At 64.5% G+C, this 55,920-nt stretch carries 53 protein-coding genes and 1 pseudogene (2 of these 54 running past the window's edge); 12 read left to right on the forward strand and 42 right to left on the reverse strand.

The features are described from left to right. From GTP44_RS12610 to GTP44_RS12630, 5 genes are all read right to left on the reverse strand, one after another. Positions 1–667 carry the beginning of an ATP-binding protein gene (locus GTP44_RS12610; RefSeq protein ID WP_161019716.1) on the reverse strand. Its footprint begins 2,165 nt before the window's first position, so the window shows 667 of its 2,832 coding nt (coding positions 1–667); its start codon is at positions 665–667; its stop codon lies off the left edge, out of view. 3 nt (positions 668–670) lie between these two features. Further along, the gene (locus tag GTP44_RS12615; RefSeq protein WP_229256895.1) at positions 671–1,429 is read right to left on the reverse strand and encodes a hypothetical protein; all 759 of its coding nucleotides are present in this window, start codon (positions 1,427–1,429) and stop codon (positions 671–673) included. Continuing rightward, positions 1,422–2,780: a hypothetical protein gene (locus GTP44_RS12620; protein WP_161019717.1), complete on the reverse strand. Its 1,359-nt coding sequence runs from the start codon at positions 2,778–2,780 to the stop codon at positions 1,422–1,424. The genes GTP44_RS12615 and GTP44_RS12620 overlap by 8 nt, the downstream gene beginning before the upstream one ends. 125 nt (positions 2,781–2,905) lie before the next feature. After that, positions 2,906–3,646, reverse strand: coding sequence for a DUF3108 domain-containing protein (locus GTP44_RS12625; RefSeq protein WP_161019718.1), 741 nt, complete (start codon positions 3,644–3,646; stop codon positions 2,906–2,908). After that, on the reverse strand, positions 3,643–4,758 hold the full coding sequence (locus GTP44_RS12630; protein WP_161019719.1) for a DUF3108 domain-containing protein: 1,116 nt from the start codon (positions 4,756–4,758) through the stop codon (positions 3,643–3,645). The genes GTP44_RS12625 and GTP44_RS12630 overlap by 4 nt, the downstream gene beginning before the upstream one ends. Positions 4,759–4,880: 122 nt before the next feature. Here GTP44_RS12630 and GTP44_RS12635 point away from each other — a divergent pair, with 122 nt between their 5' ends. After that, positions 4,881–5,579, forward strand: a complete 699-nt coding sequence (locus GTP44_RS12635) for a PhaM family polyhydroxyalkanoate granule multifunctional regulatory protein (RefSeq protein ID WP_161019720.1) — start codon at positions 4,881–4,883, stop codon at positions 5,577–5,579. A gap of 6 nt (positions 5,580–5,585) precedes the next feature. On the opposite strand, the gene GTP44_RS12640 is transcribed toward GTP44_RS12635, so the two are convergent. The 8 genes and pseudogenes from GTP44_RS12640 to GTP44_RS12680 form a co-directional block, all read right to left on the reverse strand. Then, entirely contained in the window at positions 5,586–5,801 is a 216-nt protein-coding gene (locus tag GTP44_RS12640) for a hypothetical protein (protein ID WP_160991363.1), read from the reverse strand. Positions 5,802–5,928: 127 nt separating this feature from the next. Then, entirely contained in the window at positions 5,929–7,647 is a 1,719-nt protein-coding gene (locus GTP44_RS12645; RefSeq protein ID WP_161019721.1) for a tetratricopeptide repeat-containing response regulator, read from the reverse strand. Between the two features lie 11 nt (positions 7,648–7,658). After that, positions 7,659–8,369 carry a sensor histidine kinase gene (locus GTP44_RS12650; RefSeq protein WP_161019722.1) on the reverse strand — a complete coding sequence of 237 codons (711 nt, stop codon included), beginning with the start codon at positions 8,367–8,369 and terminating at the stop codon, positions 7,659–7,661. 51 nt (positions 8,370–8,420) lie between these two features. Next, positions 8,421–10,118, reverse strand: a complete 1,698-nt coding sequence (gene mnmC1, locus GTP44_RS12655) for an FAD-dependent 5-carboxymethylaminomethyl-2-thiouridine(34) oxidoreductase MnmC1 (RefSeq protein ID WP_229256896.1) — start codon at positions 10,116–10,118, stop codon at positions 8,421–8,423. Further along, positions 10,091–10,651, reverse strand: a complete 561-nt coding sequence (locus GTP44_RS12660; protein ID WP_161019723.1) for a DNA-3-methyladenine glycosylase I — start codon at positions 10,649–10,651, stop codon at positions 10,091–10,093. The genes mnmC1 and GTP44_RS12660 overlap by 28 nt, the downstream gene beginning before the upstream one ends. A gap of 2 nt (positions 10,652–10,653) precedes the next feature. Next, positions 10,654–13,491, reverse strand: a complete 2,838-nt coding sequence (locus GTP44_RS12665; RefSeq protein WP_161019772.1) for a sensor domain-containing diguanylate cyclase — start codon at positions 13,489–13,491, stop codon at positions 10,654–10,656. A 174-nt stretch (positions 13,492–13,665) separates the two neighbouring features. After that, positions 13,666–14,102 (reverse strand): annotated as a pseudogene (locus tag GTP44_RS28485) (DUF4142 domain-containing protein). A gap of 151 nt (positions 14,103–14,253) precedes the next feature. Beyond that, the gene (locus tag GTP44_RS12680; protein ID WP_090190197.1) at positions 14,254–14,751 is read right to left on the reverse strand and encodes a winged helix-turn-helix transcriptional regulator; all 498 of its coding nucleotides are present in this window, start codon (positions 14,749–14,751) and stop codon (positions 14,254–14,256) included. A 459-nt stretch (positions 14,752–15,210) separates the two neighbouring features. Between GTP44_RS12680 and GTP44_RS12685 the strand changes: the two genes are divergently transcribed. Next, positions 15,211–15,486, forward strand: a complete 276-nt coding sequence (locus GTP44_RS12685; protein ID WP_161019724.1) for a hypothetical protein — start codon at positions 15,211–15,213, stop codon at positions 15,484–15,486. Between the two features lie 17 nt (positions 15,487–15,503). On the opposite strand, the gene GTP44_RS12690 is transcribed toward GTP44_RS12685, so the two are convergent. The 3 genes from GTP44_RS12690 to GTP44_RS12700 are packed head-to-tail and all read right to left on the reverse strand — an operon-like array spanning position 15,504 to position 19,570. Continuing rightward, positions 15,504–16,523, reverse strand: a complete 1,020-nt coding sequence (locus GTP44_RS12690; RefSeq protein ID WP_161019725.1) for a Csu type fimbrial protein — start codon at positions 16,521–16,523, stop codon at positions 15,504–15,506. Next, positions 16,520–18,838, reverse strand: coding sequence for a fimbria/pilus outer membrane usher protein (locus tag GTP44_RS12695; RefSeq protein ID WP_161019726.1), 2,319 nt, complete (start codon positions 18,836–18,838; stop codon positions 16,520–16,522). The genes GTP44_RS12690 and GTP44_RS12695 overlap by 4 nt, the downstream gene beginning before the upstream one ends. A 6-nt stretch (positions 18,839–18,844) precedes the next feature. Then, positions 18,845–19,570 (reverse strand): fimbrial biogenesis chaperone, encoded by a 726-nt coding sequence (locus GTP44_RS12700; RefSeq protein WP_161019727.1) that lies wholly within the window; start codon positions 19,568–19,570, stop codon positions 18,845–18,847. 184 nt (positions 19,571–19,754) lie between these two features. Between GTP44_RS12700 and GTP44_RS12705 the strand changes: the two genes are divergently transcribed. Further along, positions 19,755–20,537: a response regulator transcription factor gene (locus tag GTP44_RS12705; RefSeq protein ID WP_160991358.1), complete on the forward strand. Its 783-nt coding sequence runs from the start codon at positions 19,755–19,757 to the stop codon at positions 20,535–20,537. Positions 20,538–20,572: 35 nt separating this feature from the next. Here GTP44_RS12705 and pnuC read toward each other — a convergent pair whose 3' ends face one another. Together pnuC and GTP44_RS12715 are read right to left on the reverse strand one after the other, a co-directional pair. Continuing rightward, the gene (pnuC, locus tag GTP44_RS12710) at positions 20,573–21,139 is read right to left on the reverse strand and encodes a nicotinamide riboside transporter PnuC (protein ID WP_161019728.1); all 567 of its coding nucleotides are present in this window, start codon (positions 21,137–21,139) and stop codon (positions 20,573–20,575) included. Between the two features lie 27 nt (positions 21,140–21,166). Next, complete coding sequence (locus GTP44_RS12715) at positions 21,167–23,140, reverse strand: hybrid sensor histidine kinase/response regulator (RefSeq protein WP_161019729.1); 1,974 nt, start codon at positions 23,138–23,140, stop codon at positions 21,167–21,169. A gap of 146 nt (positions 23,141–23,286) precedes the next feature. Between GTP44_RS12715 and GTP44_RS12720 the strand changes: the two genes are divergently transcribed. Continuing rightward, a complete protein-coding gene (locus tag GTP44_RS12720) occupies positions 23,287–24,048 on the forward strand; it encodes a substrate-binding periplasmic protein (protein WP_161019730.1) in 762 nt (253 codons plus the stop codon). Between the two features lie 21 nt (positions 24,049–24,069). On the opposite strand, the gene GTP44_RS12725 is transcribed toward GTP44_RS12720, so the two are convergent. Further along, positions 24,070–24,717 (reverse strand): DJ-1/PfpI family protein, encoded by a 648-nt coding sequence (locus GTP44_RS12725; RefSeq protein WP_161019731.1) that lies wholly within the window; start codon positions 24,715–24,717, stop codon positions 24,070–24,072. 12 nt (positions 24,718–24,729) lie between these two features. Between GTP44_RS12725 and GTP44_RS12730 the strand changes: the two genes are divergently transcribed. Next, on the forward strand, positions 24,730–24,945 hold the full coding sequence (locus GTP44_RS12730) for a LytTR family DNA-binding domain-containing protein (RefSeq protein WP_161019732.1): 216 nt from the start codon (positions 24,730–24,732) through the stop codon (positions 24,943–24,945). A 122-nt stretch (positions 24,946–25,067) separates the two neighbouring features. Further along, on the forward strand, positions 25,068–26,231 hold the full coding sequence (locus tag GTP44_RS12735) for an MFS transporter (protein WP_229256898.1): 1,164 nt from the start codon (positions 25,068–25,070) through the stop codon (positions 26,229–26,231). 3 nt (positions 26,232–26,234) lie between these two features. On the opposite strand, the gene GTP44_RS12740 is transcribed toward GTP44_RS12735, so the two are convergent. Beyond that, a complete protein-coding gene (locus GTP44_RS12740; protein WP_161019734.1) occupies positions 26,235–28,259 on the reverse strand; it encodes a M13 family metallopeptidase in 2,025 nt (674 codons plus the stop codon). 155 nt (positions 28,260–28,414) lie between these two features. On the opposite strand from GTP44_RS12740, the gene GTP44_RS12745 reads away from it, so the two are divergent. The 3 genes from GTP44_RS12745 to GTP44_RS12755 are packed head-to-tail and all read left to right on the forward strand — an operon-like array spanning position 28,415 to position 30,361. Continuing rightward, complete coding sequence (locus GTP44_RS12745) at positions 28,415–29,359, forward strand: dihydrodipicolinate synthase family protein (RefSeq protein ID WP_160991350.1); 945 nt, start codon at positions 28,415–28,417, stop codon at positions 29,357–29,359. Next, the gene (locus GTP44_RS12750) at positions 29,356–30,024 is read left to right on the forward strand and encodes a GntR family transcriptional regulator (RefSeq protein ID WP_371867216.1); all 669 of its coding nucleotides are present in this window, start codon (positions 29,356–29,358) and stop codon (positions 30,022–30,024) included. Before GTP44_RS12745 ends, GTP44_RS12750 begins: the two co-directional genes overlap by 4 nt. 55 nt (positions 30,025–30,079) lie before the next feature. Beyond that, entirely contained in the window at positions 30,080–30,361 is a 282-nt protein-coding gene (locus GTP44_RS12755) for a hypothetical protein (protein ID WP_161019735.1), read from the forward strand. Here GTP44_RS12755 and GTP44_RS12760 read toward each other — a convergent pair. From GTP44_RS12760 to ubiE, 17 genes are all read right to left on the reverse strand, one after another. Beyond that, positions 30,358–31,131, reverse strand: a complete 774-nt coding sequence (locus GTP44_RS12760) for an enoyl-CoA hydratase (protein ID WP_161019736.1) — start codon at positions 31,129–31,131, stop codon at positions 30,358–30,360. The two genes, GTP44_RS12755 and GTP44_RS12760, sit on opposite strands and share 4 nt — an antisense overlap. Positions 31,132–31,187: 56 nt before the next feature. Continuing rightward, positions 31,188–32,384 (reverse strand): acetyl-CoA C-acyltransferase, encoded by a 1,197-nt coding sequence (locus GTP44_RS12765; RefSeq protein ID WP_160991346.1) that lies wholly within the window; start codon positions 32,382–32,384, stop codon positions 31,188–31,190. Positions 32,385–32,395: 11 nt separating this feature from the next. Then, on the reverse strand, positions 32,396–34,795 hold the full coding sequence (locus GTP44_RS12770; RefSeq protein WP_161019737.1) for a 3-hydroxyacyl-CoA dehydrogenase/enoyl-CoA hydratase family protein: 2,400 nt from the start codon (positions 34,793–34,795) through the stop codon (positions 32,396–32,398). A 12-nt stretch (positions 34,796–34,807) separates the two neighbouring features. Then, the gene (locus tag GTP44_RS12775) at positions 34,808–36,598 is read right to left on the reverse strand and encodes an acyl-CoA dehydrogenase C-terminal domain-containing protein (RefSeq protein WP_161019738.1); all 1,791 of its coding nucleotides are present in this window, start codon (positions 36,596–36,598) and stop codon (positions 34,808–34,810) included. 35 nt (positions 36,599–36,633) lie between these two features. Continuing rightward, positions 36,634–37,236: a TetR/AcrR family transcriptional regulator gene (locus GTP44_RS12780; protein ID WP_161019739.1), complete on the reverse strand. Its 603-nt coding sequence runs from the start codon at positions 37,234–37,236 to the stop codon at positions 36,634–36,636. Positions 37,237–37,444: 208 nt separating this feature from the next. After that, complete coding sequence (locus GTP44_RS12785; protein WP_160991342.1) at positions 37,445–37,816, reverse strand: RNA-binding S4 domain-containing protein; 372 nt, start codon at positions 37,814–37,816, stop codon at positions 37,445–37,447. After that, the gene (clsB, locus tag GTP44_RS12790) at positions 37,813–38,976 is read right to left on the reverse strand and encodes a cardiolipin synthase ClsB (protein WP_161019740.1); all 1,164 of its coding nucleotides are present in this window, start codon (positions 38,974–38,976) and stop codon (positions 37,813–37,815) included. The genes GTP44_RS12785 and clsB overlap by 4 nt, the downstream gene beginning before the upstream one ends. A 9-nt stretch (positions 38,977–38,985) precedes the next feature. Further along, positions 38,986–39,804, reverse strand: coding sequence for an endonuclease/exonuclease/phosphatase family protein (locus GTP44_RS12795; RefSeq protein WP_161019741.1), 819 nt, complete (start codon positions 39,802–39,804; stop codon positions 38,986–38,988). Between the two features lie 82 nt (positions 39,805–39,886). After that, the gene (gene nudB / locus GTP44_RS12800; RefSeq protein ID WP_161019742.1) at positions 39,887–40,339 is read right to left on the reverse strand and encodes a dihydroneopterin triphosphate diphosphatase; all 453 of its coding nucleotides are present in this window, start codon (positions 40,337–40,339) and stop codon (positions 39,887–39,889) included. Between the two features lie 48 nt (positions 40,340–40,387). Next, positions 40,388–42,187: an aspartate--tRNA ligase gene (gene aspS, locus GTP44_RS12805; protein ID WP_202412850.1), complete on the reverse strand. Its 1,800-nt coding sequence runs from the start codon at positions 42,185–42,187 to the stop codon at positions 40,388–40,390. Between the two features lie 37 nt (positions 42,188–42,224). Next, positions 42,225–42,857, reverse strand: a complete 633-nt coding sequence (locus tag GTP44_RS12810; RefSeq protein WP_160991337.1) for a DUF502 domain-containing protein — start codon at positions 42,855–42,857, stop codon at positions 42,225–42,227. 28 nt (positions 42,858–42,885) lie between these two features. After that, positions 42,886–43,176, reverse strand: coding sequence for an FmdB family zinc ribbon protein (locus tag GTP44_RS12815; protein ID WP_160991336.1), 291 nt, complete (start codon positions 43,174–43,176; stop codon positions 42,886–42,888). 73 nt (positions 43,177–43,249) lie between these two features. Next, positions 43,250–43,879, reverse strand: coding sequence for a methyltransferase domain-containing protein (locus GTP44_RS12820; RefSeq protein WP_161019743.1), 630 nt, complete (start codon positions 43,877–43,879; stop codon positions 43,250–43,252). Positions 43,880–43,884: 5 nt separating this feature from the next. Then, on the reverse strand, positions 43,885–45,453 hold the full coding sequence (gene ubiB / locus GTP44_RS12825; protein ID WP_161019744.1) for a ubiquinone biosynthesis regulatory protein kinase UbiB: 1,569 nt from the start codon (positions 45,451–45,453) through the stop codon (positions 43,885–43,887). Then, complete coding sequence (locus GTP44_RS12830; protein ID WP_161019745.1) at positions 45,450–46,073, reverse strand: ubiquinone biosynthesis accessory factor UbiJ; 624 nt, start codon at positions 46,071–46,073, stop codon at positions 45,450–45,452. The genes ubiB and GTP44_RS12830 overlap by 4 nt, the downstream gene beginning before the upstream one ends. A gap of 80 nt (positions 46,074–46,153) precedes the next feature. After that, on the reverse strand, positions 46,154–47,092 hold the full coding sequence (locus GTP44_RS12835; protein ID WP_161019746.1) for a Tim44 domain-containing protein: 939 nt from the start codon (positions 47,090–47,092) through the stop codon (positions 46,154–46,156). Between the two features lie 21 nt (positions 47,093–47,113). Continuing rightward, positions 47,114–47,848: a bifunctional demethylmenaquinone methyltransferase/2-methoxy-6-polyprenyl-1,4-benzoquinol methylase UbiE gene (ubiE, locus tag GTP44_RS12840; protein WP_160991331.1), complete on the reverse strand. Its 735-nt coding sequence runs from the start codon at positions 47,846–47,848 to the stop codon at positions 47,114–47,116. Between the two features lie 106 nt (positions 47,849–47,954). On the opposite strand from ubiE, the gene GTP44_RS12845 reads away from it, so the two are divergent. After that, on the forward strand, positions 47,955–48,329 hold the full coding sequence (locus GTP44_RS12845; protein WP_161019747.1) for a lysozyme inhibitor LprI family protein: 375 nt from the start codon (positions 47,955–47,957) through the stop codon (positions 48,327–48,329). On the opposite strand, the gene GTP44_RS12850 is transcribed toward GTP44_RS12845, so the two are convergent. From GTP44_RS12850 to GTP44_RS12860, 3 genes are read right to left on the reverse strand one after another with little or no spacing between them, the layout of a single operon-like run. Then, the gene (locus GTP44_RS12850; RefSeq protein ID WP_267875232.1) at positions 48,330–49,628 is read right to left on the reverse strand and encodes an alpha/beta hydrolase family protein; all 1,299 of its coding nucleotides are present in this window, start codon (positions 49,626–49,628) and stop codon (positions 48,330–48,332) included. An 8-nt stretch (positions 49,629–49,636) separates the two neighbouring features. Beyond that, complete coding sequence (locus tag GTP44_RS12855; protein ID WP_161019748.1) at positions 49,637–50,902, reverse strand: LLM class flavin-dependent oxidoreductase; 1,266 nt, start codon at positions 50,900–50,902, stop codon at positions 49,637–49,639. Beyond that, positions 50,902–53,136 carry a TonB-dependent receptor gene (locus tag GTP44_RS12860; protein WP_161019749.1) on the reverse strand — a complete coding sequence of 745 codons (2,235 nt, stop codon included), beginning with the start codon at positions 53,134–53,136 and terminating at the stop codon, positions 50,902–50,904. Before GTP44_RS12860 ends, GTP44_RS12855 begins: the two co-directional genes overlap by 1 nt. A 201-nt stretch (positions 53,137–53,337) precedes the next feature. Here GTP44_RS12860 and GTP44_RS12865 point away from each other — a divergent pair, with 201 nt between their 5' ends. After that, entirely contained in the window at positions 53,338–54,390 is a 1,053-nt protein-coding gene (locus GTP44_RS12865; RefSeq protein WP_161019750.1) for a LacI family DNA-binding transcriptional regulator, read from the forward strand. 8 nt (positions 54,391–54,398) lie between these two features. After that, on the forward strand, positions 54,399–55,304 hold the full coding sequence (locus GTP44_RS12870) for a sulfonate ABC transporter substrate-binding protein (protein ID WP_161019751.1): 906 nt from the start codon (positions 54,399–54,401) through the stop codon (positions 55,302–55,304). A 56-nt stretch (positions 55,305–55,360) separates the two neighbouring features. Here the strand turns inward: GTP44_RS12870 and GTP44_RS12875 are convergent, their stop codons facing one another. Both GTP44_RS12875 and GTP44_RS12880 read right to left on the reverse strand, forming a co-directional pair. Next, positions 55,361–55,807 (reverse strand): gamma-butyrobetaine hydroxylase family protein, encoded by a 447-nt coding sequence (locus GTP44_RS12875; RefSeq protein ID WP_161019752.1) that lies wholly within the window; start codon positions 55,805–55,807, stop codon positions 55,361–55,363. Then, positions 55,804–55,920 carry the final stretch of an HIT family protein gene (locus GTP44_RS12880; protein ID WP_161019753.1) on the reverse strand. 315 nt of this gene lie beyond the right edge of the window, so 117 of the gene's 432 nt are visible here — the last part of the coding sequence; its start codon lies off the right edge, out of view; its stop codon occupies positions 55,804–55,806. The genes GTP44_RS12875 and GTP44_RS12880 overlap by 4 nt, the downstream gene beginning before the upstream one ends.

Consider the following 55,920-nt stretch of genomic DNA (forward strand, 5'->3'; position numbering starts at 1 on the left):
TGGTCTTGGACGATTCGAGTTCCGCCTCGAAGCGTTTCAGCTCCGTCTCGGTGTCGCGCTGGTGGCGCTTCGCCTCGTCGTAAGCGTCCAGCACTTCCTTGTCGCCGAACACCTGGAACACCAGGTCCAGCAACTGGCGCGGCGCGTATTCGCACAGCTTGTCGGTTTCGCCCTGCTCCAGCGCCAGCACTTTGGCCATGGCCGGCGACAGGCCGGCATTCGCCAGGCGCTTGCGGTAGTTTTCCACGCCCAGCCATTCATTACCGACTTCGCCGATGTCTTCGATCTGCACGTTACCGGGACGCATAAGGTACTGGCGCTTCCAGTCGCCGCCGTTCTTCTGGATCTGGCAGAACAGCGTGACTTCGTCGTCGCTGAAGAAACCGGAGCTGCGGAACGGACGGTTGGACAACTGACGGCCCATCGGCTTGTTGTCGACCACGGCGCGCAGCCAGGCGGTCTGCTGGCCGCTGTGGCGCGCATAGTGCTTGTAGGTGCGGCCCATCGAGCAATCGAGCCCGAACAGCGTGCGCAGCGCGTCCAGCAAGGTGGTCTTGCCGGAGCCGTTCTGGCCCGCGATGGTGATGATCTTGGCGTCCAGCGGGATGTTCTTGATGCGTTGCCAGTAATCCCAGTGGACCAGTTCTAGCGATTTAATGTGAAACATGGCTTAGTCCTTGGCTGGAGTGTCTTCTTCGATGATCGGCGCCGGCGGCGGCACGTCGAAGGCGGGCAGGATCTCTTCTTCGATGGTCTCTTCCACCGCGATCGGCGGCGCACTGCGCGGCACGGCGATGATGGTTGGCGGCGAGCGTTTGAACACGTCGGCCAGCGCGCCGTTGACGATGCGCTCTTTCAGCAGGTCGGTGTCCATCAGCAGGTCGAGCAGCGGACCTTCGACGATCACATCGCCGCGACGCTCGATGAAACCCAGTTTCGACAGGATGCCGAGGTTCATGTCGAGACGCGTCTTCTTGCCCAGCTTATCGCCGAAGTCGGCCAGCAGCGCCTTGTAGGCGATGCCGATCGAGGTGTCTTCCGCGCGCGGCAGCGGCTTGTCGGTGCCGAACATATCGTTCTGATTGTCCTCCGCGTGCTGGTGGGTTTCCTGGCGTTCGCGCTTGGGCAGAATGATCTGCGCCCACAGCACCACCAGCAGCGCCACGCCGTCGCGCGACAGGCCGAAGTTGTTGTTCTGCCAGACGTCTTTGGCGCCGAAGATCTTCGGCTCGATATTGCGGTGCAGGGCCACGGTAACGTGGTCGGCGTAGACGTTGTCCAGCAACTTGAGGCCGACCGCCAGCAGGCGGGCGTCGACTTCGGTACGGAACTGTTCATCCGACAGCACGCGCTTGACCAGTTTGTCGTCGCGGCGCAGCGTCTGGTGCGACAGCAAACGCGCGATCAGGATTTGTGCATCATCATTCATCAGACTTTTCGCCTTCCGGATTCAAGGACAGGGTGAGGGAGGCAAGGGACATCGCCGCGACTTCGAGGTCGGGCAGCTGCACCATTTCATCTTGCGGCGAGAACGTCACCGGCAGGCGCGCCAGCGCGGCGGTGGCGCCTTGCAGGCGCGCCTCGTCGGCGTCGCCCAGCAACGGCAGCAGCGAGGCGCGGTACGAGGCCACGGCAAAGCTTGCCGGCAGCAGCGACTCGTGCGCCTGGATGGTTTTCGGCGCCTCTTCGGCGACGCTCGGGAAATTGCCCAGCGCCGCGAAGTCGGACAGGCGCGCCAGCCAGTCGTCCAGCTCCTGCTGCATCGCAGGGCCGTCGCTGACGGTGGTGGGCGCGTCCTCGCCGGACGGCAGGCCATTGGATACGGTGGTGTTTACGCGGTCGGCCATTAATTCAGTTTCTGCTACGTCGATCATTTCAGCGGGGGTGATGAACAGCGGCACCACCGGCTGGTCGATGGCGCCCATGGCCAGCGAAGCCAGGTCCTCGTGTTGCAGCAGCCAGCGCTTGATGTCCGTGGTGGACAGGCCGGACTGGCCCAGGTGCACCCGCTGGCGCTCGATCTGGTTCAGCGCGCGCGAGAACATGCCCTGCATGTTCAGCAGCGCCGACTGCGCCCGGCCGATCGCCTGCGCCGCCTTGTGGGTGGCGCTGTCGGCGTTTTCGTCGGTGGTGATGGCGCGCAGAATCTCCGAGCCCTTTTCCACCCAGTCGCAGGCCATATGCCATTTGGCCTGCGAGGCGCGCAGACGGAATTCGGAACCGGAGGCGATGGCGTCCGAGAATTCCTCGGTCAGTTCCACCAGGCGGCCCAGCAGGTGATTCAGCTGGTCGACGGTGACGCCGCCCATCACCTGGGCGCCGGCCACCTGCGACAGCAGGAAGCCCATGTCCGAATTGTCTTCTTCCTTGCCCAGGGCGAGCAGCGCGTCGATCGCCGACAGCACATTGCGCGCCATCGGCGTGACGCGGTACACGGCTTGCTGCGCGTCCCACGCCAGCAGCTGATTGGAGCGCAGGCGCATCAGCACCGTCTCCAGCGATTCCGGCAGCAGGTAGCCCAGGCGGGTGTTGATGTCGGCGCGGGTGAAGCTGGGCGAGGCGGTGTCGCTGGCCAGTTCGCGCAGCACCAGCAGGCGTACCAGCACGCCATCGAAACCACCGTGGAACAGGGCCGTAAACACCTGTAGCAGCGGCTGCGCGCGCTTCAGGTGGTAGACCTGCTCGATCTCGTCGGCGGAAATATGCGGCTGGAAGTGGGCCTGCAGGCTATCGGGCTCCTGCTGCGCCTGGGTGGCGTCACTGGTTATAGGTTCGATCATTCTTTGCCATTCTGTGCTCCGCTTTGTTGCAAATATTGCAATCAACCATCTGATTTTCGCGGGGGCGTCAGTATAGCAGGGACCGGCGCGTCATTCCGCGAAAGCGGGGAGGACGCGCGGGGCGCTTATTTTTTCACCACTTTGTCCAGCACCTGATCGACAAAGTCGCCGTCCGGGTCGTTAAAGCGCACCCGCACCGGATACCAGTCCATCGACGGCGCCAGCCACAGATCGACCTGCTGGCCCGGCGACTTGGCCGGCGGCTCCTTCACCAGGTGCACCGCGCTGACCTCGCCGGCGCCGGTCTGGATGGTCTCGATGCCGGTGACCTTGAAACTCCACGGTTCGGCGTCGCGGCGGCCGGCGACGAACATATTCCATTCGCTGCCCGGCTTGAACTTGTCCGGCGTGGCGCGCGCGATCGCGGCCAACTGCCACTGCGCGCTCAGGCGATCCTGCTCGCCCCCAATGAGGGGATAGGTGGTGTCGCTTTCGGTGAACGCAATGGTCTTGGTGTCGCGTTTGAAGCTGGTGGTGTACGGGTCCTTGCGGATGCGCTTCTCGTGGAAGGTCAGCGGCGCCAGGCCGAAATCGTCGAGCAAGCCTTCGCTCTGGTTCTCCACCACTTTGCCGAAGATGGCGGCGCGGCTTTCGGCGTTGATCGAATACTTGCCGTCGCCGGCGCGCCACTGCACCGTGGCCACGCCGCCCAGCGACAGGCCGCTTTGCTTGACCTTCAGGTTGTAGCTCAGGTCCGCCGATGGCGGCGGGTTGGTCGGGCGCTTGACGCTCGGGTGGTCAGGATCGGCGGCGTGGGCCGCGAAGGCCAGCAGCAGCGCCGCGCTCAGGGTTGCGATTTTTTTCATTTGTCAGTCATCTTAATGTCGGAGACGGTCTGCGTGGTCAGCGCGCCGCTCGCCTCCGTGTTACGGATCTGCACCGGGTACCAGTTCATGCCCGGCGCCAGCCAGATGTCCAGCCGCGACGAGTAACTGCCCGGCTTTGGTGGACGGCTCAGGTGCCAGGTCACCAGCTTGCCCATGCGCGTGTCGATTTCCTCCTCGCCCACCAACTGGAAGCGGAACATGGTCGCCTCCTTGTCCTCGCCGACCTGGATGTCGATGTCGCCGCCGAACTGGTTGACGTCGCCCCGGCCGATGCCGCCCAGCTGAAACGGCACCGTGGTCTTGTCCTGCGCGCCGGCCAGCAGCGGGTAGCTGCGGTCGGTCGCCGAAAAGGTGATGGTGCCGGCGTCGCGGTTGAAATGGGTCGCCGTTTCGGCGCGGCGGGTGCGTTTTTCCGTCGCCTTCTCCGGCGCGATGCCGCTGTCGTCGATCGTGCCTTCGCTGCGCAACACCAGCAGGTTGACGCGCGTGACCAGCAGGCTGATACCCGCCTCCACCGAGGCTTGATAGCGATTGCCGTCAGTATGCCACGTCATCGTCGCGGCGCCCGTCCATTTGGTGCCGTCGGCGTCCACCCGGTCGACCGTCATGTCGAAGGTGGCCGAGGGCGGCAGATTGACCTTGTAGCGGCGGCCGCCCTGGCGCGGCGCGGCGTCCGGCGCCGCCGCCGGTTTGGCGTCTGGTGCCACGCCGACATCGGCCAGGTCGCCCGCCGTCGCCAGCACATCGGCGCTGGTCGCCATCTCGCCCTCCGCCAGCGGCGCCGGCGTAATCGCCGCCACGCTGGGCGACGCCTCCGGCGCGGGTATGGGCTTGGGTCGCGGCTTGAGTCGCGGCTTGCGCGGCGCCTCGGCCAGCGGCTTGATCTCCTCCACCGGCGCGCTCTCCACCCGCTTGGGCAACGACAGCTTGAGCTGCGCCGTCATCAGCGATGGCTTCGACGCCGACGGCCGGTCCGTTTGCGCGCTCAAGCGCCCGGTGACCCAGTCGATGGCGGCAAAGTGCAGCGCCAGCGTGGCCACGCATAACACGCCAACGCGCCGGTGCCGGGAAAGGAAGGAAGCAATCGTCATGGCCGCTAGTTTAAACGGGATCGGGAATCCCGGCGCCACAGCAGAGGAAATGTTGTCAAAACCTTTTGAACGCCCACCGAATATCTGCTACGCTAAATGCTCCATCCCACAGGAGCTTTCTCATGGCCCATCCTCACATGCCCAATATCCCCGGCGTCGGCGTAATGAACGATACGCTGGACTTCGTCAAAAACCTGTGGGGCAGCATGAGCGTGCCGGGGCTGACAGCGCCCACGCTGTCGGTCGAAGAGCTGGACAAGAAGATCAACGACCTGAAAGCGGTCGAGTCCTGGCTCAACCTGAATATGAGCATGCTGCGCGGGACCATACAGGCGCTGGAAGTCCAGCGCGGCACGATCGCCACGCTCAAGTCGGTCGGCGCCAGCCTGGCCTCGGGCGTCGGCGATAAATCGATGTTCGACGCCAATCCTTACGCCTCGGCCTTCTTCCATCACGCGCGCGAAGCCGACAAGGCGCAGACCAGCGCGCCTGCGCCGGCGCCAACGCCCGCCGCCGCGCCGGAAGCCAAGACCGAGGAAGCCAAGCCGGAAGCATCGGCGACCGCCGGCCAGCCCAACGTCTGGTGGAACCTGTTGCAGGAACAGTTCAAGCAGGCCGTGTCGACCGCCATGGCGTCCGAATCGATGATGACCGACGCCGCCGTCAAGTTCGCGGCGGCGGCGGCGGGCACGCAGACGCCGGCGACCAAATCCGCCACCGACAAACCGGCGCCGGTGAAAAAACCGGCCGCCAAAAAGCCGGCCGCCAAAAAAGCCGCGTCCAAGCCGGCGGCACCCAAGCCGACCGCCGACAAACCCTAAACTGAACTACGCCAGCCGCTGGATGCGGATGGCGTCAATCAGGCCATCGGCCTGACGCTGCACTTTCTCGATGTCGATCAGGCCCTCTTCTTCCAGCAGCTTGGCGCTGTCGTGGGCGGACTGAAAACTGTCCAGCGTATCTCCCTTGGCGGCGATAGGGCGTATCCACGCCACGCTGCCCACTTTCATTTTGGTATAGACTTCTTTTGCGATATCACGCATATTTTTTGTGCCCTTTAATTTGCTCTCAATATTGACAGCGAATCAAGCGCAGACAGGGCTGCGCCGTCATTCAGTGTAATCATTTGAAGTGGCTGAAACAAGCGCGTTGTTGCGTGGCGCCGTCAGTTCATTGACTCGTAAAGCGGGTGCTCTCCGGCACCGGTCCGTTGGCCGCCTCGTACTCGCTGGCGGCGGCGGCGGCCACCACGCCGGACACCGGCGCCAGCATCGCCAGCTGCTCCATCAGTTGCGCAAAGCGCTGCTGCCCCGGCGCGATGGCGTCGACATGCATCAACACGCCGATGGCTTCATCGGCGACCTCGCGGTCATAACCATTCTGCTGCAGGTACGACACCAGGATCTGTGCGGAGTTGAACAGTATGCGCATATTATGCGGCAGCGCGTGGCGGGCGTTGCGCATCCACTCGATCGCCTCGGTGAGCTTGCCGGTCTTCCACAGCAGCACGCCGCGATTCATCAACTCCGCCGCTTCCATGCGCGCGCTCTTGATCAGCTCCACGCCCTCGTCGCTCATGCGCGCCTTGTCGAAGATCTTCTGCACGTCGTCCAGCAGCGCCACGTTGTCATGGTTGTTGCGGGTGACGTAGCACAGCAGGTTGATCGGCGCTTCCTTGACGCCCACCGCGAACAGCAGCGTCGCCATATCCAGACAGGTGTCCGTGTCCGGACGCTGGCGCGATTCGTCGGCCAGCATGGCTTCCAGCTCGTCGCCCGCCTTGCGCGCGCGGCGGAAATCGCCGCTCTCGTGATACACCAGGCCCTCGGTGATCTTGGCGCGCAAGGTCACCTGATCGCCGCCGAACTGGTGGACCGCCGCGTTGAGCAGGCGGATCGCCTCCTTGGTGTCGTTCTTCTGGCCGCACACGCGCGCCAGCCCCAGATAGGCGTCCACCGTTTTACGCACCGAGAATTCGCCGATCTCGATGCACTTGCGGAAGGCCTTCTCCGCCACCGGGATATTCTCCAGCTTGAGCGCCGTCTGGCCCAGCGCGCGCTGGCGCGGCACCGAATTGGGCGACAGCTTGGCGGCCTTCTGCAGCACATCGAAGGCCTCCTCGGTCTTCCCTTGCCGCTGGAACGAGTGCGCCAGCTGGTCGAAGGCGTCGATATAGAAGCGGTTGTCGGTGATCACCGACTGGAACATCACGCGCGCCTCTTCCAGGTCGCCGTTCGCCAGCAGAATTTTACCCAGGCCGCAGCGCGCCCAGTTATACTCGCGCTCCTGCAGCACCTGCCGGTAGACGGCGCCCGCCTGTTCCACTTCGCCGGCCTTGAGCAACAGCGTGGCCTTCATGCGCAGCAGGTCGATGGCGTGCAGCGGATTGTGCGGCACCTGCTCCTCGCACAGCCTGGCCGCGCGCAGGTAGTCCTTGTCCGCAAAGGCCTGGTCGATTTCGCTGAACACCTGCTTCTTGAGCCAAACGCGGTTGAGGCGCGTCAGCAGCACGCCCTCGGTGATCGGCTTGATGATATAGGCGTCCGGCTGATGCTCCGCCGCGCCCATCACCGACTCCACGCTCTTTTCGGCGGAGACCATCAGCCACACGCTGGACGGCAGCATCAGGTTGCGGATGCGCGCTTCCTCCAGCACCTGCTGGCCGTTCTTGCCGTCGCCCAGGTTGTAATCGCACAGTACCACGTCGTAGCGGGTTTTCGACAGCAGCACCATGGCCTCGCCGCCGCTCGACGCCTGGTCGATATGCTTGGCGCCGAGATTGCGCAGCGACTCCCGCAACAGCTGCCGGATGCCGACGAAATCGTCAATGATCAGGTAGCGCTTCTCGGCCCAGTCAACGCCGCCCTCGGCGGGATGGATGTAACTCATGACGCGTCCCGTTACGGCAGGCGCAGCACGAAGCAGCCGCCGCCCAGCGTGCCGCCATTGGCCAGCGCGATGCTGCCGCCGCGCTGGCGGTGCCGGTGCATCTTCGCCACTTCGCTGGAGAAGTAGAGCCCAAGGCCGCTGCTGTTGTTGAGGAAGTTGATGGCCGCTTTCGGACTGGCGCCGCTGTCCAGCATCGCCTCCGGGAAGCCGCTGCCATTGTCTTCGACGCGCAGTTCCAGATAGTCGCCGTCGATGGCGATCGCCAGGCGGATGCGGTCGCGCGTGTAGCGCACCGCGTTGTTAATGGCGTGGACCAGCACACCGATCACCAGGTCTTCGTCCAGGGTCCAGATGGCGTCCTGCGGATAATCGGTTTCCAGCGCGACGCCGCGCGATTGCAGCAGCACGCGCGCCTGGCCGGACACCATTTCCACCAGATCGCCGATGCTGCGCGGCGCCGGGTCGAACGGGTAGCCCGGCTTGCCGACATCCTTGTACAACGCCAGCAGCTGGATCAGATTGTCGTTGAGGCGCTTGGTCTGGTACAGCATCTGCGCCATCTGCCCGTATTCCGGGGCGGCGCTGGAGGCGGGAGCGGACAGCAGGTTCTCCAGCGTGCCACTGAGGACGCTGATCGAATTTTTCATGTCATGCACGGTGGATGCGAGGAACATGAACAGCTCCGGTGAGCCTTCTTGCGGCTGCGCTTCTTGTTCATCCATTTGCTGGTGTCTCCATGGACGGCGGTGTTCAGAGCCGTGATTATAGCCGACCTACTGCTGGCGGCGGCGCTGCTTGAGCAGGAAGCGGCCGGGGTCGAGGGCGTCGGCCAGCGTGGCTTCCAGCGGCGGTGCCGTGTGCTCCAGCCGGGACACCAGCAGCTCCGCCATCAGCGGCGCCCAGATCAGCCCCCGCGAGGCGTAACCCAGCAGGCAATGCAGGCCCTCGTGGCGCGGCACGTCGGACAAGAATTCCAAGCGGCCGGCGCGCTGGTAGTCGGGCACGGCGCCGACCAGCGGCAGGCGGTCCGGCGCGGCGCAGCGGAAGCCGACGCGGCCCGCCAGCGGCGCGCTGTGCGCCAGCGCGGCCACCGCCTCGCTGGGAATGATCTCGGCCAGGCGCGTGAGATTTTCCAGCTGGCTGCTGGCGCGCAGCGCCGGATCGCCGTCGTTGTCGTAAGTGGCGCCGGCGCAGACGATGCCGCCCGACGGCGGCGTCACATACGCTTCGCGGCACACCGCCAGCGGCAGCACGGGCGGCGGCACGGCCGAGTCGACCGGCAGGTGCGTGACCTGGCCGCGCAGTTTGGACAGCGGCAGCTCGGCAAGCTGTTCGAGCTGGCCGGCACTGGCGCCGCAGGCGAGGATCACGGTCGGCGCCTGGACGATCAGCGCGCCGTCACCGTCACCTACCTGCCATTCGTCAGCGACGCGCTTCAGTGTCAGCGCCTCGGTGTGGAAGCGCCGTTGCAGACGCTCGCCGCAGGCGTCCAGCATCGCCTCGCACAGCGAGGCGGGACGCGCCCAGCCGCCTTGTTCGAACAGCCAGCCGCCGTGCGGCGTGGCGGCGCCGATCAGGGCGCCGGCTTCATCGGCATCGGCCCAGCGGGCGTATTGTTGCGGGTAGTTCCAATGCGCCAGCACGTCCCGTTGCACCCTGGCGTGCTTCGCGTCGCGCGCCAGTTGCAGCACGCCGCAGTCGGCGCCGTCGAACACTTTGCCGGCGCCGCCCATGCGCCGCCATTCGCGCAGCGCGAACAGGAAGGCGGCGCGGCTCAGGCGCGTGGGGATATTGTCGTCGCGGGACAGCAGCGGCATGAAGATGCCGGCCTGGTTGCCCGACGCCTCCTGCGCCGGCCGCCCATGGCGTTCGATCAGCGTCACCTGCCAGCCGCGCGCGCACAGGCGGTGCGCGGCGGCCGAGCCGGCGACGCCGGCGCCGATCACCACCGCGCGCTTCATCATCGGCGGTGGCGAAGGCTCGGCGGCACGCGGCTTGCGGCCACGATACTCCGCCACGATGTCCTGCTCGCCGGCGATGCGGCAGGCGAAGCCCGCCGCCGTCAGCGCCCACACCAACGCCTCGTCGGGCGCGCGGGCGTGCAGCACCGCGCCTTGCGCCGCAAGGCGGGCCAGCGCGGGCACCATCGGCGGCGTGACGGCGGCATGCAGATGGAAAGCATCGACGCGCGCGTCCACTTCCGGCAGCACCGCGTCGAGCGCGCCGACCAACAGGTCCAGCGTCACGTCATCATCGACGATCACACGGTGAAAGCCAGGCACATTGAGCGGCCACACCGCCTGCAATGGCGGCGGCGCGGGTGGCACGGGTGGCACGGGTGACACAAGCGCCGCCGCCGCGATGTAGTGCAAACGCCCGCCGCGCGCGCGCTCCGCCGCAAACCGCCGCTCACTGAACGCGGTGTCGAACACCACCCGCGTTGTCACTTGCGGGCCTTTCTGCAGAAGCAATCCGGCGCGTGATCATTCACCATGCCGATGCCCTGCATGTAGGCATACACAATCGTCGAGCCGACAAACTTGAACCCCAGTTTGCTCAGATCCTTGGACAGCCGGTCAGACAGCGCGGTCTTGGCCGGATAAATCCCCTGCTGGCTCACCAGCGGTTTGCCGTCCACATAAGACCACAACAGCTGATCCAGACTGCCGCCGCTCTCCAGCAATCGCAGATACGCCTGCGCATTGGTGATCGCCGCCGCCACCTTCAACCGGTTGCGCACGATGCCAGGATTGGCCAGCAACCCGGCCACCTTCTCCGGTCCATACGCCGCGATCCTGGTCGCGTCCCACTGGTCGAAAGCCTGGCGATAATTCTCGCGCTTATTGAGGATGGTCTCCCAGCTCAGGCCAGCCTGCGCGCCCTCAAGATTGAGCATCTCGAACAGACGGCGCTCGTCGTGGCAAGGCACGCCCCACTCGGTATCGTGATATTCGAGGTACAGGGGATTGGCCGGATTGGCCCAGCCGCAGCGTTGTTTTTCCATCGTCAGTTCAACTCAAGATCACTCGACAAGCCGATGCGGCGCCGCTCGCCGCCCAGCACCAGCGGTCCGGTCAGATTGGACACCAGCCGCACCTCGCCATCGGCCGCCGCTTGTTCCAGCTGCCGCATCAGGCGCGCGAACACGCCTTCGGCGCGCGTCTGGGCGGTGCTGTACAGCGCCGCCCAGCCATTGCGGCCGGAGCGCTTGGCGATGTACAGGCCCTGGTCGGCCAGCTCCACCACCTGCGACCATGACAGCAAACGAGGCTGCTCCGGCAGGAACGGGAAGCAGGCGAAGCCGATCGAACAGGTCTTCGTCAGGCGCACGCCGTCCGGCAAGACGAAATCGCGTTCGGCCACCGCGCGGCGCATGCGCTCGGCCACCCCCGGCGCCTCGTCGCGATGCGTGGCGCGCGCCAGCACCAGGAATTCCTCGCCGCCCCAGCGGATCACATAGTCCGACTCGCGGAACACTTCGCGCAGGCGCTCCTGCATCTGCACCAGGATCGAATCACCTGCCGCGTGGCCATAGCGGTCGTTGACCTCCTTGAAGTGGTCCAGGTCGACCATGAAGAACACCAGGTCGTTCGCGGCCTGCAGGTCGCATTCGTTCAGCTCGCGATGCAAGACGGTCTCGTAGCCGCGCAGGCTCATGGCCACATCGGCGTCGACGTTCTGCAGGAAGAAGCGGCGGTTGCGCAGGCCGGTCAGCTGGTCGGTCAGGCTGACTTCTTCCAGCGCCTTGTAGGCCTGCTCCAGTTCCACATTCTTCTCCAGCAGCTGCTCCTGGGTGGCAGCCACCTGGCGGTAGGCGCTGGCGTTGTCCAGCGCGATGGCGCCATAGGCGCACAGCGTGCGGAAGATCAGCCGTTCGCGCTCGCCATACGAATGCGTCAGCAGCGACTGCACCGTCATCACACCCAGCACGCGCTCGCCGACGCGCAGTGGCGCGAACAACAGGCTCAGGGTCGGCAGCGTGCCCGGAATCAGATTCGCCGTCGCGCCATCGTCGTCCAGCTCCAGCAGCAGCTCGCGCCGCTCGCGCAGGCAGCGCGCGGTGTAGGCATGCGGATCGGCGGCGGCGATGCGCACCGGCGGCAGCGGCTTGCCCGCCTCGACGCCGAACTCGCACACCAGCGATGCGCCGTCCGGCTGCAGCAGGAAAATCGCGAAGTGGGTCGCATCGAGCAGGCCTTGCACGTGGCGGTCCAGCACGCGGAACACCGCCGCCGCGTCCAGGTGCGCGGTGATCTCCTGGCCGATGGCGCTCAGATGTTCCAGCGTGGCGCTGGTCTGCTGCAGCACCTCGGCGCGCTGCGCCTCGGCCGCCGCCAGCTGGCGATGATGCTCGCCCTCGGTCTGCGCGCGCTCGGTCTGGTATTGCACCTGCATGGCGATGGCGCGGTTGGTCGCTTCCCGGCTGTGGGTCTGGTCGCGCGCGACGTTGGCGCGCAACGCGATGGTGTAGGCGCGCTGGTAATCGCCGCAGGCCGCATACTCGCGCGCCGCCGCGTCCAGCAGCGGGCCCGGCACGGTGTAGCCGTCGATGGTGGCGGCGATTTCCAGCGCCAGCTGCAGATAGTGCAGCACCGCGTTGGGCGCCGTCATCGGCGCCGGGCCCGGCAGGTCGTGACGGCTGTGGATATCGGCCAGCACATGCAGCGCGGCGATCTGGCCCGAGGCGTCGCCATGCGCGCGCGCCAGCGCCAGCGCCGCCTGCGCCGCCGCCTGCGCCTCCTCGGCGCGCCCCAGGTGCGACAGCGCGTGCGCCTGGCCGCGCCGCGCGCTGCTCTGGAAATCGTTCTGGCGCAGCGCGTCGCCGCGCGCGGCCAGGCGCGTGAAGCTGTCCAGCGCCGCCGCATGGTTGCCCAGATCGAGCGCCAGGTCGCCCTGGTATTCCAGCGCCACCGCGTAGGCGCGCGCACCGGACAGCGGCGCCAGCGTGGTCAGCGCCTCGCGCAGCAGGCTTTGCGCCGCCTCGCGCTGGCCCAACTGTCGCAGCGTTTCGGCGGTCTGCATCAGGCACATGCCGATGCTCAGCGGCCAGCCGGTCAAACGCGCCAGGTCGAGGCCGCGCTGCATCCAGTCCAGCGCCGCCTCGTGCGCGTTCAGGCTGGTGAAGCCATTGCCGATATTGGTGGCGACGATGATGGCGCGGCGGATCTGGCCGGTGGCCAGCGCGGTTTCAAAACTGCGCATCAGGTGACCGATGGCGCGCCCGTACTCGCTGCGCAGGAAGGCGCAGGTGCCGAAGAAGTCGCTGACCCAGCCGGCGGCGATCGGCGGCAGACTGTCGAGATCGTCGCTGAAGCGGTCGCGCCAGCGCTGCTGCGCCGCGCGGCCGTCGCCGAAGGCGTCGCAAATGCCGGAGGCGGCGTCGATGATGTCGGTGCGCACCGGATCGGCCGCCACGCGGGCGGCGGCGGCGGCCTGGCGCAACCAGGCGTCGCCGTCGGCGCTGGCACCGCGGTCGTTGCAGACCCAGGCCATGATCCAGCAAGCGTCGGCGCGGCAGGCGGCGGCGGACGCCGGCAGCGTATCGGCCGCCTGCTCGCACAACAGCAGCGCCTGCTGGGCGTGGTAGTGGGCGGTGTCGAGTTCGCCGCGCAGCCAGGCCGGCTCGGCGGAAATCAGGTGCAGGCGCGCGCGCTGCACCATGCCGGCGTCCGGCGGCAACTGCGACAGCAGCGGCGCCAGTTCGGACGACAATTGCTGCGCGCGTGCGGGATCACGCTGGCGCAAATGCCAGGCGAGCGTGAGCAGCAACTTCGATCGCTCCGAACCTTGCGCTTCAGGCAATACCACTTCCCACCGCGCCAGCTCGTCGTCGAGCGCAAACATGTCCACCAAATTGACTTTCCTCTACTGTGTTGCCATAGCGCCCCGTTGCGCCACTACCGCATTATTCCACAGTTTGCAGCCCCTCTTCCCGCCCCCTGTTAAGTACTTGATATTTCAGCACTTTTAGTGCGACACAGAAACTACCTTGGCGGAAGTGACATCATCACGGCGCCGCTATGGCTTGCCAGATGCTAAATCTTGCGCGGCTTGCCAATGGCGGTCGATCACCGGCTGCAAGGTGGCCGCCAGCGCCTTGACGTCGGCGTCCCGGGCCTTTTGCCGGGCGGCGCGCACCTTGGCGTGGGCTTGCTTGTGATCCTTGACGTCGGCACTGTCCATGTAGGCCCGGTCGAAGGCGGCGCCGGACAGGCTGTTCAGGCGGGCGGCGGCCTGCTGGTGCCTGGCGTTGGGGCGCTGGGCAGCGTGACGTTTTTCGCCTGCGCCACCTTTTGCACCGCCTGCAGGCCCTCGGTGTGGTCATCAACCATTTGCTGCGCGAATTGCTTCACCGCGGCCGACTGCGCTTTTTGCAGCGCGATCTGGACGGTGGCGACTTCGGCGATGTTGGCCTCGGCCAGATCGGCCAGGATTTGCTGGTCGCCCTTGGCCAGCGACCGGGCGCCGGTTCATAGATCCTCCCTGTGTGATGATTTTTCATTCCAGGGAGAAGCGGCGCGCCGGGCCGCACCATACCCATCGGCAAAAACCGGCGCTGTCTGAGCCAACCCGGCATGGGTTCCGGCTGGCGCCGGAACCACGTGGCTAGGCGCGTGCCGGCTGGTTGATCTGGATCAGGCGCGAACGCATGACATCGGTGGCCGCCGGGCCGGGCGCGAACATATAGTCCTCGTCGTTGATGGCCAGGCCGCTGTTGGCGTCCACCAGCACCTGGTCGGCCGGCTTGCCGGTTTCGCGGCTCACCACCAGCAGGCTAGCCCCTTCCGGCGCCAGATGGTCATTGCCCCAGGCGACGAAGGCCAGCAGCACCGGCTTGAAATCGCGACCGGCCTTGGTCAGCACGTACTCGTAGCGCGGCGGACGGGTGCTGTACTGGCGACGCTCCATCAGGCCGCCCTCGACCAGCCCGGCCAGGCGCCGGGTCAGCATATTGGGGGCGATCTTCAGGCTCTTCTCGAATTCGTCAAAGCGGGTCAGCCCGTAGAAGGCGTCGCGCAGGATCAGGATACTCCACCATTCACCCACCTTGCCGAGGCTGCGGGCGATCGGGCAAGGCATGCTTCCAAAGTCAGTATGTTTCATGTTGCTATTCCTCTCTGTCAGTTTATGAACAAAACTCGTCAGATCGCGACGGCTTCAGACTGGTGGCTTGCATGTTGGACGCAAGAAAGTGTGACTTTTTTAAATGACGGCACCGCTGTGACAATGTGTGTATATTCAGACTTCAATCCGGTCTCCTTTTCTACCCAGAATATTGACTACTTCTCTCTATGAAAAACCCGGTTTTCCACCGTTTTTTTTACCTCCACCTTAGGCTAAAAAACCACATCGAAAACTCTCCAAAAATCACATAATTTCCACATGGAAATTTGCGGGTAAAATGTGAACATTCGAGAGAGTGTTTCTTCAGGGTAAAATTCTTCCTGTAGATCGACCTCTTGAATTGGTTGGCTACCCGGATAACGTAGCCACCCGCCCGAAGGCCACGCACCTCAACAACGTGTGAAGATGAAAACTTTTACCCAAACATGTACTCTGGTTTTGCTCAGCCTGCCCCTGATGGTCAGCGCCGCCGGCAAGACCGCGTCCGCCTCGATGCAGGTGACGTTTGAAGTCAAAGAATCCTGCACCGTGCGCACCACGGCCGATGCCGCCAAGCCGGCCGACCAAGCCGCGCCGGCGGTCGCCTGCCAGCTCAACACCCCTTACCAGATGACCCGCAACGCCGACCAGGCCGCCACCGTCGGCAGCCGCGACGCGCAAGCGGGCGCCCTCCGCCAACGCGCCGCCAGCGGCGAGTGGACCATCACCTTCTAAGTCCTCCTCGACGGCCGTCAGAACGTCACCGTCGCGATCACCGAATCCTTGTAATCCCCCGGCGACGGCGTCAGCTGCGGCGGCACCAGGCCATACACCGTGCGCGCCTGCGTGGCGCCATTCCCCGTCCCGCTCAGCACCACCGTGCCGCCGGTGCCGTCGCCGAGGCTGGCGCCGTCCAGCGTGTTGGAAATCTGATAGGCCACCAGCTCATTGGACGGGCCGCCTTTCATCTTTCGCGCTGACAAGGTATTGCCGGCGGTGGTGCCACTGCTAAACGTGACGGTATAAGCCGTGTTCAGGCTACAGCGGGTCGTCAGCGTGGTCGTGCTACGCACCGCGCTGCTCAACAGCGAGGCGTCGGGAAACACCAGCGTGCCGACATTGATGGTGCAATCGTTGATCACCGGCGCGCTGACCGTGAACGGCATCGCCACCGAGACGCCCAGCAGACAATCGACGAGGCCGATCGAAAAGAAGGTGTAGCGCATCAACACGCTGCCGGCGCCGAACGCCGAACTGAACGTCAGATTGCCCGACGACACGTCCATCGCCGCCAGCGTGGCGTCGGCGTCCAAGCGGGCGTACAGCTTGACGTCCTTCGTCAGCGAACCGACCAGATTGTCGCTTTTGGTCAGCGTAAACGTGATGACATTGGCTGCGGTGTCCGTGCCGAGCCAGCCGCCCCAGACCTTGGCGGCCGCGTAGCTGGTGTCCGTGTAGAGGTTGTAGTTGACCCGTTTGGCGCCATTGGCCAGCTGGCGCGGGAGGGTGACATTGGCACTGGTATTGCCGCTGCCGCCGCGCAGATACAGGCACACGGCCACGTTGGGGGAAGCCAGTCCGCTGAGGAAATTGTCCCAGGTGCAGGTGACCGTGAACGTGGCGTTGGCGTAGACGTCGCTGCTGCTGATCGAACTGACCGTCGGGAACGTGATATCGGTCGGCGCGATCGAGCAGTTGTCGGCGCGCGCCTGGCCGCAGGCCAGCGCCAGCAACGTTCCAATCCACAGCAGGCAGCGGCGCAGGTTCATCATTGCACTCCCTTGCATACCATCGGTCCCATGGTCGCCATGGCGTTGCCCGGCTGCGGCGCGTAACTGAATTCGACCACGCACGGCAGCCCCGCCACCGTCGCCCGCAGATGATTGCGCGGCTGCAGGTGGTCGATGAAGGCCACACCGTCGAAGCCGACCACGGTGGTGTTGCCGCTTTCCACGTGCAGCACCTCGGTGCCGGCCGCCAGCGGCTTGCCGGCGGCGTCCTGCAGGATCACGCTGGCCGCCTCATATTTCTCCACCGGGAAGCGCACCAGCACGCCAGCCAGGCGCGCCGGCACCACGCTCTGACTGCTGCTGGCGATGCGCGCATCGAGCGGCAGCCGCGTGATGTCGATGCCCAACTGATTTTGCAGATACGGCGTCAGGTTCGGCACCAGCATGTAGCCGCTGCCGCTGGTGCGGCCGATGACCTGGTTTTCCTGCAACACCGGCACGCCGGCCACGCCGTCGGTCGACACCAGACCGAAGCCGGCGCCGACCTGGCGCGCCGCGTGCACGCCGCCATCCATCAGCACCAGCGAGCCGGCCACGTCCAGCGACGAATTGCGCATGCCACTGCGTTCGAACAAATAGCCGGTGACCTGACCGTAATTGCCGAGATAGGTCAGCTGCGCCTGGCGCTGCGGGCTGTCGTTGGTGGTGGAGGATTGCAGGCCCCAGCCGAAGCCGCCGCCGTAGTCGGCCGAGCGCGCCATGCTGTAGGTGGTGGTGCGGGCGCCGTCCTGACGGCTGCGGCTGGCGCTGGCCGAGATGCGGTCGCCGAAACTGCCGCTGAGGCTGAAGAACACGCCGCGCACCTTCTCGTCGCGGTAGTCGCGGAAGGCGCTGACGCTCAGGTATAAGCCCAGTCCCAGCGAGGCCGAATAATTGAGCGCGACCACGCGCGCCGGCGGCACCAGCGGCATGCGCTGACTGACCACGCTCACGCTGACGCCCTGGCCGCCCGGCAGCGACAGGCCGAGGTTGAGCCGATCGCTGGCGCTGACCACCGGCGCCCCCTCGGCCACGCCCATATCGCTGTAACGGGCCGACGCGCGCTGTGTCTGCAAGTCGAAGCTGAAGCGCGAGCTCAGATATTGATAGCCCAGCGTGGCCTGGCCGCCGCGCGCCTGGGCGCCATGGGCGCGGCCGCCGCTGGCCGCCAGCGAGGCGCTGATCACGCCGCCCTGCCCCAGCCGCCACAACAGGCCACCGCCGCCATTGACCACGCCATTGCCGGCCTCGCCGTGCGCCTCCAGCGTCAGGTGGTCGCTGATGCCGCGCCGCAGCGAGCCGCTGGCCACCGGCGCCCGCGCATAGCCGAACGAATCGGTGGTGTAGCGCCGCCGCAGCGCGCCCAGCTCGACCGAATAATCGACCAGCCCCTCGGCCAGCATGCGCGTGTCTACATACAGCGGCACGCTGGTGCTGATGGCGCGGCCGGTGGCGTCGCGCGTGATCAGCGTCGCCTGGCCCGAGCCGTTGATGCCGGCCACCTGGTTGACGACGAACGGGCCCGACGGCACCGTCGTGTCGATCTGGCGCACGCCGTTGATGTACAGGCTGACCGCGCTCGGCACCACCGCCGAGCCGCCCAGCGAGGCGGTCGGGAAGGTCAGCAGGTCGGGCCGCAGATCGAAGCTGCGGCGCCATTGCACGCCGCCCATGCGCAGCGAACGGGTCCACGTGAGCGACGAGGAAATCAGGTCGCCGACCTGCCAGGTGGCCAGCGTGTCCGAATCGGCGTGCACCCAGGCGGTATCGAAGCGGATATATTGGCGCCGCTGGCTGCTGTAGTTGAACACGCCGGTGCTGCTCAGCACGCCGTGGCGGTTGAAGTAGCGCAGTTCGTTCGACACCGAGGTGCTGCGCTCGTTGCCGAGCCGGGTGAAGGCGTCGTAATTGATCACCGCGCCCGGCGTGACGCTGACCACGCCCGGCTGGCGCACGGTGCGCGCCGATACCGCCAGCGGCGCGCGCAGCGCATCGTCGACGCGCAGCGCGATCGCCTGGCGCGCCGCGTCATAGCTGTAGCTCAGGCCCTTGACCCGGTCGAGGTCGAACGCCGCCACGCCCTCGACGCCAAACAGCCTGGGATCGAGTTCGAGTTCGCGCAGATTCTGCACGCTGCTGCGCAGCCCGGTGCTCTGGCCCCGGGTAAAACGCAGTATCAGACCGGTTGTTTCGCCGTTCAAGCTTACCTCCAGAAATAACTCTTCATCCTGCGGTGGCGGCGCCGGCGGCGTCTGCGCCAGCGCGCCGCACATCAGCCACCATGTCAGCACGCACCACCAGGCCAGCCGGCGCCGCATGCCGGGTCAGTCCACCCTGGCCACGGTCGTGGCGCTGCTCGGGCGGGCGTTGATATTGGCCTGCACCGCCAACGTCCCGCTCAGATCGGCGTCGCCAGCCGTGGGCAGGCGCCATTCGCGCACCCGGCCCGCCAGCACATAGCCGAACAGACCGGCCGCGATCTCGAACCGCTGGCCGGCGGCATTGCTCAGCTGTAGCGCACCGATCTGCGCGCGCTGGGTACCGCTGTTGCGAACTCGCAACATCCAGGCGCCGTCCCGCTTGAATACGCTCCAGGCCAGCGCCGGCGCCGCGCGCGCATCGGCCGGCAGCACAAACAGCGGCACCGAGTAGCGCAGGCGGATATCGACGCCGCTGGCCGGGCCGTCGTCCTTGGGAATCTCGTCGATCAGAATGCGATAGGTCAGTTCGCTGGGCGGCAACTGCTCGCTGCGCCGCACCAGCCGGATCATCTGGCTGCTTTTGGGCGCGATCTGGATGATCGGCGGGCTGGCCACCACGTCCGGCGACGGCGTCAGCACATCGTCGCCGTCTTTCTGTTCCCACTGAAACACCCGCACCTGGCCGAACACCGCCGCCTCGCCCAGATTCTGCAGCGTGATGCCGCTGGCGCCCTGGCCGGCGCGCAAGGTGATCATCACCGGCGAGATCTGCAGATTGGCGGCCAGCGCCGGCCACGCCAACGCGGCGGCCAACAGCAGTCCTCCCATCCGTGCGCGCACTCCAGCCATTTCGCCTCCGGTTGCTTAATATCAACACTCGATCCAATTATTGTTGATCTAAAAAAACCATGCTTTTGGCGGAAGCGACAACTGTTTTGCAAGCGTAGAAAACTATCAAAAATATTTAAAAGATAGGCATAATACGCAACAGGGAGTGATAAAACTTTATCAACCAATTTTCCGGGGCCCCACCATGCAGAGCACCGTCGAAAGCATCCGTTCCAAGATCCTCATCGTGGACGACTCCGCGTTTGAACAGCGCATGCTGGTGGATTTGCTGAGCGAACTGCCGTACAAGGTGTCGGTGGCCTTCAACGGCCTGCAAGGCTACCAGCTGGCGCTGGCGCAGCGGCCCGACCTGATCCTGCTGGACGTGCGCATGCCGAATATGGACGGCTACACCGCCTGCCGCCTGCTCAAGGCCAACCCGGTGACGCAGGATATTCCGGTGATTTTCCTCAGCGGCGCCGATGCCGACGACGACCGCATCCTCGGCCTGTCGATCGGCGGCGTCGACTATGTGTCCAAACCGTTTTCGCCGGGCGAACTGGCGGCGCGCATCCAGGTGCACCTGAATCTGGCCAGGCGCCAGCAGGCGCCACCGGCCGAGGCCGGCGAGACGGCGGCGGTGGAAGCCGAAAGCGATCCGGACGCGGTGCTGGTCAACGCCGTCAAGCGGCTGATCGCCGACAACCTGGCGGCGCTGCCGGGACTGGCGGAAATCGCCCGCAGCGTCGGCACCTACCGCGAAAAACTGTCGCAGGTGTTCCGCGAGCAGACCGGCATGACCGTGTTCGGCTTCATCCGCGAGGAACGCATCCGCCGCGGCGAGGAGTTACTCAAGGACACCGACATCGACGTGCAGGACATCGCCCTGCTGATCGGTTTCAACAACGCCGGCAACTTCGCCACCGCGTTCCGCGAACGCATGGGCGTTACCCCCACCGCCTACCGGCAGGCGATCCAGAAAAAGTAAAGTTGATCGAGCAACGTTGATCGATCTCGGCGGAATCAGCCGTGCACAGGCTTGCATTGCCGGCGCCAGAAAAACCATGAGGCCAGCGCGTTGAGCCAGTAGCCGGCGTACAGCACGGCGGTCAGGTACAGGCCGCGGCTGGTGTACAGCGGCACCGAGACGGTGTTCACCAGCAGCCAGAACGGCCAGGTGTCGATGCGCCGGCCCATCAGCAGCAACTGGGCGATCACCGAGAACATCAGCACGGCCGAATCGATGAAGGGTGCGTAGGCGTTGGTGTAGGTCCGCAGCATCAGGCCGTAGCCGGCGGTGGCGGCCAGGCCGATGGCGCACATCCAGGCCAGCGTGCGCGCAGGCACGCGGGTGATCGGCAACGGCGCACCGCCGGCGCCACGCCGCCATTGCAGCCAGCCGATGGCGCAAGTGACGATGAAGAAGAGTTGCAGCGCCACATCGGCGTACAGGTTGACGTCATAGAACAGCACGGCAAACAGCGCGCAGCCGACGATGCCCAGCCACCAGGAATGGATGTTGTTGCGCCCCGCCAGCACAATGGAAATGGCCATGACGGCGTTGGCGGCGATTTCCAGCGGTGAGGTCAAGGTGGTCCTTTGGTGGTCGGTGGTCCCCTATGATAGCGAAAGTTGCAGATCGGCGATATTGATCGGTTTGACCAGATGGGCGGCAAAGCCGGCCTGGCGGCTACGCGTCTTGTCGTTTTCCTGGCCATAGCCGGACAGCGCCACCAGCTTCAGCGCCGCGCCGCCGGGTAGCCGGCGCAGGTGGCCGGCCAGTTCAAAGCCGTCCATGCCAGGCAGGCCGATGTCGAGAATGGCCAGCTCCGGCATGCCCTCGGTGGCCAGCGCGATCGCGTGCGCCGGGTCGTAGGCGACCAGCGCACGGTAGCCCAGCGCGCCCAGCAGTTCGCCGAGCGAATCGGCGGCGTCCTGATTGTCGTCCACCACCAAGACCCGCGTGCCGCCACACGGTTCCGCTTTCGGCTCGGGTTCCGGCGCCGGCGGCGCCGCGTCGGCCACCACCGAATCGGGCAGCGTCAGCGTGAAGGTGCTGCCGCGCCCCTCGCCGGCGCTGTAGGCGCTGACCTCGCCGCCATGCATCTGCACCAGGTTGCGCACCAGCGCCAGCCCGATGCCGAGACCGCCCTTGGCGCGGTCCAGCTGGCGGTTGCCCTGCACGAACAGGTCAAAGATATGCGGCAGCAACTGCGGCGAAATGCCGAGGCCGTCGTCGGTCACCTGGATCTGCACCGTCCCGCCCTTGATGCGGGTGGCCAGCGTGACATGGCCGCCGGCCGGCGTGTAGCGCGCCGCGTTGCTCAGCAGATTGGACACCACCTGCGCCAGCCGCGCCGGGTCGCCGTGCCAGCGCACCGTCGGCACGTCCACCAGCAGACGGTGCTGCTTCTGCTCCAGCAGCGGGCTGGCCATTTCGATCGCCTTGTTCAGCACGTCGGCCAGCGGCACGGTTTCGCGCCGCAGCTCGACCTTGCCGCTGGCGATGCGCGACACATCGAGCAAGTCGTCCACCAGCCGCACCAGATGGTCGACCTGGCGCTGTATCACCTCCTGCTCGTGCGCGGTGTCGCTGTCCGGGTAGCGCAGCTTCATCAGCTTGAGCGCGGTGACGATCGGCGCCAGCGGATTGCGCAGTTCATGGCCCAGCATCGCCAGGAATTCATCCTTGATGCGCGAACTCAGATGGAGATCGTTGTTCATCTGTTCGCTCTCGGCCATGGCTTGCGCCAGCGCACGATCGCTTTGCAGACGGCTCAGCGTGGCGCACACGGTGGCGGTGAACTGCTCCAGAAACTGGCGGTAAGCGCCGTCCAGCGGCAGCCGCGGCGACAGGCCGAACGCCAGCGCCAGGTTGGCCCCAAGTTGCAGCTCGGCGGCGCGGATCACCAGCAGGTCGGCGCCGGGACGGGCCACGTCCTCGCCGCCGCTGAGCAGGGTCACCTCCAGCAGGTCGCCCGGATTGTCAACGGCCGCCTGGCCGATGGCGGCGCGTACCTCGGCCTCGTCGTGGCAGCCCAGCAGGCGGCGCGCCAACAGGTCCAGCGTGTGGCGGCGGCGCTCGGCCAGCACCTGCGCGGTGGTCTCGGTGCACACCACCAGCACGCCGCCCACGCGGTCCCGCTCGTCGAACACCGGCGTATAGGTGTAGCTCCAATACACATCCTCGATGCGGCCGTTGCGCCAGATCGGCACCAGGTTGTCGGCGTACCAGCAGGCCTCGCGGCCAGCGCGCACCGCCTCAATCTGAGGCCCGATGATGGGCCAGATCTCCGGCCAGCACCGGCGCCCTTCCTGGCCCAGCGCGCCCGGATGCTTGCCAACGCCGAAGCACGGCACGTAGGCATCGTTGTAGATCTGGATCATCTCCTCGCCCCACCACAGGAACATCGGATGCGCCGAATGCAGGACGATGCTGACGGCCGTGCGCAGCGACGCCGGCCAGTCGGCCACCGCGCCCAGCGGCGTGTCCTCCCAGCGATGCGCCTGCACCAGGTCGCGCATCGGCGTGCCGGCGCCGATGAAGCGCGGCGACGGGACGGGAAATGGCGTAACGGACTGTGCCAGCATGATGGTATCCAGAGGAGAAAGCCAAATAGTAACAACTGCACTGTACGACGGCGCACAATAGGAGCGCCGCGCAAATGCCGTGATAAAACTTGACATCTTTGTCACATCTGGCAAATTGTAGCCTTGAATGAAGAAAGGGTTGCGCCATGCAAGCGCATTACGTGTTATCCGCCGCCGCCCTGCTGGGCGCGGCCGCGCAGCCATCGGCGTGTGAATTGAGTATGGCGCTGGAACAGTGGCCACCGTATGTGTACACCGCCGCCCAGGGCGAGCCCACCGGGATGGACTGGGAACTGGTGCAAGCCATCCTGAAGGAAGCCGGCTGCGGCCTGAAGGTGCAGGCGGAATTGCCGACCGCGCGCCGTCAGGCGCTGTTTGAGCAAGGGCAGCTGGACTTGATGCTGGCCGCGTCCGACACGCCGGAGCGGCGCCGCCACGCGCGCTTCAGTACCCTGTACCGTTACGAGACGGTGGGCTTGTTCACCCGCAGCAGCCTGCGCGCGCAGTACCTGCACGTCGGCAGCCTGGACGTTCTGGCCCGCGACAAGCTGACGCTGCTGGCGCCCAAAGTCGGCTGGTACGGCCCGGCGTATGCGCGGCTACAGCCGGCGCTGACCGCCTCAGGCAAGCTCAGCACCTTCCTCAACTTCGAGCAGGGTTTGCGCATGCTGGAGGCCGGCCGCGCCGACCTGATCCTCGGCGACAGCGGCGCGCTGCGCCACCAGGCGCGCGTGCTGGGCATCGCCATCGCACCGCTGCCGCTGGTGGTGCTGCGCGCGCCGGTGCACCTGATGCTCAACAAAAACACCACCAGCGTGGCCGATCTGCAGCGCATCGACGCCGCCATCGCCCGGCTGGAGCGCCAGGGCGTGCTGGCCGCTATCCGCGCCCGCTATGGCGAACTCTGATCCGCCGCATTCGCCCCAACCTCACGGACGCCTGCTGTACTCCAGAAAATCCGCAGTGCGCCGCGCCTGCTTTTCGCCGAAATAGCTGGCGACAATGTGCAGCGACAGGTCGATACCGGAGGTGAGGCCGCCCGCCGTGTAGAGGTAAGGATCTGACTGCCCATAGCGGCTAGCGCGTATCAGTTTGGTGTCCGGATACTTCTCGGCAAAGAGATCGGCGTATTCGTGATGCGTGGTGGCCGACTTGCCCTTCAGCAGGCCGGCCTGCGCCAGCTCGAAGGCGCCGGTGCAGATCGATAATATCGTCTTGCCGGCGGCGTGCTGCCGCGTGATCCACGCGCGTAATTCCGGGCCGCCACGCTGCGCCCCCACCACCACAATGTCCGGCGTCGGCGCATCGGCGAAGCTGTAGTCCGGTGTGATGCGCATGCCGGGCCCACCGCTGCCGCTGGTGTTGATCGGCGCGGTGGATTGCGCCACTGTGTACAGCACGAACGGCATGCTGCCCTGGCCGTCATCGAGCATGGTGTCCTGGAATACTTCCCAGGGACCGGCGCTGTCCATCACATTCGCCTGCTCACTCAGCACAAAGGCCACCTTGATCGTTTCCGCCCGCGCGCTTGTTGTCGCCAATATTGCCAGCACGCTGGCCACAAAAATTTGCATCATGATTTATCCAGAATGCTGCGTCGCAGCCTGGCGGACCTGGAACGGGATCTGGACCCGGCCGTGTTTTGCCGCATCCACCGCTCCACCATCATCAACATTCAGCGCCTGCAAGCGGTGGAGCTGAACGCGGACGGCGACCACGAGGCGGTCCTGTCCAGCGGCGCGCGGTTACGCATCAGCAGGACCTGGCGCAAGGCCCTGCTGGACCTGGCTGGCGGCGGACGATAGCCAGCGGAAAAGCGTCAAACATGCTATCGTTGACCCTTTTTTCGCGCAGTTTTTGCCCCTTTTCGATGCCCCACGAACCGACTTCCCCCCTCCCCCTCATCACCGCGCCGCGCGGCGCCGGCATGGCCAGTCTGGCCCTGGCCCTCGGCGGCCTGGCCATCGGCACCGGCGAATTCGCCTCGATGAGCATCCTGCCCGTGGTGGCCGGCGACCTGCACGCCAGCCTGCCCGACATGGGCCACATGATCAGCGCCTACGCGCTGGGCGTGGTGGTCGGCGCGCCCTTGATCACCATCTTCCTGGCGCGCATGCCGCGCCGCGCGATGCTGATCCTGCTAATGACGCTGTACGCGGCCGGCAACCTGCTGAGCGCGGCCGCGCCGGGCTACGGCACACTGCTGCTGGCGCGCTTCATCGCCGGCATTCCGCACGGCGCCTATTTCGGCGTGGCGGCGCTGGTGGCGGCGGCGATGGCGACGCCGGACAAGCGCGGCCAGGCCGTCTCGCGCGTGCTGCTGGGCCTGACCATCGCCAACATCTTCGGCGTGCCGCTGGCGACCTGGCTGAGCCAGGGCTTCGGCTGGCGCTCGACCTTCCTGGTGGTCGGCGTGCTGGGCACGATCACCGCGCTGATGGTACGTCGCTACGTGCCCTTCATCGCCGCCGGCGACGCCAGCCCGCGCCGCGAGCTGGGCGTGTTCCGCCGGCTGCAGGTGTGGCTGACGCTGCTGATGGTGTCGGTCGGCTTTGGCGGCCTGTTCGCGGTCTACACCTATGTGACGCCGACGCTGCTGGAGGTGACCAAGGTCTCGCCGGCACTGGTGCCGGTGCTGCTGGCGATGATGGGCGTCGGTATGACGGTGGGCAATCTGATCGGCGGCTGGTTCGCCGACCGCTCGCGCCTGTGGACCATTTTCGGCGCGCTGGTGTGGAACGTGCTGGCGCTGACGGCGTTCTACTTCACCAGCAGCAATCTGTGGGCGGTGGCGCTGAATCTGTTTGCCATCGGCTGCGGCATCGCGGTCGCGCCGGCGGTGCAGACGCGCCTGATGGACGTGGCCGGCGACGCCCAGACGGTGACGGCGGCGCTGAACCACTCCGCCTTCAATCTGGCCAACGCCGCCGGCGCCTGGTGTGGCGGGATGGCGATCGCGCACGGCGCCGGCCTGCAATCGACCGGCCCGGTGGGCGCGCTGCTGGCGGTGGGCGGCATCGTGGTGCTGGGCGTGTCGGTGCTGCTGGAGCGGCGCGGCGGCGGCAACCGGCTGGCGCCGGCCGCCGCCTGACGCTTACCACATGATGACGCGCTGCTCCGGCGGCAGGTACATCGGATCGCCCGGCTTGATGCCGAACGCTTCGTAGAAGCCGGGCTGGTTCATCACCGTGCCCTTGGCGCGGAACTCGCCCGGCGAATGCGGATCGCTCTTGATCTGCGCGATCGCCGCTTCCGGACGCAGCTTGGCGCGCCACTTCTGGGCGAAGCCGATGTACAGCCGCTGCTCGCCGGTCAGACCATCGATCACCGGCGACGGCTTGCCGCCCAGCGAACGCTGGTAGGCGTTGTAGGTGATCGACAGGCCAGAGTTGTCACCGATGTTTTCCCCCAGGGTCAGCTCGCCGTTGATGTGGTAGCCCGGCACCGGGCTGTAGGCGCTGTACTGCTTGACCAGGCCGGCGGCGCGCGCCTTGAAGGCGGCGCGGTCTTCGGCGGTCCACCAGTTGCGCAGGCGGCCGTGGGAATCGTACTGGCTGCCCGAGTCGTCGAAGGCGTGGCTGATCTCGTGGCCGAAGGTGATGCCCAGCAGGCCGTAGTTGACCGCGTCTTCCGCCTGCACGTTGAAGAACGGCGGCTGCAGGATCGCGGCCGGAATGGTGATCGCGTTCAGCAGCGGGCTGTAGCTGGCGTTGACGGTTTGCGGCGTCATCGACCATTCGTCGCGGTCGACCGGCTTGCCCAGCTTGTCCAGATTGTTCTGGCGACTCCACGCGCGCGCCGCCTTGACGTTGGCGATCAGGTCGGTCTTGCTGGTCTTCATGGCGCGGTAGTCGCGCCATTTTTCCGGATAGGCGATCTTCGGTTTCAGCGCGGCCAGCTTGGCTTGCGCTTCCTTCTTGGTCTCCGGGCCCATCCAGTCCAGCTTGTCGACGCCGTCCTTGAACGAGGCGACGAAGTTGTTGAACATGGCCATCACGCGCGGCTTGGTTTCCGGCGGCAGATAGGTTTGCACATACAGCTTGCCGACCGCGTCGCTCAGCGATGCGTCGGTGAAGCGCAGCGCCAGTTGCCATTGCGGTTCGCTTTGCGGCACGCCGCGCAGCGCCGTGCCTTCAAAGGCGAAGTTCTGCTTGACGGTGGCACGGTCCAGATACGGCGCGTAACTTTCCAGGATGCGCCAGTTGAAATAGCTCTTCCATGCATCCAGCGGCACCTCGTCCAGTTGCTGCGACAGGCCGGTCAGGAAGCTCGGCTGGCGCACCACGGCCGACGACACTTTCGGCGCATAGCCGGCGGCGGTGAAGTAAGCGTTCCAGTCGAAGGCCGGCGCCAGTTCGCTGAACCTGGCGAATTCAACGCGGTTGTACGATTTGACCGGGTCGCGCATCTGCACACGAGTCCATTGCACCTTGGCCAGGCGGGTTTCGATGTCCAGCACTTGGGCGGCGTGTTCGGCCGCGTGCTGGTCGCCGCGCATGGCCAGCATGGTGGCGATGTGCTGCTGGTATTTGTCGCGCAGGCCTTTCAGCTTGGCGTCGTCGTCCTTCAGGTAGTAGTCGCGGTCGGGCAGGCCCAGGCCGGACTGGTTGATGCTGACGGTGTATTGCTCGGGATTCTGCGCGTCCGGCGACACGCCGGCCGAGAACGGCGTCGGCACGCCGGTGCTTTGCAAGTAGGCGAACAGCGCCGGCAGTTCCCGCTTGTCCTGGATGGCGGCAACGCGGGCGAAGTCGGCGCGCAGCGGCTTGAGGCCGGCGGCGTCACGCGCTTTCTCGTTCATGAAGCTGGTGTACAGGTCGGCGATCTTGTGGGTTTCGCTGCCGGCCTTGCCGGGATGCTTGACGGTGGCCTCGATCACCGAGCGCAACTGGCCCTGGGCGATCTCGCGCAGTTCGATATACGTGCCCCAGGTCGACTTGTCGGCCGGGATCTCGGTGTTGCGCACCCAGATGCCGTTGACGTAGCCGTAGAAATCATCCTGCGGACGCACCGCCGTATCCAGCGTTTTCAGGTCGATGCCGGACAACTGCTGGGCATGCGACGGGGCGGAGAGCAATAACAAGGCGCAGCAGGCAGCGCTGATGAGCGAATGTTTCACGGGCATTCCCTTATAAAACAAACAGTTACTTATTAAAAATCAGCATGTTACATGACTAAATCTGCACATCGCAACTTTATATTGTATAAAATATGCAGAGCTAAGCTATGATAATCGGACCCCTCTCCCGATTAACGCAGCCCGAAGGAAACACCATGAGCGATAATATTTTCACCGGCACCATCCCGGCCCTGATGACGCCTTGCAAAGCAGACCGCACGCCCGACTACGACGCGCTGGTCAAGAAAGGCCGTGAACTGATCGACGCCGGCATGAGCGCCGTGGTGTATTGCGGTTCGATGGGCGACTGGCCGCTGCTGACCGAGGCGCAGCGCCAGGAAGGCGTGGCGCGCCTGGTGGCGGCCGGCGTCAAAGTCATCGTCGGCACCGGCGCGGTCAATTCCAAGGAGGCGGTCGCGCACGCAGCGCACGCGGCCAAGGTTGGCGCGCACGGCCTGATGGTGATTCCACGCGTGCTGTCGCGCGGCTCGTCGCCGGCGGCGCAGAAAGCCCACTTCTCGGCGATTCTGGCAGCGGCGCCGACGCTGCCGGCCGTGATCTACAACAGCCCGTACTATGGCTTCGCCACCCGCGCCGACCTGTTCTTCGAACTGCGCGCCAAACATCCGAACCTGATCGGCTTCAAGGAATTCGGCGGCGCCGCCGACCTGCGCTACGCGGCCGAGCACATCACCAGCAAGGACGACAACGTCACGCTGATGGTGGGTGTGGATACGCAAGTGGTGCACGGCTTCGTCAACTGTGGCGCGACCGGCGCCATCACCGGCATCGGCAACGCGCTGCCGCGCGAAGTGCTGCAACTGGTGGCGCTGTCGCGCAAGGCCGCCGCCGGCGACGCGGTGGCGCGTCGTCAGGCGCGTGAGCTGGAAGCGGCGCTGCTGGTGCTGTCGTCGTTCGACGAGGGCACCGACCTGGTGCTGTTCTACAAATACCTGATGGTGCTGAACGGCGACACCGAATACACGCTGCACTTCTACGAAACCGACGAGCTGAGCGCCAGCCAGCGCCGCTACGCCGAAACCCAGTACGCGCTGTTCCGCACCTGGTACGCGAACTGGTCGAAAGAAGTGGCCGCGTGAAGGGATTCGCCGTCACCACGGTAGCGGAGCAGGCGGCCGACGCGCTGCGCCGCAAGATCATGTCGGGCGAGCTGCCGGAAGGCGGTTCGCTGCGGCAGGATGCGCTCGCCGCCGAATTCGGCATCAGCCGGATTCCGGTGCGCGAGGCGCTGGTGCAGCTGGAGGGCGAGGGGCTGGTCAAGATCGTCCCGCACAAAGGCGCCGTGGTGTCCGGCTTGTCGATCGACGAGATCAGCGAGCTGTTCATGTTGCGCAGCCTGCTGGAGCCGCTGCTGCTGAAAAAATCCGCGCCCAAGCTGACGGCGGACGACTACGCCGAACTCGACGCCATTCTGGCCGACTACAAAGTGGAATTGCACGCCCAGCACACCACCCGCTGGGGCGAGCTCAACACACGTCTGCACGACGTGCTGCTGTCGCGCGCCGAGCAGCCGCGCACCGCCGCCATCGTCGCCACGCTGCTGCGACAGACCGACCGCTACACGCGCCTGCAATTGTCGCTGAGCGCCGACAGCATCAGGCAGGCGCAGCAGGAACACGAGGAACTGGTGCACCTGTGCCGCACCGGCGATGTGCGCGCCGCCGCCGCGCTGCTAAAGCGCCATATCGAACACGCCTGCAAAGACCTCGAACGCTTCATCCTCTCCCAGCGCCGCCCGAAGTGAGCTGAATCAAAAGTACGCCGCTTGCAATCGCCAGCGCGAAGCGCATACTGTTCGCATGAACTCCCTTGACATCCTTGGCTATGGCAAACGGCTGGAAACGGTCAGCGTACCGCGCGAACAAGCGGAGGTGCACGCTCAAATGCTGGCCGAGGTAGTGGCGCAGGTCGCCACCAAAGATGATCTGGAGGCGCGCGAAGCCCGGCTGCAAGAATGGGGGCAACTGTGCGTGAAGGAGCAGATTCAGTCGCTCAAGGCCGACATGCTGAAATGGCTCGTCACCATCCCGATCGCGCAGACCAGCTGGCTTTTCGCTGCCCTGCGCTACATGCCACATTAAGCGAACTGGGTGAAGTCCGGTTTGCGTTTCTGGAAGAAGGCCATGAAGGCTTCCCTGGCTTCCGGCGAGGACAGCATTTTGCCGAAGTGGATGTTTTCGGCGGCGATGGCGACACTGGTCGGCGCCTTGCGGGCGGCTTTCATCAGCTCTTTGGTCACGCGGATCGAGCTGGCTGGCAGCGTGACCAGCTTGGCGGCCTGGCCTTCGGCGAAGGCGCGCAGTGCGTCAACCGGCAGCACTTTCGAAATCAGCCCCATCTCCAGCGCTTCCTGCGCGCCGAAGGCTTCGCCCAGCATCAGTTTCTCGGCCGCGCGCGGGTAGCCGGCGATTTGCGTCAGCAGCAAGCTGGACGCGAACTCGGGGCACAGGCCCAACTGCACGAACGGCATCGAGAACTTGGCATTGTCGGCGGCGTAGACCAGGTCGCAATGCATCAGCAGCGTGGTGCCGATGCCGACCGCGTTGCCGGCCACCGCCGCCACCACTGGCTTGCTCGCACCGCTCAGCGCCATCATGAATTTGTAGACCGAACGGTCTTCGATCGCGCCGCCGGCGGGGGCGGTTTTCATGAAGTCTTCCAGGTCGTTGCCGGCGGTGAAAATCTCCGGCTTGCCGACCAGCAGGATGGCGCGTACGGCGGTATCGGTTTCGGCGGCGGTCAGTGCGTCGGCCATCGATTGATACATGGCGGCGGTGATGGCGTTCTTGCGCTCTGGACGGTTGAATTCCAGCGTCAGGATGCCGTTTTGAATGCTGCTTAAAATTTCCATGTCTGTCTCCAAAATGAAAGGGCGCCGTAGCGCCCTTTTCTATCGCAGTGTGATGATTACACGCGCTCGATAATGCCGGCCGCGCCCATGCCGGCGCCGACGCACATCGTCACCATGCCGTACTTCAGGTTGTTGCGACGCAGTGCGTGCACCACGGTCGCGGCACGGATCGCGCCGGTGGCGCCCAGCGGGTGACCCAGCGCGATCGCGCCGCCCATCGGGTTGACCTTGGCCGGGTCCAGGCCCAGATCGCGGATCACGGCCAGCGCCTGCGCGGCGAACGCCTCGTTCAGCTCGATCCAGTCCAGTTGATCCTGGGTGATGCCGGCGGCCTTCAGCGCATCGGGAATCGCAAACTTCGGACCGATGCCCATGATTTCCGGCGGCACGCCTTTAACGGCGAACGACGAGAACTTGGCCAGCGGCGTCAGGTTGTGCTCTTTCAGGATTTTCTCGGAGACCACCAGCAGCGCGCCGGCGCCGTCGGACATCTGCGAGCTGTTGCCGGCGGTGACCGACCCCTTGGCGGCGAAGACCGGCTTCAGCTTGCCCAGGGTTTCCATGCTGGTTTCCGGACGCGCGCCCTCGTCGGTATCGACAGTGCGGGTCTTGACCTTGATTTCACCGCTGGCCAGATCCGGCGTGCGGGTGATGATCTCGACCGGCGTGGTCTCGTCCTTGAAGAAGCCGGCCTGCTGCGCGGCCACGGCGCGACGGTGCGACTCCACCGAGAACGCGTCCTGGTCTTCGCGCGACACCTTCCACTGCGCCGCCACTTTCTCGGCGGTCAGGCCCATGCCGTAGGCCATGCCAACGTTTTCGTCGGTGAACATATTCAGGTTCATCGATGGATGGTGGCCCATCATCGGCACCATCGACATCGACTCGACGCCGCCCGCCAGCATGACGTCGCATTCGCCCACGCGGATACGGTCGGCCGCCATGGCCAGCGCGGTGATGCCCGATGCGCAGTAACGGTTGATGGTCACGCCGCCGACGGTCTTCGGCAAACCGGCCAGCAGCACCGATTGACGGGCGATGTTGAAGCCCTGTTCCGCCTCAGGGAACGAGCAGCCGATGATGGCGTCGGTGATCAGCGCCGGGTCCAGGCCAGGGGCCTGCGCCAGCGCCGCCTGGATCACCTTCACCAGCAGATCGTCCGGGCGGGTTTTGTTGAACATGCCGCGCGGCGCTTTGCCGATCGGGGTACGGGTCGCGGCGACGATGTATGCGTCTTGAACTTGTTTGCTCATTGTCTTATTCCTTAGTTGCGGACTGGCTTACCGGTTTGCAGCATGCCCATGATGCGCTCTTGGGTTTTCGGATGGTTCAGCAGCTCCAGGAAGGCTTTACGCTCCATGTCCAGCAGCCACTGTTCGCTCACGAAGGAACCCTGATCGATGTCGCCACCGCTGACGATTTCGGCAATCATGTCGCCCAGCTTGAAGTCGTGGGCGGAGATGAAGCCGCCGTCACGCATGTTGACCAGTTGCGCCTTGATGGTGCCCCAGCCGTAGCGGCCGGTCACCTGGATCGGCGCTTTCAGCGGCTCGCGGTAGCCCTTATCGAACATCGCGCGCGCTTCGGTTTTGGCGACGTGCAGCAGTTCGTAAGGGTTGAACACGATCACGTCGTCTTCTTTCAGGTAGCCCATCGCTTGCGCTTCCAGCGCCGATTTCGACACATTCGCGGTGGCCGCGTTGGTGAAGCCGGTTTTCAGGAATTGCAGGATGTCGGTGCCCTTGGCTTCCTTGTAGGCGCGCTGCGCCGCTTCCTTCAGGCCGCCACCGGCGGGAATCAGGCCCACGCCCACTTCCACCAGGCCGATGTACGATTCGATCGAGGCCACGCGCTTCGACGCGTGCAGCGCCATTTCGCAGCCGCCGCCCAGCGCCAGGCCAGCCACTGCGGCCACCACCGGCACGTTCGAATATTTCATCGCCATGAAGGTGTCTTGCAGTTCCTTGATGATCGGATCGACGGCCTTGGCGCCACCGCTCATGAACGCTGGCAGTGCCGATTGCAGGTCGGCGCCGGCCGAGAAGGCGCCGCCGTCGGCTGCGTCCGCCGCCCAGATCACCAGGCCCTTGAAGTTCTTCTCGGCTTCGGCCAGTGCTTTACGGAAGCCGGCGATGACGCCAGGGCTGATCACGTGCAGCTTGGTTTTCATCGAGATCACCAGCACCTCGTCGCCCGAGTGCCACAGGCGCACGTCGTCGTCCTCATGCACGGTGGTGCCGGCTTTGCGGCCGTCGATTTCGCCCGAGCCCAGCACTGGTGCACGGAATTGCTGGCGCTGGTACACGGCCAGATCCGAACGCGGAATGTAGGCCTTGGCTTTCGGCGACCACGAACCTTGCGGCGTGTGCACGCCCTTCTCGGCGACCGGGCCTTCGAACACCCAGGCTGGCAGCGGCGCGCTGCTCAGCGCGTGGCCGGCGTCGATGTCTTCCTTGACCCACTGGGCCACCTGGGTCCAGCCGGAGGCCTGCCAGGTTTCGAAGGGACCAACGGCCCAGCCGAAGCCCCAGCGCATGGCGAAGTCGATGTCGCGCGCGTTGTCGGCGATGTCTTCCAGATGCACGGCGATGTAGTGGAAGGCGTCGCGGAAGATCGCCCACAGGAACTGCGCCTGCGGGTTGGTCGATTCGCGCATCGCCTTCATTTTCTTGACCGGATCTTTTTCCTTCAGGATGCGGGCCACGATGTCGGCCGCCTTGGCGCCGCCCGGCACGTATTCACCGGTGGCGAAGTCCAGCCGCAGGATGTCCTTGCCGACTTTCTTGTAGAAGCCGGCGCCGGATTTCTGGCCCAGCGCGCCCTTCTCGACCAGCTTGGCCAGCACTTCCGGGGTTTTGTAGACCGAGGCGAACGGATCGTCCGGCAGGTAGTCCTGCATGGTCTTGATCACGTGACCCATGGTGTCCAGGCCGACCACGTCTGCGGTGCGGAAGGTACCCGATTTGGCGCGGCCCAGCTTGGCGCCGGTCAGGTCATCCACCACGTCCACCGACAGGCCGAATTTTTCAGCTTCGTGGACGATGGCCAGAATGCCGAACACGCCGACGCGGTTGGCGATGAAGTTCGGCGTATCTTTGGCGCGGACCACGCCCTTGCCCAGGGTCGAGGTCAGGAAGCCTTCCAGCTGGTCGGCGATCTCTGGCTTGGTGTCCGGGGTCGGGATGATTTCGACCAGGTGCATATAGCGCGGTGGGTTGAAGAAGTGCACGCCGCAGAAGCGCGCCTTCAGGTCCGCGTCGAAGCCTTCGGCCAGCTTGCCGATCGACAGGCCCGAGGTGTTCGAGGCGAAGATCGCGTTGGCCGAAATGTGCGGCGCGACTTTCTTGTACAGGTCGTGCTTCCAGTCCAGGCGCTCGGCGATCGCTTCGATGATCAGGTCGCACTCGGCCAGCTTGGCCAAGTCGTCCTCGTAGTTGGCGACTTCGATCAGCGCGGCGTGTTCCTTGTTGCCCAGCGGCGCAGGCGACAGTTTCTTCAGGCCTTCGATGGCTTTCAGCACGATGCCATTTTTCGGCGTGCCCTCTTTTCCTGGCAAATCAAACAGCACCACAGGCACTTTGGCGTTGATGCAATGGGCGGCGATTTGCGCGCCCATCACGCCGGCGCCCAGCACGGCTACTTTTTTAACGATGAAATTGGTCATTGTCGTTTCCTCTTAGAACAGGTCGGCGTCGAGGGCCATCAGGTTGGCGGCGCCCGAACGCGCCTGGCGGATCAGGGTGGCGGTTTCCGGTTGCAGGCGGGCGAAGTAGAAGCGCGCGGTCGCCAGCTTGGTTTTGTAGAAGGTGTCGCTGCTATCCTGTTTTTCCAGCGCGATCTTGGCCATTTGCGCGAAGAAGTAGCTGTACACCAGATGACCGACCACGCGCAGGTAAGGCACGGCGGCGGCGCCCACTTCGTCGGCGTTCTGGAAGGCCTTCATGCCGATTTCCATGGTCAGCTTGGTGACTTTGTCGCCCAGGTCGCCCAGCGGGGTGATGAATTCGCTCAGATTTTCGTCCAGACCGTTTTCTTCGACGAACGCTTTGATTTTCTCACCGAACTTGCGCAGCTTGGCGCCGTTGTCGCCGAGGATCTTGCGGCCCAGCAGGTCGAGCGCCTGGATGGTGTTGGTGCCTTCGTAGATCAGGTTGATGCGCGCGTCACGCACGTATTGCTCCATGCCCCACTCGCTGATGTAGCCGTGGCCGCCGTACACCTGCATCGCTTCCGAGGTGGCGATCCAGGCGTTGTCGGTGATGAAGGCCTTGACGATCGGGGTCAGTAGCGCGACTTCGTCGGCGGCTTCTTTACGCACGTCTTCGTCCGGGTGGTGCAGCTCGCGGTCGATCTGCAGCGCCACGTAGGAGGTGAAGGCGCGCGCGCCTTCGGCATAGGCGCGGCCGGTCAGCAGCATGCGGCGCACGTCCGGGTGCACGATGATCGGGTCGGCTGGCTTCTCCGGATTTTTCGGGCCGGTCAGCGAGCGCATCTGGATACGGTCCTTGGCGTAGGTCACGGCGTTCTGGTATGCCACTTCGGTCAGGCCCAGCGACTGCATGCCGACGCCCAGACGGGCGGCGTTCATGAACACGAACATGGCGTTCAGGCCTTTGTTCGGCTGGCCGATGATCCAGCCCTTGGCGCCGTCCAGATTCATCTGGCAGGTCGAGTTGCCGTGGATGCCCATTTTTTCTTCGATGGCGCCGCAGGTGATCGGGTTGCGTTCGCCAATGCCGCCGTCAGCGTTCGGCAGGAACTTCGGCACCAGGAACAGCGAGATGCCTTTCGAGCCTTCCGGCGCGTCCGGCACGCGGGCCAGCACCAGGTGCAGGATGTTTTCCGACATATCGTGCTCGCCGGCCGAGATGAAGATCTTGTTGCCGGTGATCAGCCACGAGCCGTCCGCCTGCGGCAGCGCTTTCGAGCGCAGCATGCCCAGGTCGGTGCCGCAGTGCGGTTCGGTCAGGCACATGGTGCCGGTCCATTCACCCGACACCAGTTTCGGCAGATAGGTTTTCTTTTGGTCGTCGGTGCCGTGTTCCTTCAGGCACTCGTAGGCGCCGTGCGACAGGCCCGGGTACATGGTCCAGGCCTGGTTGGCCGAGTTCAGCATCTCGTAGAACGAGTTGTTCATCACCACCGGCAGGCCCTGGCCGCCGTATTCCGGATCGCAGGCCAGCGCCGCCCAGCCGCCGTCAACGTATTGCTTGTAGGCTTCCTTGAAGCCCTTCGGCGTGGTCACGGTCTTGGTCGCGCCATCGTAGTGACAGCCTTCGCGGTCGCCGCTGTGGTTCAGCGGGAACAGCACCTCGGCAGTGAACTTGCCGCCCTCTTCCAGCACCTGGTTGATGATGTCGGCATCGATTTCCGAGTAGTTCGGCAGCGTTTTCAGTTCATCTTCCACCTTCAGCAGCTCGTGCAGAACGAATTGCATATCCCGGATTGGCGCGACGTATTGACCCATGGTTTTCTCCTGATGACTACTGTAGTTTGATTTGATTAATTCAACTTCACTGCATTGCGATATGTTTCAAGCACGCGCTCAAAGCCCTGCTCGGCCCGCTCCTGGCTGCCGGGGATGCGCATGAAGCGGCCGTCGTGATGCAGGGCCAGGATCAGGCCGTACATCTCGTAGACCAGCTGCTGCGGATCGGTGCTGGCCTTGAAGTCGCCGCAGTCGACGCACTGCTGCACGCAGCGCAGCAGCGCGCCCTGCCAGGCGCCGACCATGGCCATCAACTCCTCGCGGATCGGGCCGGGACGGTCGTCGTACTCCACCGCGCCGCTGATGTAGATGCAGCCCGAGGCCACTTCCACACTGACCCGCTTGACCCAGCGCGCAAACATCGCCTGCAGGCGCTGAATGCCGCGCGGCTCCTTCACGCTGGGGAAGAACACTTCCTGCTCGAAACGATGGTGGTACAGCTTCAGCACTTCCAACTGCAAATCTTCACGCGATCCGAAGTGCGCGAACACGCCGGATTTGCTCATGTTCATCTTATCCGCGAGCAATCCGATGGTCAGACCTTCCAGACCATCACGGCTGGCCAGATCCAGCGCCATGTCCAGGATCGCCGCGCGGGTTAACTCGCCTTTGCGCATAAATTTAGTTGAGGTATTAATAAGATTGCATCCCAGAGTAGTTTTATTGAAATCTTGGAGAAGGATTATTCTGCTCCAGATAAATTTACTCTGTGTGAAAAGAATTGCGAACGCTCGTACTATTATCCACTTGCGGGGGAATGTCAAACAGTACCTTTAGAGGTGGCGTTCTATTGCTGCGACGCAGCAATGCGGAGGGGAAACTAACTCAGAGTTTGTCCAGTTCGCGACGGTCGCGCTTGGTCGGACGGCCCTTGATGGTGGTGCCGGGTTCGCGGTACAGACGGCGGTTTTCCGCCACGGCGGCGCGGCGCGCGACACTGACCTCGGTTTCCTCGTACAGATTGCGCGCTACCGGCGCCGGGCCGCGCACATCGGACAGGCCCATGACATCGACCTCCCACTGATCGGCGCCGTTGTCGATCTCCAGCACGTCGCCGAGCTTGACGTTGCGCGCCGGCTTGGCGCGGTCGCCGTTGACGATCACCCGGCCCAGCGAGATGGCGTCGGTGGCCAGCGAACGGGTTTTGAAGAAGCGCGCCGCCCACAGCCATTTATCCAGTCGTACCCCTTCGCTCACGCGTATTTCCCCACTGCGAACACCCGCATTAGTAACTTGTAGAACACAAACGCAATCCCGTAGCCGATCCGGCGCACATGGCCGACATGCTCGAAGTCATCATAGGTGATCAGCTTGCCGTCGGCAACCGCCGCCTCGATGTGCCGGCGCAAACTGTCCGCAAAGGCGGCGTCCTTGATCACCACATTGGCCTCCTGATTCAGGAACAGGCTCAGCCCGTCCACATTGCTGGAACCGACCGTGGCCCAGTCGTCATCGATGACGGCGACCTTGGCATGCAGCTGCGTCTTATGATACTCCACCACCTTGACGCCCGCCGCCAGCAGCTTTGGATAAAAAGAATGCGCCACCGCGTCCTGCAGCCAGATCTCGCCGACGCCAATCAGCAGCACCACCTCGACGCCGCGCTCGGCGGCCGAGGTCAGCGCGCGGCGGAACTTGCGGCTGGGGGCGAAATACGGATTGGCCAGCAACACGCTCTTGCGCGCCTGGCCCAGCGCCTTCAGATAGGCGCGCTGAATGGTATGGCGGTTGCGCAGATTGTCGCGCACCACGAAGCCAGCCTGCACCGCGTGGGCGGCGGCGATCTTTTCCACCTTGCGCATGTCGCGGTACAGGCCAATCCGCTTGATGAGGCTGAGCTTGCCGAGACGACGCCACTGCGCCACCGCCTCCAGCTGGATTTCGGCCACCAGCGGGCCGCGCACCTGCACCGCGAAATCCCAGCGGGGCGACGACAGAGCCTTGCTGTGATCGTAATCGCAGAACATGTCATCGTTGATGTTGATGCCGCCGACATAGGCGACGTTGCGGTCGACCACGCAGATCTTGCGGTGGGTGCGCGTGACGCCGCGCTTGAACCACGGATTGAAGATGCGGTGCTCGACGCCGCCGGCGGCGAACGTCGCGTGCATGCTGTTGATCTGGCGGCGGCCCGTGCCCCACCAGTCGGTGATCACGCGCACCTGCACGCCGCGCTGGGCGGCGCGGATCAGCGCGGCGGTGACGCTTTGGCCGGTCTCGTCGCCGGCGAAGATATAGGTCTCGAAATACACCTCATACTGCGCGGCATCGATGGCGCCGATCAGCGCCGGAAAAAAATCGGTACCGGTGTGGAGCAGTGTGACTTCGTTATCGGCGATGAAATTGACTGGGCGCATAGTGGGCGCTCACGCCAGCGTCAGCGACGCGACGATGGGAGCGTGGTCGGATAGCTTGGCCCACAGACTACCATGCATGACCTGTGCCGTGTCCACCGTGAAGCCGCGGACATAGATCCGGTCCAGCCGGAAGAACGGCAGCGCCGCCGGGAACGTGCGCGCCGGAATGATGCTGCCCTTGCGGCGCAGCTTGCGCATGATTTCGCCCAGCGCGGTGTTCGAGCCCTCGATCTCGTCGAACGCCTCGACCACGCCGAGCGCGTTGTACAGTTCGGCGCTGAGGGTGTTGCGCCAATCGTTGAAGTCGCCGGCGATAACGACCGGCTCACCGTGGGGCGCGGTTTCCTTGACGGCGTTGATCAGCGCCTGCGTCTGGCGCCGGCGGCCATTTTCAAACAGGCCCAGATGCACGACATAACAGTGCACCGGCCCGCGCGGCGTGTCCAGCACGCAGTGCAGGATGCCGCGCTGCTCGTAGGCATGGTCGGAGACATCGCGGTTGGCCTGGCTGGCGATCGGGAAAGCACTGAGCAGCGCGTTGCCGTGATGGCCGTGATCATAGATCGCGTTCATGCCATAGGCGGCGTGCAGGTGGCGCGACTCGCCGGCGAAGTACTCATGCTGCGCCGCAGCGGGCCAATGCTTGTTGCCGAGATGCTCGGCGCCGTACTTGGCCGCCTTCAGATCATGCTTGCCCTGCACTTCCTGCAAAAAAACCACATCGGCATCAAACATGCCGATGGCCTGCTTCAGCGCCAGCACACGCGGTTCCGCACGAATGCTGGAAACGCCCTTATGGATGTTGTAAGTCGCAACGCGGATCTTCATGCGACGTATTTTACTCCCACAACAACAAACTCGACGTGCGCCTGCGCACATAGCCCAAGCTGCCTATGAACTACGAATCAGGCTAGCGCAGCTGGTGGGGCAGCTGGAGAATGGCTTCGGCGTTGGAGGCGGAGAAGCATTTGTCGGCGGCGTCGAGGTGGGGCAGCCAGACGTGGTTCAGGTGTTCACGCGGGCTCAGCGTGATGGCGATGTCGCGCGGGACTTCGACACTGAAAACGTGCTCGGTATTTTGCGTGACGCCGGGCGCGTAGCGGTGGCGCCAGACCGGGTAGATTTCGTAGACGTTGGCGAGACGCCAGTCGCGCAGCACGATCCGCTCGCCGTCGGCGACGATGCCGGTTTCCTCGCATAGCTCGCGGGTGGCGGTGGCCAGCAGCGGCTCGTCCGGCGCGTCCAGCGAACCGGTCACCGATTGCCAGTAGCCGGGCTTGTCGGCGCGCTCGATCAGCAGCACCTGCAGGTCGGCCGTGTGGATCACCACCAGCACCGATTCGGGTATCTTGTAAGGCTTCATGGGCGCGATAAAAGAAAAGGCGCCGCGGCGCCTTTTCCATGTGACTGCTTAGCCGGCCACTTTCGGCTCGACGGCGCGCAGACGGATGTGCAGCTCTTTCAGCTGCTTCTCGTCCACTTCCGACGGCGCGTGGGTCAGCAGATCCTGCGCGCGCTGGGTTTTCGGGAAGGCGATGACGTCGCGGATCGAGTCCGACTTGGTCATCAGCGTGACGATACGGTCCAGGCCGAATGCCAGGCCGCCGTGCGGTGGCGCGCCGTATTGCAGCGCGTCCAGCAGGAAGCCGAACTTCAGGCGGGCTTCGTCGGCGTCGATCTTCAGTGCGCGGAACACTTTCGACTGCACGTCTTCGCGGTGGATACGGATTGAACCGCCGCCCAGTTCCCAGCCGTTCAGCACCATGTCGTAGGCCTTGGCGATGCAGGCGCCCGGATTGGTTTCCAGCATGTCTTCGTGGCCATCCTTCGGCGCGGTGAACGGGTGGTGGGTCGCGGTCCAGCGATCCGCCTCTTCGTCGTATTCGAACATCGGGAAGTCGATCACCCACAGCGGCGACCAGACGTCGTCGAACAGGCCGTTGGCCTTGCCGAATTCCGAGTGGCCGATCTTGACGCGCAGCGCGCCGATGGCGTCGTTGACCACCTTGGCCTTGTCGGCGCCGAAGAAGATCAGGTCGCCATCTTGCGCGCCAGTCAGTTCCAGGATCTTGGCCAGCGTGGCGTCGTCGATGGTCTTGACGATCGGCGATTGCAGGCCATCGCGGCCCTTGGCCTTCTCGTTGACCTTGATGTAGGCCAGGCCCTTGGCGCCGTAGATGGCGACGAACTGGGTGTAGGCGTCGATTTCCGAACGCGGCATCGAGCCACCCTTCGGTACCAGCAGGCCAACCACGCGGCCGTTAGGCATGTTGGCGGCGCTGTTGAAGATCTTGAACTCGACGTTTTTGACGACGTCGGTCAGTTCGGTGAACTTCAGCTTGACGCGCATGTCCGGTTTGTCCGAACCGTAGCTGCCCATCGCTTCGGCGAAGTCCATCACCGGGAACGGGTTAGGCAGGTCGACGTCCATGGTGTTCTTGAACGTTTTGCGGATCATGTCTTCGAACAGATCGCGGATTTCCTGTTCGGTCAGGAACGAGGTTTCGCAGTCGATCTGGGTGAATTCCGGCTGACGGTCGGCGCGCAGGTCTTCGTCGCGGAAGCACTTGGTGATCTGGTAGTAGCGGTCGAAGTTGGCCACCATCAGCAGCTGCTTGAACAGCTGCGGCGATTGCGGCAGCGCGAAGAAGCTGCCGGCGTTGACACGCGACGGCACCAGATAGTCGCGCGCGCCTTCCGGGGTCGACTTGGTCAGCATCGGGGTTTCGATGTCGATGAAGCCCAGTTCGTCCAGGTATTTACGCACTTCCATCGTCACCTTGTAGCGCAGGCGCAGGTTGTTCTGCATCTGTGGACGACGCAGGTCCAGCACGCGGTGGGTCAGGCGGGTGGTTTCCGACAGGTTGTCGTCGTCCAGCTGGAACGGCACGGCCACGGAGGCATTCAGCACTTCCAGTTCCGAGCAGATCACTTCGATCTTGCCCGATTTCAGGTTGGCGTTGACGGTGCCGGCCAGGCGGTCCTTGACCACGCCGGTGACGCGCAGGCAGAACTCGTTACGCACGGCTTCGGCGGCCTTGAATACTTCAGCCTGTTCCGGATTGCACACGATCTGCACCAGGCCCTCGCGGTCGCGCAGGTCGATGAAGATCACGCCGCCGTGGTCGCGGCGACGATGTACCCAGCCGCACAGGCTGACAGTTTGGCCAAGCAGCGCTTCAGTGGTGAGGCCGCAGTAGTGAGTACGCATTGAGGACATGTTTATTTCTCGGTTCAGGTTAGGTTACTCAGTTAATCTTGGTGTCGTTCAGGACGATGGTTTTCGGCACGGCGTCTTCCGGCGCCACCACTCCCATCGAGACGATGTACTTCAGGGCCGCGTCGACCGTCATGTCGAGTTCCACCACGTCCTGCTTGGCCAGCATCAGGAAAAAGCCCGAGGTCGGATTCGGCGTGGTCGGCACGTACACGCTGACGTAGTCGCCCACCAGGTGGTTCTTCACGTCCCCGCCCGGCGTGCCGGTCAGGAAGGCGATGGTCCACGAGTTCTGGTGCGGATACGGAATCAGCACGGCCTTGCGGAAGGCGTTGCCGGACGACGAGAACAGCGTGTCCGACACCTGCTTGACGCTCGAATACAGCGAGCTGACGATCGGGATGCGGGTCAGCAGCTTTTCCCACATGCGCACCACGTAGTTGCCGACCAGGTTGTTGGTCAGCAGGCCGGTCAGAAACACGATGAGGATGGTCAGCAAGGTGCCCAGGCCGGGGATATCGAAGCCGATCAGGGTACGCGGCTGCCAGCGTTCCGGCACGAACAGCAGGGACTGGTCCATGGTGCTGATCACCAGGTTCAGTACCCAGGCGGTGATCGCCAGGGGCACGAGTATCAGCAAGCCGGTAATGAAATATTTACGCATCGATATCCTTGTTGGTGGATGAGGTCCTTCAGGTGTCGCTGGAGCCGCCCGACGACGAGGGCGTCGACGCCGGCGCGGCGGCCGGCGCGGCCGCGTCCGCTTTCGGGCCGGTCGAGGTGCCGGTGGCCGGCGGCGTGCCGCCGCGGAAATCGGTGACATACCAGCCCGAGCCCTTCAGCTGGAAACCAGCGGCGGTCACTTGCTTCTTAAACGACTCCTTGCCGCACGACGGGCAAACCGTCAACTGCGGATCGGACATCTTCTGCAGGACATCCTTGGCAAAACCGCATGCCTCGCAGCGGTACGCGTAGATCGGCATCTATTACTCCGCAAAAATCATCAAAACCCTGAATTATAAAGCCTTTTGCCGGGCGTCTGACTGTTTCCTGTGGTTAAGGCTGCGCGGCGCGGTGATTTCGTGGCAAAACGCGCCGCTGCCACACCATCCAGCGCTCCTTGCCGGCGAACACCGGCAGCGAATCACTAACCCCGGCGTCGGCGATACAGGCGAAATCCGCGTCCAACAGATCGTGCAACCGGGCGCGGGTGATGCCGAACGGCGGCCCCTTGGGCGCGTCGTCCAGGAAGAAGAACCCGGCCAGCAAGGCGCCCGGCGCCAGCAGTTGCGCCCAGCGCGCCGCCACCCGCGGCCACAGGGCCGGCGGCATGGCGCACAGGAAGGCGCGTTCGTAGATCAGTTGCAGCGGCCGCGCCGGCTGCCATTGGAAGAAATCGGCCTCGACCACGCGCGCCGCATGCGCCGCGCCGGCGACCGCTCTGCCCTGCGCCACGGCGGCAGGGGAAAAATCGATGGCGGTGGCGTCCCAGCCCTGCCCGGCCAGGAAAGCCAGCTCGTAGGCCGAGCCGCAGCCGGGGATCAGCGTCACCAACGGCGGCTGGCCGGCGGCGAACGCGCGCAGCGCGGGCGGCACGCCGCCTTGGTCCCATGGTGTGAAGCGGCGTTCGAAACGTTCATCCCAGAACGCCGGCAAGCTCGGGTCGCGCTGCAGGAAATCCGCCACGATGGTCAGATCAGGTGGTGGAAGCGCAGGTACAGCTCATAGGCGGCATAGCCCAGCGCGATGCCGGCCGCCGTATAAATCAGCACGCCCAGCAGGCGGTTGGTGCGCTGCTGTTCCAGCACCAATGCGCGCATCAGCTCGGTATTGTCGCTCGGCTTCTCGGCGTGCCGCTCCAGCGCCTGATGCATCAGGCGCGGCAGTTGCGGGAAGATGTGGGCGTAACGCGGCGCCTCCGCCTTCAGGCGCTGCATGAAGCCCTTGATGCCGACCTGGTCGGCCATCCAGTTTTCCAGGTAGGGCTTGGCGGTCTTCCACAGATCCAGGTCCGGATCGAGCTGGCGGCCCAGGCCTTCGATGTTCAGCAGCGTCTTTTGCAGCAGCACCAGTTGCGGCTGCACTTCGACGTTGAAGCGGCGCGAGGTCTGGAACAGGCGCAACAGGATCTGGCCGAACGAGATGTCTTTCAGCGGCCGGTCGAAGATCGGCTCGCAGCAGGCGCGCACCGCCGATTCCAGCTCGTCCACGCGGGTTTCCTTCGGCGCCCAGCCCGATTCGATGTGGGCCTCGGCCACGCGCTTGTAGTCGCGGCGGAAGAAGGCCAGGAAGTTCTGTGACAGGTAATCCTTGTCGAAGTCGGTCAGCGTGCCGACGATGCCGAAGTCCAGCGCGATGTAGCGGCCAAAGGTGGCCGGCTCGATCGACACCAGGATGTTCCCAGGGTGCATGTCGGCGTGGAAGAAGCCGTCGCGGAACACCTGCGTGAAGAAGATTTCCACGCCGTCGCTGGACAGCTTTTTCAGGTCGACGCCGGCCGCCTCCAGCCGGTCGATCTGCGACACCGGGATGCCGACCATGCGCTCCATGACGATCACGCTCGACGAGCAGTAATCCCAGTACATCTCCGGCACCAGCAGCAGTTGCGAATCGGCGAAATTGCGGCGCAGCTGGCTGGCGTTGGCGGCTTCGCGCATCAGGTCCAGCTCGTCGTGCAGGTATTTGTCGAACTCGGCCACCACCTCGCGCGGCTTGAGGCGCTTGCTGTCGGCCCACAGATTGCTGATCCATTCGGCGGCCACGTGCATCAGCGCGACGTCGTCGTCGATGGTCTTCTTCATGCCGGGGCGCAGCACCTTGACCGCCACGTGGCGGCCATCTTTGAGCGTGGCGAAGTGCACCTGGGCGATCGAGGCCGAGGCCACCGGATTGCGCTCAAAGGTGGCGAACAGCTGGTCCGGATGCGCGCCCAGCGATTTGCGGATCTGCGCGATGGCCAGGTCGGGATCAAACGGCGGCACGCGGTCCTGCAGGCGCGCCAGCTCCACTTGCAGGTCGGGCGGAATCAGGTCGCTGCGGGTCGACAGCACCTGGCCGAACTTGACGAAGATCGGTCCCAGCTCTTCCAGCGCCATGCGCAGGCGCACGCCGCGCGGCGCCGACAGGTCGCGCCAGAAAAACACCGTGTCGATCAGTTTGGTGATGCGCGGCTTTTTCAGCCCGGAGATGGCGATTTCATCCAGACCATAGCGCACCGATACCCGCAGAATTTTCAGCAGGCGCAAGAATTTCAACATCATGGGCGAGGTTCCAGTGTGGGCGACAGTTTTTGTTCCAGCTTGGCCAGGCGCTTGGCGGCGCGCTCGACGTCATCGCGCAGGCGCGTCACATCGGCCGACCAGGCGTCCACCGTGTGCGGACGCACCAGCAGCTGTTTTTCGTCGAGCAGGAATTCGGCGACGTTTTCGGCCAGCTTCTGCTGGCCGCCCCGCACCGCTTCCAGCGCGGCCTTGGCACCGGCGACGGCGCGCACGGCGGCGATCGGGCCGATGACCTTTTCCAGGTCATGTTCGGCTTCCCAGCGCAGCGACTGGCTCAGGCTGGAGATGGCGTTGGCGAACTCGGCGTCGCCCTCGATTTGCACGTAGGAGAAGGCACGCTCGCGGTTTTGCGCGATCAGCGGCAGGTCGGACAGCTTGACACGGATGGTGACGCGGGCGGCCTCCTCGGCCGGCGCCGGTTCCACATAACCGTCGGCGGTCACGCGCAGACGCAGCGCGACGGCGCCGGCGTCGATCACGGCGATCTTGCCGGCGTGACGCTGCAACGCCTGGCGCGCCCACGTCTCCTGCGCCAGCAAATGGTTGATGGCGGCGCTGGCCGGTGCCGCGGAAAAACTGCCTGGATTAAATGAAATCATGTTCGAGCCGTAGAAAAACAAAACCGCCCGAGAACGGGCGGCCTTGATCTTACCAGTTTTACCGGATTAAGCCGGTTTGCTTATGCCAACTGTTGTATGCCGCCGAGCAGCCAGCCGCTCGAACCGTTGACCGGTTTCACCAGGTTCCACACCTCGTGGTACGGCTCGGCCAGGGCGTCCGGCGCCGGCTTGATCATGCCGGTGAACTTGACGCTGGCCAGGTACTCGGTGTCGGTGGTTTCGATGCCCAGCAGTTCGGCCTCGATGCTGACCACGTCGGTGTAGTCGGCCACGGTACGCTCGCTCAGCTGCATCCGCATCTCGGCGAACACTTCCGGCGTGGTGAACTCACGGATATCGGCCACATCGCCTTTATCCCAAGCCGCTTGGAGGCGGATGAAGTTGCTCTTGGCAACGCGCAGGAAGCTGGCCTGATCGAAGTCGGCCGGCACGCCCCACTGGGTGTACGTTTGCTGTACCGGCACGGCGGCGGCCTCCGGCTGCAGGCGCGAACCGATGTCCGGGGTGGCCGTACCGCTGGACTGCGGCTGCTGTGGCGGCATCGAGTACACGTTCTGGTTGCCATTACCATTGCCATTGCCGGCGAAGGCGGCGGCGCGTTGCTGCGCCGGCTGCGACTTGCTGCGGATCAGGCGAATGATGAAGTACACCACGCCGACCAGCAGCGCGATCATCAGCATCGAACCGATGGCGCTACCCAGCGCGCCGCCCAGGCCAAAGTGCGAGAACAGCGCGCCGAGGCCGAGGCCCAGCAGCGCGCCGCCCAGGATGCCCTTCCATGGGCTAGGCTTCGGCGCGGCGACCGGCGGCGTATTCGGCGCCGGCGCAGGCTGCGCCTGACGCGGCGCCTGCTGCGGTGCTGGCTGTGCCGGCATGCGGTTGACGTTCTGCGACTGGCGGCCGAACGATTTGCCGCCGCCGGCCGGGCGCGCTTCGACCAGGGTCGAAACGGCCATGGTGGCGATCAGTGCGCCAACCAGAATTTTTTTCAGATTCATTGTTCTCTCTCTCTTCCGTGATTACATTTTGATACCGGTGTGCAAAGCGGCCACACCTGCCGTCAGGTTGTAATACGTCACCCGTTCCAGGCCGGCCTCTTCCAGCATGGTCTTCAGCGTTTCCTGGTCCGGATGCATGCGGATCGATTCGGCCAGGTAACGGTAGCTCTCCGCATCGTTGGCGATTTTCTCGCCCATCCAAGGCAACACCTTGAAGGAATACAGATCGTAAGGTTTTTGCAGCGCGGCGGCGACTTTGGAAAATTCCAGCACCAGCAGCTTGCCGCCGGGTTTCAGCACGCGCTGCATTTCTTTCAACGCCTGGTCCTTGTGCGTCATGTTACGCAGACCGAAGGCGACGCTGACGCGGTCGAAGTAGTTGTCGGGGAATGGCAATTTTTCCGCGTCACACAGCAAAGTGGGGGTGATCAGGCCGCGATTCAAGAGGCGATCACGGCCCACCCGCAACATCGATTCGTTGATGTCGGTCAGCCACACCTCACCGGTCGGGCCGGCCTGCTTGGCGAAGGCCTTGGCCAGGTCACCGGTGCCGCCGGCGATGTCCAGGCACTTGAAGCCCGGCCGCACGGCCGCGTTGGCGATGGTGAAGATCTTCCACACGCGGTGCAGGCCAGCCGACATGACGTCGTTCATGATGTCGTACTTGGCGGCGACAGAATGGAAAACCTTGGCAACTTCGCGGACTTTGTCATCTTCCGCGACGGTTTTATAACCGAAGTGAGTGGTATTGGTCATGTTATGCAGGCCTGTTAATTTGTTCGCATTATACAAGGTGATACTCTTGAGGACTGCGCTTAAACATGGCAAACTTTGCAACTTTAATACTGATTAAAGGATAGACATGAAGAAATTCATCGCTGCCGCGCTGTTTTGCGCTTCCGGCGCCGCCGTTGCCAATTCCGCTTGTGACGTGCCGAAAAACGATTTCGACGGCCTGTATTGCCTGAACAAGGTTTATCAGGAGGCCGACAAGGAGCTGAACACCAACTACCAGGCGCTCAGCGGCAAGCTGGACGCCGATGGCAAGAAGACGCTGAAGAGCGGCCAACTGGCCTGGATCAAACAACGCAACGACACCTGCTCGAAGCGCGAAGCCAACGGCTTCTATGTCAATCTGGATTGCGCTACCAGCACCACCATCAAGCGCGCGCAGTTCCTGCAGGACCGCGTGCGCGAGTGCAACAGCTCCGGCTGCCAGAACAGCAAGCTGCAGTAATCACTGCGCCGGCAGGTGACGCCATTCCAGGCCGAGCGCGGCGCGCTTGGGGAAGCCCTTCCACAGGCCGGCGTCCGGCTTGATGGTGCCGTCGGCTTGTAGCGGCGGCAAGTCCAGATAGCTTTGCAGCGGCTGCCGCTTCAGCTCGATGCCGAGGAAAGCCGTCACAAAGTGCTGATTGATATTGTTGATGCGGCGGCTGTCCCATACCGGCTCGGCGTAGGACTGGAAGTCGTCGAAATTGCTCCAGTGCGCCGGCGATGGCGGATTGGGCGCCGAGTTGTGGCGGCCGCCGATGTAGGTCAGCAGGTAGCGGTTGGCGTTGACGGTTTTCTGGAAAAGTTGCAGCACGCCGTCCTGATAGCCGGCCACATCGTCCTGATCACCGCTGATGAACAGCGTCGGCGTGCGCACGCCGGCCAGGCCGGCGTCGTCCCACACCTTGTGCGCGCCGCCCCATGGCGCGAAGGCGACGACCGCCTTGATGCGCTGGTCGCGCGCCGCAGCGTACTGTTGATTCCCCTGCTGGTTGATGGCCAGCTTGCCGCCGGGGACATACGCCGCCGCGGTCGCGCTGACGCCCGCGCCGACGGTGTTCAACGCGCCGTAGCCGCCCATCGAGTAGCCGACCAGCGCGGTGTTGTCCGCGTCCACCAGGCCGGCCAGGAAATTGCCGCTGCCCGGTTTGGCCCACGCGGCGACGGTGTTCAGCACGAACAGGTCGTCCAGGCGGCGGTTCAGCAGCGTGCTGGCGAAGCCGGCCTTGTCGGCGCGCGTGGATTCGGGATGATCGATGGCGACGACCACATACCCTTTCGACGCCAGGTTCTCGGTCAGATAGCTCATCTGCAGCCGCGAGCCGGGATAACCGTGCGAGACAATCACCAGCGGATAACGCGTGCCGGACGTTGGCGCCGCATCACGCGCGGCGCGGCCGTTGAACTGGAATGGCGTGTTGGGACGCTGCGGATCATTCGGCCCCGAGCCCAAGACGTCGGTGTAGACGGTGTGCTCTTTCTGGCCCTCGGCCAGCCGCGCCGGATACCACACCTCCAGCGTCAGCTTGCGCGTGTAGCGCGGATTGGGCTGCTCGGCACTGTAACGCAAGATGTCGAGTTGGTCCTTGTGCTCCGCCACCAGCGTGCGCACGCCCACCTGCGACGGACCACGCGCCGCCAGCTCCGGTGCATCCGGACGAAAATCGCCGTAGTATTCCTGCGCCTGCGCCCCACCCATACCCACACCCACACCCACACCCACCACCAAAGCCGCCACCACCATCAACATCCTGCCCAGCATACGTTCTCCTATAAACCCAAGTGCGAACGCAAGGTGCTGCCCGCGTAAGCCGTGCGGAACAAACCGCGCCGCTGCAACTCGGGAATCACCAGCGTCAGAAAATCATCCAGTCCACCGGGCAGCGCCGGCGACATGAAATTAAAGCCGTCCGCCGCGCCCTGCTCAAACCATTGCTGCATCTGATCCGCCACCAGCTGCGCCGTGCCGACCACGGTAAAGTGACCACGTCCGCCGGCGATGCGCTCATACAACTGGCGTATCGTCAGGTTTTCGCCCTGCGCCAGGGCCGTCAACAACTGCTGGCGGCTACGCTGACCATCCTGCGTTTCCGGCAGTTCCGGCAGCGGACCATCCAGCGGATAACCCGACAAATCGAAGTTGCCGATCATACGCCCCAACAGCGCCAGGCCGGCCTTGGGCTCGATCAGCGCCTGCAATTGCGCGAACTTCTGGTCCGCCTCCGCCTGCGTGCGGCCGACCACCGCGAACAAGCCTGGCAAAATCTTCAGCGACTCCGGACCGCGGCCCTGGTCCGCCAAGCGCCGCTTCAGATCGCGATAAAAATCCTGCGCCTTCGCCAGCGTCGGTTGCGCGGTGAACACCACCTCCGCCGTCGCCGCCGCGAGGTCGCGGCCCGTCTCCGAGCTGCCGGCCTGCACCACCACTGGCCGCCCCTGCGGGCTGCGCACCACGTTCAACGGCCCCTTCACCGCGAAATAATCGCCGCGATGATTCAGCGTGTGCAGCTTGGCCGGATCGTAAGGCAGCTCGCCGCTTTTATCGTCCAGCAGCGCATCGGGGTCCCAACTATTCCACAGTCCTGTGACAACCTGATGAAATTCCCGCGCCCGCGCATAGCGGTCGGCGTGCGCCACATGCTGCTCGCGGCCGAAGTTGGCCGCTTCCGCCGCGTTGTCGGACGTGACCAGATTCCACCCCGCCCGCCCGTCCGACAGCAGATCCAGCGACGCAAACTGGCGCGCCACCGTGTACGGCTCGTTGTAGGTGGTGGTGGCGGTGCCGATCAGGCCTATCTTCTCGGTCGACGCGGCCAACGCCGACAGCAGCGTCAACGGCTCCAGCGATGGCGCGCCGGTGAGCGCCACGCTGTCGGCAAAGAATACCGCATCCAGGCAGGCGCGTTCCGCCGCCCGTACCTGCTCGCGGAAGACCTTGAAAGGATTCGACAGCAGGTCGGTGTCCGGGTGGCGCCACGCGGCAACGTGGTGGCCATGGCGCATCATGAATGCGCCGATACTCATTTGGCGCGACATTAGAACTCCTTGCGTGCGGTGATGCCGAAGTAGCGCTGATCATCACGCGGCACGGCGCGGGTGACGTAGCCGGTCGAGGTGACCAGATTGGTCGCGTAGGATTTGTTGGCCAGATTTTTGCCGACCAGCGCCACGCGCCAGCCACCGACCGGCGACGACAACGCGATGCCCGCATTGATCACGCCATACGCGCCCTGAATCGCGTCCGGCGACTGGAACAGGTCATACTGGGTCTTCGCCTGCCAGCTGTAGTCGGCCGACAGATCGACGATCAAACCATTCTCCAGCGGCAGCGCGTAGTTGGCGCGGGTGAAGGACTTCCACTTCGGCGAGAACGGCAGCGGCTTGCCATTCAGGTTGCACGACGCGGCGGCTGCCGGCGGGCAGTTGAAGTTGTCGATCGTGGCGTCGGTGTAAGCCAGCGAAGCGGTCAGGGTCAGCGCGCGGGTTGGGCGCGCGTTGATGTCCAGCTCCACGCCCTTGGTCGATACATCACCGGCGTTGATCAGGCGCGTGACCACCGTGCCGGCCACCGTGTCGTAGAAGTTGGCCTGGTAGTTATCGTACTTGGTGCTGAACACGGCCAGGTTGGCGGTCAGCTTGCGGTCAAAGGCACTGGCCTTCAGGCCCATTTCAAACGAATCCGACGTCTCCGGTTTCAACGCCAGCGTATCGCGGCTCAACATGTTGAAGAACACGTTGTAGGCCGGGCCTTTGTAGCCGCGCGAGTAGGTGACATAGGTGTTCACGTCCCGCGAGATATCGTATTGCAGGCCGAGGCGGCCCGAGTAACCGTCTTCGCTGGTGGAGCCGGCGTTTTGCACCGCCGGCTGAACGCCGGCGAAGGCCACGGTCTGCGTCGATGTGCGCTGGTGATCATAGGAAAGTTCGTCCTTGGTCCAGCGCGCGCCGGCGATGGCGCGCCACACCGGCGAAAAATTCAGTGTGCTCTCGCCGAACAGCGAGTAGCTGTCGCTCTTCACGCCGTAGTCCGCGCGCCCCGCGTTGATCGCCGTGCCGTTGTTGACGATGCGCTGATAGCTCTCGCGGTCCTTGCCATGCAGGTAGAAGGCGCCAAGCACGTAATCGGCGAAGTCGCCTTTGGGTGAGGCGAGGCGCAGCTCTTGCGACGCCTGGCTGAATTCCACCGTGCCGATGTCGCGCGTGGCAGGGAATGCCGTCGTGATGCGCGATGCTTCCGCCGCGTTGCCAATCGCCGAGGTGCTGGTGTACTGCGTGTTGTCCCAATCACGCACGGCGCTGATGGAAGTCAGCGTGTAGCCATTGAAACGGTAATCGACTTGCGCCGACAGCCCTTTGTTCTTGTCGCGGATATCACTCGGCAGGTCGACATTGACCTGGCGGTTTTCCGGGCCGGCCACCACTGGTGCGATGCCTGCGCTGAACGCGGCAGCGGTAGATTGGTAGGCGGTAAAGCTGGGCGAGGAATTCGACCGCAGGTAGTCGGCGATCAGCGCGATATCCAGATCCTTGTTGGGCGTGATGTCAACGCGGGCGCGCACGCCTTTGCGGTCGTAGCCATTCAGCTTGCCGCCGCCGGCGTGGAGGTTGTCGATATTGCCGTCATAGTCGGCATACAGGCCGGTGATGGAAGCCGCCGCCACGCCCGGATTGATCGCGCCGGATACGCCTGCGCGCACGCGCTTCTCATTGCCCTCGTACCAGGACGCATCGACAAAGCCGGTGGTCTCCTGCGACGATTTACGGCCGATCACATTCAGCACGCCAGACGAGGCGTTCTTGCCGAACAGCGTACCTTGCGGGCCGCGCAGAATTTCAATGTGTTCGATATCGAGCAGGTCCAGCGTGGCCTGGCCGGGACGCGCATACACCACGCTATCCACCACGGTCGATACCGTCGGCTCGACGCCCGGCGAGGTGGAGATGGTACCGATACCGCGAACGAAGATGGTCGTGTCCTTGTTGCCGCCCTGCTGACGGAAGGTCACGCTGGGCACTTCCTGCACGATGGTGTCGATGCTGGTGCGGTTGGCGTTGTTCAGCGCATCGCCATCCAGCACGGAGACAGCGATCGGCACCGATTGCAGCGAGGCGTCGCGGCGCGTGGCGTTGACCGTCACGCTGGGCACGGCCGCGCTTTCGTCACGGTTGGTGATCGGTGCCGGGTCCGCCTCCGCGGCGCTGGCAAAGGCGCTTGCCACCAGCAAGGCGCCGGTGGTCAGCGCGCCAAAAATGTTCTTGTTGCTCTTCATATTCTGATCCCTTGATTTGAAAGCGCCCTTTGCGCCATATGCGGAAAACCTGCTTTGATCGTCGAAGAACCAGCTTAGTGAGCGCCAGGTGCTTCGCTACAATTCAGTGGTACCGGTACCCTTTTTTTAGTTTCACGGCGGCCCGGATTGAAGTCAAAGAATTAAAAAAATCATCGATATGTCTTTTCAGAATATGCGTCCATGAGCGAACCAACAGCACCACGCAAACGCCGGGGATCGGGCCGCGCCACCATTCACGATGTGGCGCGACTGGCGCAGGTCGGATCGATTACCGTGTCGCGCTACTTCACCGAGCCGGGTCGCGTGGCGGCGGCGCGCAGCGCGCGCATCGCGGCGGCGGTGAAGGCGTTGGGCTATGTGCCGAATCTCGCCGCCAGCGGCCTGGCCTCAGCACACGGCCGTGTGGTCGGCATGGTGATACCGAATATCTCCGGGCCGATTTTCGCCAACACGATTCAGACCTTCAGCGATACGCTGAACCGCCACGGCTACCAGCTGCTGCTGGCGTCGAGCTATTTCTCCGCCGCGAAAGAAGAAAATGCGGTACGCGCCTTCCTCGGCTGGAAGCCGGCCGCGCTGGCGGTGGTGGGCCGCTTTCACAACCGCGCCACCGAGAAGCTGCTGTCGACGGCAGGCATTCCGGTGGTGGAGACGTGGGATTATCAGCCGCGCCGCAAGCCGATCCAGGTCGGCTACTCCAATCATGCGGTCGGCGAGCAGGCGGCGCGCTACTTGTACGGCAAGGGTTATCGCCGCATCGCCTTCGTGCAGAACAGCCTTGCCGGCGACTTGAGCGCGGTGGACCGCAGCGACGGCTACGAAGCGGTGATGCGCGGGCATGGCCTGCAACCGATCATCTATGTGCCGAAGGCGGAAGCGCCGTTCGACGCCGGCCGCGAGGCGGTGCAGGCATTGGTCGTGTCGCCGGCGAAGCGCGCCAAGCCGGTGGAGGCGATCATCTTCGCCAACGACAATCTGGCGGCGGGCGGCCTGCTGGCGGGGCAGCGCGCGGGCCTGAAGATTCCCGCACAATGCGCGATGGTGGGCTTCGGCGATTACCCGTTCTCGCAACTGCTGCTCCCCGGCCTGACGACGATCCGCCCGCCGGGCCGCGAGATCGGCGAGATCGCCGCGCTGCGCATACTTGAACAACTGGGCGTGTTGCCCTGCTCCGGCCAGGATACGCGTTTGAACCTGCTGGCCTGCGAATTGATAGAGCGCGAGAGCGCGTAAGGATGAAGATGAAGAAATGGATTTGCTTGCTGTTGGCCATGCCGCTGTTGGCGTCGGCCGCCGAGATACGTATAGGCTTCCAAAAAGGCTCCGGTTTACTCAGCATGATGAAGACGCAGGGACTGGCCTTGCCGGGCCATCAGCTCACATGGATTGAGTTTCCCGCCGGGCCGCAGATGCTGGAGGCGCTGAACGCCGGCAGCATCGATTTCGGCAGCACGGGCGCGCCGCCGCCGGTGTTTGCGCAGGCCGGTGGCGTCGATCTGCTGTACGTGGGCGCGGAGCCTGCGCCGGTGAACAGTGAGGCGATCTTCGTGCCCAAGGAGTCGGCGCTACGCACGGTGGCTGAATTGAAAGGCAAACGTGTCGCGTTCCAGAAGGGGTCCGGCTCGCACTTCCTGCTGGCTTCCGCTTTGCAGAAGGCGGGCCTGAAGATCAGCGATATCACACCGGTGTATCTTTCGCCGTCGGATGCGCGGGCGGCGTTTGTCAGCGGCGGCATCGATGCATGGGTGGTGTGGGACCCGTACTTTGCATCGGCACAGAAGACGTATCAGGTGCGCGTGCTGGCCGACTATACCGGGCTGCCGCTGGCGAACGGCTTCTATCTGGCGTCGGGCAAGTTTGTGAAGGAGTCGCCGCGGCTGGTATCGGCGTTGCTGGAGCAGGTGCGCCAGGCTGGCAAGTGGGCCGGCGCGCATCCGAAAGAAGTCAGCGCGCTGTTGACGCGGCAGACCGGCGTGCCGGCCGACATCGTCGCCACGTGGATGAGCCGCTCACGTTTCGGCGCCACGCCGGTGACGCCGGAGATCGTCGCCAACCAGCAGCGCGTGGCCGACCTGTTCTACCAGCAAAAGCTGATTCCCAAACCGGTCAACATCGCCAGCCGCGTGTGGACCTGGCAACCGAAGTAAGCTTGATCCAGCTAAAGCCCCGCCCGCCGATGCGCGATCAGGTCACGTCGTAAGGATCAGGACTTGCAGCCGCAGCCACCGCTGCCGCAACCGCCGCCCTGCTGGGCGACTGGTGCGAACGACAGCGTGGCGCCGGTGTCGCGGCCGGTGTCGCCTTCAAAGCCGGCTTCGTGCAGGCGGTGCAGATAGCCGTCCCACAGCACGTCTTTCTCGCTGCCCAGCTTGTACAGATAGTCCCAGGTGAAGATGCCGGTGTTGTGGCCGTCGCTAAACGTCGGCTGCACCGCGTAGTTGCCGACCGGCTCGATGCCGGCGATGCCCACTTCGCGCTTGCCCACCTGCAGCACCTCCTGGCCGGGACCATGTCCCATCACCTCCGCCGATGGCGAATACACGCGCAGCAGCTCGAACGGAATCGAAAACGATTTACCATCGTCAAATTCAATATCCAGCACGCGGGATTTGTTGTGGACCGTCAGGCCGGTGGGGACAGGTTTGCTCATGATGCTTTCACTTTCTCGACGATGGCCGCGTGCAATGCCGGCAACAGCGCGCGACGCGCCGCCAGCACCACCGCCGACGATGCGCGCTGCGCCACAGCCCAGGTCGGGTTGGG

The sequence above is a fragment of the Duganella lactea genome (assembly GCF_009857505.1).
Classification (GTDB): domain Bacteria; phylum Pseudomonadota; class Gammaproteobacteria; order Burkholderiales; family Burkholderiaceae_D; genus Rugamonas; species Rugamonas lactea.

What these genes read in the sequence shown, in the direction of transcription:
- GTP44_RS12810 (WP_160991337.1), bottom strand. Translation starts at nt 42,857, where the DNA reads ATGCGTAAATATTTCATTACCGGCTTGCTGATACTCGTGCCCCTGGCG.
- GTP44_RS12850 (WP_267875232.1), bottom strand. Translation starts at nt 49,628, where the DNA reads ATGCTGGGCAGGATGTTGATGGTGGTGGCGGCTTTGGTGGTGGGTGTG.
- GTP44_RS12720 (WP_161019730.1), top strand. Translation starts at nt 23,287, where the DNA reads ATGCAAGCGCATTACGTGTTATCCGCCGCCGCCCTGCTGGGCGCGGCC.
- GTP44_RS12735 (WP_229256898.1), top strand. Translation starts at nt 25,068, where the DNA reads ATGGCCAGTCTGGCCCTGGCCCTCGGCGGCCTGGCCATCGGCACCGGC.
- GTP44_RS12780 (WP_161019739.1), bottom strand. Translation starts at nt 37,236, where the DNA reads ATGCGCAAAGGCGAGTTAACCCGCGCGGCGATCCTGGACATGGCGCTG.
- nudB (WP_161019742.1), bottom strand. Translation starts at nt 40,339, where the DNA reads ATGAAGCCTTACAAGATACCCGAATCGGTGCTGGTGGTGATCCACACG.
- aspS (WP_202412850.1), bottom strand. Translation starts at nt 42,187, where the DNA reads ATGCGTACTCACTACTGCGGCCTCACCACTGAAGCGCTGCTTGGCCAA.
- GTP44_RS12695 (WP_161019726.1), bottom strand. Translation starts at nt 18,838, where the DNA reads ATGCGGCGCCGGCTGGCCTGGTGGTGCGTGCTGACATGGTGGCTGATG.
- GTP44_RS12870 (WP_161019751.1), top strand. Translation starts at nt 54,399, where the DNA reads ATGAAGAAATGGATTTGCTTGCTGTTGGCCATGCCGCTGTTGGCGTCG.
- GTP44_RS12650 (WP_161019722.1), bottom strand. Translation starts at nt 8,369, where the DNA reads ATGGATGAACAAGAAGCGCAGCCGCAAGAAGGCTCACCGGAGCTGTTC.
- GTP44_RS12730 (WP_161019732.1), top strand. Translation starts at nt 24,730, where the DNA reads ATGCTGCGTCGCAGCCTGGCGGACCTGGAACGGGATCTGGACCCGGCC.
- GTP44_RS12795 (WP_161019741.1), bottom strand. Translation starts at nt 39,804, where the DNA reads ATGAAGATCCGCGTTGCGACTTACAACATCCATAAGGGCGTTTCCAGC.
- GTP44_RS12830 (WP_161019745.1), bottom strand. Translation starts at nt 46,073, where the DNA reads ATGATTTCATTTAATCCAGGCAGTTTTTCCGCGGCACCGGCCAGCGCC.
- ubiE (WP_160991331.1), bottom strand. Translation starts at nt 47,848, where the DNA reads ATGACCAATACCACTCACTTCGGTTATAAAACCGTCGCGGAAGATGAC.
- GTP44_RS12725 (WP_161019731.1), bottom strand. Translation starts at nt 24,717, where the DNA reads ATGATGCAAATTTTTGTGGCCAGCGTGCTGGCAATATTGGCGACAACA.
- GTP44_RS12745 (WP_160991350.1), top strand. Translation starts at nt 28,415, where the DNA reads ATGAGCGATAATATTTTCACCGGCACCATCCCGGCCCTGATGACGCCT.
- GTP44_RS12765 (WP_160991346.1), bottom strand. Translation starts at nt 32,384, where the DNA reads ATGAGCAAACAAGTTCAAGACGCATACATCGTCGCCGCGACCCGTACC.
- GTP44_RS12835 (WP_161019746.1), bottom strand. Translation starts at nt 47,092, where the DNA reads ATGAATCTGAAAAAAATTCTGGTTGGCGCACTGATCGCCACCATGGCC.
- GTP44_RS12640 (WP_160991363.1), bottom strand. Translation starts at nt 5,801, where the DNA reads ATGCGTGATATCGCAAAAGAAGTCTATACCAAAATGAAAGTGGGCAGC.
- GTP44_RS12680 (WP_090190197.1), bottom strand. Translation starts at nt 14,751, where the DNA reads ATGAAACATACTGACTTTGGAAGCATGCCTTGCCCGATCGCCCGCAGC.
- GTP44_RS12760 (WP_161019736.1), bottom strand. Translation starts at nt 31,131, where the DNA reads ATGGAAATTTTAAGCAGCATTCAAAACGGCATCCTGACGCTGGAATTC.
- clsB (WP_161019740.1), bottom strand. Translation starts at nt 38,976, where the DNA reads ATGCGCCCAGTCAATTTCATCGCCGATAACGAAGTCACACTGCTCCAC.
- GTP44_RS12775 (WP_161019738.1), bottom strand. Translation starts at nt 36,598, where the DNA reads ATGGGTCAATACGTCGCGCCAATCCGGGATATGCAATTCGTTCTGCAC.
- GTP44_RS12620 (WP_161019717.1), bottom strand. Translation starts at nt 2,780, where the DNA reads ATGATCGAACCTATAACCAGTGACGCCACCCAGGCGCAGCAGGAGCCC.
- GTP44_RS12705 (WP_160991358.1), top strand. Translation starts at nt 19,755, where the DNA reads ATGCAGAGCACCGTCGAAAGCATCCGTTCCAAGATCCTCATCGTGGAC.
- GTP44_RS12845 (WP_161019747.1), top strand. Translation starts at nt 47,955, where the DNA reads ATGAAGAAATTCATCGCTGCCGCGCTGTTTTGCGCTTCCGGCGCCGCC.
- GTP44_RS12665 (WP_161019772.1), bottom strand. Translation starts at nt 13,491, where the DNA reads ATGTTTGCGCTCGACGACGAGCTGGCGCGGTGGGAAGTGGTATTGCCT.
- GTP44_RS12860 (WP_161019749.1), bottom strand. Translation starts at nt 53,136, where the DNA reads ATGAAGAGCAACAAGAACATTTTTGGCGCGCTGACCACCGGCGCCTTG.
- GTP44_RS12770 (WP_161019737.1), bottom strand. Translation starts at nt 34,795, where the DNA reads ATGACCAATTTCATCGTTAAAAAAGTAGCCGTGCTGGGCGCCGGCGTG.
- GTP44_RS12660 (WP_161019723.1), bottom strand. Translation starts at nt 10,651, where the DNA reads ATGGAAAAACAACGCTGCGGCTGGGCCAATCCGGCCAATCCCCTGTAC.
- GTP44_RS12635 (WP_161019720.1), top strand. Translation starts at nt 4,881, where the DNA reads ATGGCCCATCCTCACATGCCCAATATCCCCGGCGTCGGCGTAATGAAC.
- GTP44_RS12815 (WP_160991336.1), bottom strand. Translation starts at nt 43,176, where the DNA reads ATGCCGATCTACGCGTACCGCTGCGAGGCATGCGGTTTTGCCAAGGAT.
- GTP44_RS12865 (WP_161019750.1), top strand. Translation starts at nt 53,338, where the DNA reads ATGAGCGAACCAACAGCACCACGCAAACGCCGGGGATCGGGCCGCGCC.
- GTP44_RS12755 (WP_161019735.1), top strand. Translation starts at nt 30,080, where the DNA reads ATGAACTCCCTTGACATCCTTGGCTATGGCAAACGGCTGGAAACGGTC.
- GTP44_RS12625 (WP_161019718.1), bottom strand. Translation starts at nt 3,646, where the DNA reads ATGAAAAAAATCGCAACCCTGAGCGCGGCGCTGCTGCTGGCCTTCGCG.
- GTP44_RS12875 (WP_161019752.1), bottom strand. Translation starts at nt 55,807, where the DNA reads ATGAGCAAACCTGTCCCCACCGGCCTGACGGTCCACAACAAATCCCGC.
- GTP44_RS12630 (WP_161019719.1), bottom strand. Translation starts at nt 4,758, where the DNA reads ATGACGATTGCTTCCTTCCTTTCCCGGCACCGGCGCGTTGGCGTGTTA.
- GTP44_RS12715 (WP_161019729.1), bottom strand. Translation starts at nt 23,140, where the DNA reads ATGCTGGCACAGTCCGTTACGCCATTTCCCGTCCCGTCGCCGCGCTTC.
- GTP44_RS12700 (WP_161019727.1), bottom strand. Translation starts at nt 19,570, where the DNA reads ATGGCTGGAGTGCGCGCACGGATGGGAGGACTGCTGTTGGCCGCCGCG.
- ubiB (WP_161019744.1), bottom strand. Translation starts at nt 45,453, where the DNA reads ATGATGTTGAAATTCTTGCGCCTGCTGAAAATTCTGCGGGTATCGGTG.
- GTP44_RS12690 (WP_161019725.1), bottom strand. Translation starts at nt 16,523, where the DNA reads ATGATGAACCTGCGCCGCTGCCTGCTGTGGATTGGAACGTTGCTGGCG.
- GTP44_RS12615 (WP_229256895.1), bottom strand. Translation starts at nt 1,429, where the DNA reads ATGAATGATGATGCACAAATCCTGATCGCGCGTTTGCTGTCGCACCAG.
- GTP44_RS12645 (WP_161019721.1), bottom strand. Translation starts at nt 7,647, where the DNA reads ATGAGTTACATCCATCCCGCCGAGGGCGGCGTTGACTGGGCCGAGAAG.
- GTP44_RS12855 (WP_161019748.1), bottom strand. Translation starts at nt 50,902, where the DNA reads ATGTCGCGCCAAATGAGTATCGGCGCATTCATGATGCGCCATGGCCAC.